Below are 54,326 nucleotides of genomic sequence, written 5' to 3'. Positions count from 1 at the left end.
CGCCGCGCGGGGCTTCGTCCGCGGTGATCACGACCTTGGCGTCACAGCCGTTTACACGGGCGGACAGCGCGTCGGGGGAGAAACCGGCGAAAACGATGGAATGGATCGCGCCGATGCGGGCGCAGGCCAGCATGGCGTAGGCGGCTTCGGGGATCATCGGCAGGTAGATGATGACCCGGTCACCTTTGCGCACGCCCATGGTTTCCAGCACGTTGGCCATGCGGCAGACGCGACGGTGCAGGTCGTTGTAGGTGATCGACTGGGCGGCCTCGTTGGGGTCGTCGGGTTCAAAGATGATGGCGGTCTGGTTGCCGCGGGTCTCAAGATGGCGGTCGATGCAGTTGGCGGCGACGTTGAGCGTGCCATCGCGGAACCATTCGATGCTGACCTGGCCGAGGGTGAAATCGGTGTTCTTGATCTCGGTCGGCTGCTTCATCCAGTCGAGCCGCTTGGCCTGCTCGCCCCAGAAGGCCTCCGGATCCGCCACCGAGCTCGCATACAGCGCGTCGTACCGCGCGGCGTCAACATGGGCGCTTTGTGTCAACTTTTCGGACGGGGCGTATGTCTTGGTCATGGGGTCTCCTCCTGAAACGCTTGGGGCCAAAGGAATATCCCTTGGCCCCGAAAACAAGTCGTTCTTTGGTGCCGGGGCGCGGTCAGATGGCCAGATACTCCGCGCGCAGGCCTTCGTTTTCAAGCACCTCGGCGGCGGAGCCATCGAACACGATGCTGCCAGTGTCGAGGATGACGGCCCGATCCGCCAGTTGCAAGGCGCGCACGGCGTTCTGCTCTACCAGGATCGTTGTCATGCCTTGTTCCTTGATCAGGCGCAGCGTCTTTTCGATCTCGTCCACGATGACAGGGGCAAGGCCCTCGTAGGGTTCGTCAAGCAGCAAGACCTTGATATCGCGGGCCAAAGCGCGCGCAATGGCGAGCATCTGCTGTTCGCCACCGGAGAGGGTTACGCCCTCTTGCTTGCGGCGTTCGCCCAAGCGGGGAAACAGATCGTAGAGCCGTTCCAGCGACCAGCCGATGGGCGGGGTGATCTGTGCCAGCTGCAGGTTTTCCTCCACCGTGAGGCCGGGGATGATGCGGCGGTCCTCTGGCACAAGGCCCAGACCGGCGACAGAGGCCTGATGCGATTTCATCCGGTGAAGCGGCTGGTGGTCAAGCCAGATTTCCCCTTTGTTCACCTGTGGATCGTCAAGCCGCGCGATGGAACGCAGGGTGGTTGTCTTGCCCGCGCCATTGCGCCCGAGCAGGGCGAGGATCTCGCCCTCGTGCACGTTGAAGGAAATGCCCTGCACGATGTAGCTCTCGCCGTAATAGGAATGCATGTCCCAGACGGAAAGGAAGGCGGGCGCGGTTTCGGCGTGGTTGGCGTTCTTGGAAAAATCCGGACGAACGTTCATCTTGGGGTCCTTTCGAAAAGGCGGGATCTTGTCGCGACGTGGGGCGGGGCGAGCCCGCCCGCGGTCAAAGGGTCAGGCGTGCGCCGTCTCGCCCAGGTAGGCTTCTTTCACCTTGGGATGGCCTTTGATCTTCTCGGGCACGTCTTCCACCAGCGGGGTGCCCTGGGCCAGAACCGTGATCCGGTCAGCGAGGCTGAACACCACGTGCATGTCGTGTTCGATGATGGCGATGGTGATGTTGCGGCTGTCCTTGATCTGCTTGAGCAGGTCGATGGTGTTGTTGGTGTCCGCCCGCGCCATGCCGGCGGTGGGCTCATCCAGCAGCAGCAGTTTCGGTTCCTGGATCAGGCACATGGCCATCTCCAGCCGCCGCTTGTCACCGCGCGACATGGAGGCCGTGTGCATGTTGCGTTTGTCGAGCATGTTGACATCGGCAAGCATTTGTTCGGCTTTGGTGACCAGCTCTCCCTCAGATAGAACGCTGTGGTAGGCGTGCAGGCGATAGGCCCCGTCGCGTCGTGCAAACAGCGGGATCATCATGTTTTCCATCACCGACAGATCGCTGAAGATTTCCGGCGTCTGAAACACCCGGGAGATGCCCATCTGGTTGATCTCATGCGGGGAGCGGCCCAGCACGGATTGGCCGTCGAACATCACGGACCCGGTGTCGGGGATCAGCTTGCCCACAAGGCAGTTCAGCAGGGTGGATTTGCCCGCACCGTTCGGCCCGATGATCGCGTGGCAGGTGTTCTCCGCCACGCTGAGGTTGACGTCGGAGAGGGCTTTGAGACCGCCGAAGCGCTTGCCCACGTCTTTGACTTCGAGAATTCCCATGTCAGGCGCTCCTTATTCCGCGGGCTCGGTTTTGGCGGATGTGTCGTCCGTCGGTTTCTTGCGACCAAACATCCGCCCAATGCGCTGCCCACCTTCGACCAGACCGCCGGGCAGAAAGGTGACCACCAGCATGAAGATGATGCCAAGTGTCAGGTGCCATCCCTTGCCCACGAAGGGGTGCAGAATGCCGACCATCAGGTTCTCCAGCCCGTCGGGCATGAAGCTGAACCATGTGTGCAGGACGTTGTCGTTGATCTTGGAGAAGATGTTCTCGAAATACTTGATCATACCCGCGCCCAGCACCGGGCCGATCAATGTGCCGGCGCCGCCGAGGATGGTCATCAGAACGACTTCGCCAGAGGCAGTCCATTGCATCCGCTCGGCCCCCGCAAGAGGGTCCATCGACGCCATCAAGCCTCCCGCCAGACCTGCGTACATGCCCGAGATCACGAAGGCCGCCAGCGTGTAGGGCTTTGGGTTCAGGCCAGTGTAGTTCATCCGTGTCTGGTTCGACTTGATCGCGCGGAGCATCATGCCAAAGGGCGAGCGGAAGATCCGGATCGACATATAGAAGGCGAGGATCATCAGCACCGCGCAGACGTAGTAGCCCATGGAGAACGTGAAGGACCACGCCCCGAGTGCAAGATCCGAGGTGGCGCGCATCTCCATCCCGAAGAGGTTGGTGACCGGGATCGAGCCGTCCGCCGTCTGGGAGATCCCGAGGATGCGCGGGTCGTCCAGCGTGATTTGCAGGCCGGTTTCGCCATTTGTGATCGGCGTCAGCACCGAATAGGCCAGCGCAAAGGACATCTGGGCAAAGGCCAGCGTCAGGATCGAGAAGTAGATCCCGGTCCGCCGCAGGGAGATCCAGCCGATGAGCAGCGAGAACAGGCCGGCAATGACAACCGACAGGATGATCGCCGGAAGGATGTTCATGCTCAGCAGTTTGAACATCCAGACCGCCGAGTAGGAGCCGACCCCGAGGAAGGCCGCGTGACCGAAGGACAGGTAGCCGGTCAGGCCGAACAGGATGTTGAACCCGATGGCAAAGATCCCGAAGATCACGAAGCGTTGCATCAGGTCCGGGTAGCCCGCGTTGAATTGGGCCAGCCCGCTGTCGGTGGGGAAGGGGTTGAGGATGAAGGGGGCCAGCATCGTCAAGGCAATGACGATCAGCAGCAGGTTGGTGTCTTTTTTCTGTAGTCCGAACATAGCGTTTTACTCCATCACACCTTTGCGTCCCAACAGGCCGCGCGGACGGACCAGAAGGATGATGATTGCCACGAGGTAGATGATGATCTGGTTGATACCGGGGATCAGGTCGATCACCCAGGTCATGGAGGCAAAGCTCTCAAGGATGCCGAGCAGGAAGCCCGCAGCGACCGCGCCGGGCAGGGAGCCCATGCCGCCGACCACAACCACGACGAAGCTCAGGACCAGAAAGTCCATACCCATGTGATAGTTCGGGGCGTTGATCGGGCCGTACATCACGCCCGCCAGACCGGCGACGCCCGCGGCTATGCCGAACATCAGGGTAAAGCGTTTGTCGATGTCGATGCCCAGCAGGCCGACGGTTTCCCGATCTGCCATGCCTGCTCGGACCACCATGCCGAAGGTTGTGAACTGCAAAAAGGCAAAGACCGCGCCGATGACCACCAGCGAAAAGCAGAAATAGACCACGCGCCATGCCGGGTAGAGGATGCCGGGCAGGACCTCGACCACACCGGACAGCGCCTCAGGGGCGGGGGTCTGGATCGGGTTCGCGCCGTAGAAGGCTTTGATGATTTCCTGCAACACGATGGCGAGGCCAAAGGTCACAAGGATCTGGTCCGCGTGGGGGCGTTTGTAGAAGTGTTTGATCAGACCGCGTTCCATGACGTAGCCGATGACCAGCATGATCGGTATCGCGAACAGAATCGCCAGCGGCACGGACCAGTCGATGATGGCGGCCCCGGTGCTTTCGCCAAACCAGTCGATGACGTAGGGTGTCTTGATCACTGCAGGATTGCCGAGGAAGTCGGTGCGCGTCGGATCGACCGTCTCGAAGGACAGGTTCAGGATCCGCTGCAGCGTGACAGAACAAAAGGCGCCGATCATGAACAGCGCGCCGTGGGCAAAGTTCACCACACCCAGTGTGCCGAAAATGAGTGTAAGCCCCAGCGCGATCAGCGCATAGGCCGAGCCCTTGTCGAGCCCGTTTAGAATTTGAAGCAGAATTGCGTCCATTGACCCCACCTTTGGGTTGCGTCGCGCGGATTGAGTGTGCCGAAGCCCCTGGCGTGGGTGGCCAGAGGTCGTGTCAGACTGACGAAGTTGACGGTGTGCAAGGTGTTGGCAGGGAGGGGCGCGCCCACCCTGCCGGTTGCCTTACGCTCCCGGGTTGCAGGAGCCGAGCTGGCCGCCTGCGAACATCGGGTTGTCGGGCGAATAGGTCACCTGCGCGGCCGGGGTCACTTCGACGACTTCCAGAAGGTCGAACTCGGAGGTCGGGTTCTCCTTGCCGCGCACGACCAGAACGTCCTTGAAGCACTGGTGATCCTCGGCACGGTAGAGGGTCGGGCCGTTGCCCATGCCGTCGAATTCAAAGCCTTCGAGGGCTTCGACAACGGCGCAGGGGTTGAACGATCCGGCGCGGGTCACGGCATCCGCATACAGCAGGGTCTGCACATAACAGGTGTGCGCGGCCTGGCTTGGCGGGAAGCCATATTTTGTGCCGAAGGATTTGACGAAAGCCTTGGAGCCTTCATCCTGAAGCGACCAATGCCAGTTGGTGGAGCCGACGATGCCCTTGATGTTCTCGCCCGCGCCGCGTGCCATCAGACGGGAGAAGAGCGGAACCACGATTTCAAAGTTCTTGCCGTTCACTTGCTTGTTGCGCAGGCCGAACTGCACGGCGTTGGTCAGCGAGTTGACCATGTTTCCGCCGTAGTGGTTCAGAACCAGCACGTCTGCGCCGGAATCCAGAACCGGGGCGATGTAGGACGAGAAGTCCGTTGCCGCCAGCGGGGTCAGCACGTTGTTGACGGTTTCCCAGCCGAGCGCCTCTGTGGCGGCGGCGATGGATTCCTGCTGGGTCCAGCCCCACGTGTAGTCGGCGGTCAGGTGGTACGCCTTGCGGTCGTTGCCATACAGACCTTCGAGAACTGGAGCCAACGCGGCCGCAGACATGTATCCGTTAAAGAAGTGGCGGAAACCGTTTGCCTTTTTATCCTTGCCGGTCGTGTCGTTGGAGTGTGTCAAGCCGGCCATGAAGATCACGCCAGCCTCCTGGCACAGGCCCTGCACGGCAACCGCCACACCCGACGAAGAGCCGCCGGTGATCATGATGGCTCCGTCTTTTTCGATCATCGACTTGGCGGAGGCGCGGGCGGCGTCAGATTTCGTCTGGGTGTCGCCGGTGACATATTCTACCTTGCGGCCCAGTATGCCGGTGCCATCGAGCACTTTCGACGAGAAGGTGCCCATCATGCCACCATCGCCGCCCCCGTTCAGGTGCTCGACCGCCAGTTCGTAGGCGCGCAGTTCGTCGGCGCCCTCGTCAGCGTAGGGGCCGGATTGCGGGACGTTGAAACCGAGTGTAACCGAGCTGTCGCCCGGTGCGTTGGTGAAGCCGGAATGGCTGGCGGCAGACAGATAGGTGGGCAGCGCGAGGCCTGCACCAGCGACAGCGCCCGTGCGCAGAACGCCACGGCGGGTCAGGTTGGTTATGGACATTAAAATCCTCCCAGAATTTTTTTGAAGAGCGTCCCGCAAGCTCCTCAACGAACGGGACACGTGCACTTTCGTGCAAAGACACTATGGGGCATGGTCGGAAAATTGCGCAACAAGTCGCTTTCAAGTAACAGTTTTTTTGTCAACGATTGAAAAGTAGACCGTGATATACTGTAAAGTCGTTTATGTCGCAGTGCAGAAAGTGCTTGATTACGTTGGGGAATGGGAATGCATAAGGACACGTTGACCGGGTCGCGCATCCGGGAACGCCGGATTGCGCAGGGGGTGCGGCAGGCCGAACTGGCGCGGATTGCCGGTATTTCCGCCTCCTACCTCAACCTGATCGAGCACAACCGGCGCAGAATCGGCGGCAAGCTGTTGCTCGACATCGCAGAGGCGCTGGGCGTCGAGCCGACCCATCTGACCGAAGGGGCGGGCGCTGCGCTGATCGCCGGGTTGCGCGAAGCGGCCAGTGATCTGCCCGACGCCGGTGCGGAATTGGATCGGACCGATGAGTTCGCCGGACGGTTTCCGGGATGGGCGGCGGCGCTGGTGGCCACGCGCGCCCGGGTGGCGCAATTGGAACGGTCGGTCGAGGTGCTGACGGACCGAATGACGCATGACCCTCAGTTGGCGGCGTCCTTGCACGAGATGCTGTCGACCGTGACGGCGATCCGCTCCGCCGCGTCGATCCTTGCGGAGCCGGGGGATATCGACCCGGACTGGCAAAGCCGCTTTCACCGCAACATCTACGAGGATTCGGCACGTCTGGCAGAGACCTCGCGCGGGTTGGTGACCTACCTTGAGGCGGACAATGCGCAGGCGACGGAAACCGGCACCCCCCAAGAGGAGCTGGATGGGGCGCTGGAGAAGGCGGAGCATCACATTCCGGAGCTGGAGCAGGAGGCCGATGTGGCGCAGGTCATGACGCGGCTGGGGCGTGGTCTGTCCAGCGCCGCGCAAAGTTTGCTCCGAAGTTGGCTGGAGCGGTATGCGGCCGACGCGAAGGCCCTGCCGATCAATGAACTGGCCACAGCGCTCACCGCCCATGGCGCGGATGCACTGGTGCTGTCCGTGGCGCTTGATCAGCCGCCCACACGGGTCATGCGCCGTCTTGCCGCTATGCCGGCAGAGGTGCTGGGCGATCCGGTGGGGCTTGCGATCTGTGATGCCTCAGGCGTGCTGTCCTACCGCAAGCCGCTGCCCGATTTCCCGATGCCACGCTTTGGCGCGGCTTGCCCGCTTTGGCCGCTTTATAAGGCGCTGAACCGACCATATGCGGTGCTTTCGGCAGATCTCGTGCAGCTTGGCCGTTCTGGTGCCACTGTCCGGGTGGAGGCGCAAGCCACGCCAGTGGGCCCGCCCAAAGCCAATGCCGATCCCATGTTTGAGGCGCATATGCTGGTGCGTCCACTTCCGGTCAGCCGTGAGCCGGCCGGCTCGTCCGAAGATGTGGGCATCACCTGCCGCATCTGTCCGCGAGCCAATTGCATTGGCCGACGGGAGCCTTCCATTCTGTCTGCGCAATAATGCTGCGCGCTCTGCACGACGCGCGGGCGTGCCGTCGCGAAAGAATATTGCTCGACCCGCATTGGCGTTTTGACTCCGCTTTTGAAAAAGTCCTACACTCTGCGAACTTGCGGGGGAGGAGACCCTGTAAACAGGGACCGCCGGGTGAGGGGCAGCGTATGAGTGGAAAGGTTCTTCTGATCGAAGATGAACCGAACATCATCGAAGCGATCAAGTTTATCCTGTCACGTGAGGGGTGGCAGGTGCACGCGCATTCGAATGGTGAAACAGCGGTGCAGACGGTGCGGGATCGCACGCCGGACGTGTTGATCCTGGATGCGATGCTGCCGGGGCGATCGGGCTATGACATATTGCGCGAGTTGCGCGAAGACATCAGCACACGGTCGCTGCCCATCTTGATGTTGACCGCCCGCGGTCAGACGAAGGATCGTGAAATGGCGGAGCGTGCGGGTGCGAGCCGGTTCATGACGAAGCCCTTTTCCAACTCCGAGGTGCTGGACGCCGTAAAGGCGCTGTCAGGCGCGTGAGTGATCCGGCCCCGCGCGACGATGCGCAACGTCATATTGCCTATGAGCTGGAAAGACGCAGTTTTCGCCGCAGACGGATGGTGGATGCGGCCTGCGCTTTGCCGCTGCTGGGGCTGTTTCTGTGGTGGGTGCCGCTGCTTTGGCAGACCGGTGAGACCGACATCACGATGGCGGAAGCGCTGATCTACATCTTTGCCGTCTGGCTTGCCTTGCCCATCGCAACAGGTTTGCTGATCTGGGCGATCCGACGTTCCAGCGCGCCGGACCGGCCAGAGGCGCGGCTGTGACAACACTCAACGGGCTTGCAGCGATTTCGCTGACCTATGTGGCGTTGCTGTTCGGAGTTGCGTTTTTCGCGGAACGCGCCGCTGCTCGTGGGCAGGTCAACTGGCTGCGCGCGCCCGTCATATACACCCTTTCACTGTCGATCTATTGCACGGGCTGGACGTTTTACGGCGCGGTGGGCAGTGCCGCCCGCTCGGGGGTGGAGTACCTGACCATCTACCTTGGCCCGAGCCTTGTGATGGTGGGGTGGTGGTGGATCCTGCGTCGCCTTGTAAGGATCGGGCGCAGCCAGCGGATCACGTCGATCGCGGACTTGATCTCGTCTCGTTACGGGAAATCCAACCTGCTGGGTGTCGCGGTCACGATCCTGGCCGTGGTAGGCACGACACCTTATATCGCGCTGCAATTGCAATCCGTGACCCTGTCCGTGGATGTGTTTGCTCATTTTGACGACACGGGCACGCACACGCCGCCCAACACGGCCTTCTGGGTGGCTGCGGGTCTTGCGGTTTTTACCGTGATCTTTGGCACTCGGACGCTGGATTCCAGCGAACGGCATCATGGGGTGGTCATGGCCATCGCCGTGGAGGCGGTGGTGAAGCTGACCGCGCTTCTGGCGGTGGGTGGCTTTGTGGTTTGGGGGTTGGCGGGCGGCGTGCCCGAGATGCTGGAGCGCATCGATGCCTCCCCGATGGGGGAGTGGCAGATCAATGGCGGGCGCTGGGCTGGGCTGATGTTGCTGTCGGCGGCGGCGTTCCTGTGCCTTCCGCGCATGTTTCAGGTGCTGGTGGTCGAGAACGACTCCGATACGCAGCTGCGGACCGCCGCTTGGGCCTTTCCGTTGTATTTGATGCTGATGAGCCTGTTTGTGGTGCCCATCGCTGTGGTGGGCATGGACCTGTTGCCCGAGGGCGCGAATCCCGATCTGTTCGTTCTGACCTTGCCGTTGAGCCAAAATGCCGACGGGCTGGCCTTGCTGGCGTTTCTTGGCGGGTTCTCCTCCGCGACGTCCATGGTGATTGTGGCCGCCATCGCGCTGTCGACCATGGTTTCGAACCACATTGTCATGCCGATCTGGCTGGAATTGCGGCGCGGCACCGCCTCTGTTTCCGGCGACGTGCGGCAGGTGGTGCTGCTGTCGCGGCGGCTGTCGATCGCGGGCGTGCTGCTGTTGGGCTACCTTTACTATGCGCTGTCGGGCGGCGGCGCGGCGCTGGCGACGATTGGCCTGGTGAGCTTTACCGGTGTGGCGCAGGTGCTCCCGGTGATGCTGGGGGGCATTTTTTGGCGGGGCGCGACGCGGGCGGGGGCCTTTGCGGGGCTGACGTTCGGTTTCGTCACGTGGCTTTATACCCTGTATATCCCGAGCCTCAGCGGCGGCGTTTTGATCCCTGACAGTTGGTTCATCGCGGGTCCGCTCGGCCTCGGCTGGTTGCGGCCCGAAGCGCTGTTTGGCATCGCGGGACTGGATCCGCTGTTGCACGCGGTTTTCTGGTCTTTGACGCTGAACACCATCGCGTTCCTCGCGGTATCGATGGCGAGCTTCCCGTCCCCGGTGGAGCGTCTGCAAGCCGCACAATTCCTGGCCGTCGATGCGGCACCCGGCGGCGCGCGGTCGTGGCTGGCCGGAAGTGCCCAGACCGAAGACCTGATGATCATGGCGCAACGGATCCTTGGTGCACGGGACGCGCAGGCGGTTTTCGCGCGCGAGGCGTCTCGACAGGGCGTCGAAGGTGATCTGCCCGCGCCGACACCGGATTTCCTGCAACGGCTGGAGCGTGAGTTGGCGGGCTCGGTCGGGGCGGCGACGGCACACGCCATGGTGGGGCAGATCACCGGCGGCATGTCTGTGTCGGTGGAGGATCTGATGGCCGTGGCCGACGAATCGGCACAGCTGATGGAGTATTCGGCGCGGCTGGAAACCCAATCGCGTGAAATCAGCCGCACTGCGGCTGAACTGCGCGCGGCGAATGAAAAGCTCACCCGCCTGTCGGTTCAAAAGGACGCGTTCCTCAGCCAGATCAGCCATGAGTTGCGGACGCCGATGACCTCCATCCGGGCCTTTTCCGAGATTTTGCGAGATGCCGACGGGCTGAGCCGGGCCGACCGCAACCGCTACGCCTCAATCATACATGACGAAGCGATTCGTCTTACTCGCCTTTTGGATGACTTGCTGGATCTGTCCGTGCTGGAGAATGGGCAGGTGAACCTGAACCTGTCCCAAGGGCGGTTGGTGGATGTTCTTGACCGCGCGGTCGCCGCGGCGCTGGCGGATGAAGGGGGACACATGCGTGTTCATCGACGCCATAAGGACGAGCAGATCCGCTTGTTTACGGATCTGGAACGTTTGAGCCAAGTGTTCATCAATCTGATCGCAAACGCACGTAAATACTGCGATGCAGCGCAACCTGAGTTGACCATTGCGGCCGATACTCAGGACGGCTGGCTGAAGTTGGACTTCATCGACAACGGTTCTGGCGTCGGTCCAGAGGCGCGCGACCTTATCTTTGAGAAATTCGCCCGCGTGTCGGACCAAAAGGCCGGCGGCGCCGGGTTGGGGCTGGCCATCTGTCGCCAGATCGTTGCGCGGCTTGGGGGCGAGATCAGCTACATTCCCGAATTGGGCGGCGCGGCTTTTCGCGTGAAGTTGCCCATTCGGCAGGACTCCACTGCATGATAAAGGGTACTTTCGGGCGGATGCGGTCAGTTTCTTCCAAAATTATGTGCAAGATTTATTTATAAGGCAGATCGTTAAAGCGGTTGGTAACCAAATCCGCGCATAACCGTCCCCGGAGGCAGTTTCTATGACGGGCGTGACATTGCATGGCTGACGGTGCACGAGATGACGTATTGGGCCAGAAGGCACAGGCGGCCCTGCGCGCGTTCGAAGCGCGGGGGATGTCGCCTGCCAAGGCGCTCAGACGTGCATTGTCCAAGACGGCGGATGTCCTTTGGGACCTCGCGCTTGTTACGCAATCCGTCACTGTCGAAAATCTAGATCAGGACGGGGTTGTCGAGTCGCTTTCTCCGTCTGACCTTGTGTTGCTTCTGGATGGGCCGGACGGGGCGATCGGCCTCGCCACGGTTGATCGGCAGGTTCTGACCGGTGTGATCGAGGTGCAGACCATCCAGCAGGTCACCCAGATGCCGATCGAAGAGGATCGGCCCCTGACGCAGACCGATGCCGCGATGATATCGCCGCTGCTCGACGGGGCGTTGATGCGCATGGTCGCGGTTCTGGAAGACAGTCCTTTGACCGAGATGCTGGAAGGGTTCTGCTTTGGCGCCATGCTGGAGGATGCGCGGGCAGCCGGGCTGTTGCTGGATGCGTCCGGCTACAAGGCGTTTCGGGCGGATGTGGATCTGGCGCTCGGGCGCCGCAAGGGGCGGTTGTCTTTCATTTTGCCCGAACGCAAGCCGAAGCGGCACAGCGGTGGTGCCGGGCAGGGGCCTGGTCCGCATGCGGATATCTTCTCTCGTGTGCCGGCGCGCCTGGACGCCGTATTGTCGCGTGTGACATTGCCCTTGTCCAAAGCGCAGGCGCTCAAGCCCGGCGATATGCTTCGGCTGTCGCCAGATGCGCTTGACCGGGTAGAGGTCTACGCGGCCCACGGTCAGCTGGTCGCCAAGGGGCGTATGGGGCAGATGAATGGCAATCGTGCCGTGCGTCTGACGTGGCCGGTGCTTGGACCGATGGCTTTGTCAGGCCCGTCTGAGGCTGGCGACGGCTTCGGCGAAGGCAACGGGAAAGTGAGCGGCGGGTTGCCCGAAATTGCGCCGCAAGAAGAGGACTTCCCCGATCTGCCAGCGCTGGGCGACGACGATGGGGCAGAGGACCTGCCGGAACTGCCTGCGATGGATTTCGAATCCGAGGCAGGGGATTTCGACTTTGGCGATCTTGGCGGCGACTCCTCTGTCGAGGACTTCGACATGGATTTCGGCTCTGCGCCGCTTGACATAGATATCAACGACTAGGATGCGCAAAAGCCCGCAACAGCTGCGTCGCGGGCTTTTACTTTGGATCGAAGGCCATCACGCTTGCGCAAGAGCCTCAAGCGTTGGACGCAGACCGGCGATGTCGTAACCGGCCTCGCGGGCCGTTTCGATCACTTGGTCTGGGCCTTGCGACTTGGCATTGCCCAAAGCCCAGATCACGGTGCACCGCGTTCCAGAGGCACAATAGGCCAGAACCGGTCCACCTGCACTGGCAACGATCTCTTGCTGGCGCAGGATGTTCTCGGCGTTCATGGTCTGGTGGGTCAGAGGCAGCACGTCAAAGCGCAGCCCCTCGGCTTCTATGGCCTGGCGCATCGCCTCGGCCTGCAACGGGGCGGGGTTTTCTTCGTCCGGGCGGTTGCACAGCACCATGACGAAACCTGCCTCGCGAATGGCCGCCGCATCCTCAGGAGAGATCTGCGGCGACACGCTATAAGTATCGGTGAGTTTTCTCGGGGTCATGGCACTGGCTTATTCCGCTGGAACGGCTCTGTCCAGCCGCGCGAGCAAGGAGGGGGCCACAAGCATCCCGGTCAGCATCGCTGCCAGAAAGACATACAGACCCGGCCCGCCGTAGGACAGCGCGGCAATGGACGGCCCGGGGCACAGGCCGGCCAGCCCCCAGCCCATTCCGAACAGAACGGAACCGACGACAAGCTTGCGGTCAATCTCGGACGAGGCGGGCGGCGGCAGCGGGGCGCCGGTCAGTGCCGTGACGCGTCGGTTGCGCACTAGCCACGCCAGAGCCATCGGGATCATTGCGCCCCCCATGACAAAGGCCAGCGTCGGGTCCCAGTCGCCGAAAACGTCCAGCCAGCCCTGAACTTTCGCGGTGTTTGTCATGCCTGAGAGGAAGAGGCCGGATCCAAATAACCCGCCTGCGATCAATGCGATGATGTGGCGCAGCATATCAGATCACTCCGAGTATATGGCGGAAGATGATGACACCCAGACCGCCTGCAACGATATAGATCCCGGTGGCAACGAAGCCCCGGATCGACAGGCGCGACATGCCGCAGACCCCGTGGCCGGAGGTGCATCCATTGGCAAGCCGTGTGCCCACGCCCACCAGCAGGCCGGCGGCCACGAGCACGAGGTAATCGTCAGTGATATTGGTCGTCACGTCCTGGAAAAACGGCATGAGCACCGCGGGCATGAGGGCGACGCCCAGCAGGAAAAGCACTCGTTCCAGCGCTGAGGCGCGGCCAGAGCCATCAACCAGCCCACCGATGATGCCGCTTGCACCCATGATCTTGCCATTGCCGAGCAGGTAAACCGCACCACCTGTTCCGATCAGCAAACCGCCGATCAAGCCCCAGATCCAATCCATTGGCATGTTTCAATTTTCCTGATTTTTGTAAAACGCGGTTCGCATTGGGGGAGGCTCGTGCGCCTGTTTTAAAACGGGCACACGTCCGTCACAGTTTGTTCACCGGCACCTTCAGGAACACGTCACCCTTATCGTCCGGTTCCGGCATCTGACCTGCGCGCATGTTCACCTGCAGCGAGGGGATGATCAGCCTGGGCATGGCGAGCGTGGCATCGCGGGTGTCGCGCATGGCAACGAAGTCGTCCTTCGATGCGCCATGGCCAACGTGAATGTTCGCCGCCTTTTGCTCGCCGACGGTGGTTTCCCAGGCGTAGACGTCGCGGCCCGGGGCCTTGTAGTCGTGACCAACGAAGATCCGGGTGTCGTCCGGCAGGGCGAGGATCTTTTGCACGGAGTCATACAACGTCTCCGAAGATCCGCCGGGGAAATCGCAGCGCGCCGTGCCAAAGTCCGGCATGAAGAGCGTGTCGCCAACAAAGGCCGCGTCGCCAATGATATAGGTCAGGCAGGCGGGCGTGTGGCCCGGCGTGTGCAGCACGTCGACCCGCATCTGGCCGATGTGAACGCTGTCGCCTTCGACGAACAGCTCATCGAATTGAGAGCCGTCGCGCTGAAACTCCGTGCCTTCGTTGAAGACCTTGCCAAAGGTGTCCTGCACGATCTTGATGTTGTCGCCGATGCCGATTTTGCCGCCCACTTGTTGCTGGATGTAGGGTGCGGCGGACAGGTGGTCGGCGTGCACATGGCTTTCAAGCAGCCATTGGCATTCGTAGCCCTTGTCCTTGATGAAGGCGACGATCTGGTCGGCAGACCGCGTGTCCGTGCGGCCGGAGGGATAGTCGAAATCCAGAACGCTGTCGATCACGGCGCAGGCGGTCCCGTTCGGATCGCGCACGACATAGGAAATGGTGTTGGTGGCGTTGTCAAAAAAGGCTGTGACTTCAGGTGTCATGGCGATAACTCCTCGTTTCGGTCATTCATATATACAAAACAGAATATGTTTCAAGTCTTGGGGTGTCGTTGACGTGCATCAAGGTGCGATTTGTTCGGTCCTGTATTGATTGTGGAGACATGGAGAGGCCGCACCCCATGCCATAGCATTCGGGAAAACAAAACGTCTCGGCAGATCGCCGGGTTTTTGCGGCAGATTGACGGGCCCGGAGCGATGCTGGCCTTGGCTGCCCCTCCAGTTTGGACGACGTGCAGATCGAGCGCGACAGTGAGGCCGTGCTGGCACGGGTGAGCTATTTTGGGGCGCTAACGCTTATCGGCCAGCGGAAGGGGCAGGGTGCGACGTGAACTTTTTCGCGGACCGACGAAAACGAGGAAGATGCGATATGACCGAGGCCTTGAATGAACGGCTCGCGGCTTTGAACTTGGAACTGCGCGACGCCCAAGGGGCGCAGCGGATCGAAGCGCTGGACCATCTGGCGCAGACGGTGCGCCAGCTTGATATGAAACGTGCGCCGGTGCCAGCTTGGGCGCGACACAGGCTTTCTGCTGCTGAAGAAGACCTTGTCGAAGACCGTTTTGACAATATGCCGATCTGAAAAACGTGGCCCGGAAGCCAGATATTCGGGTTAAATCAGCATAATAGCTGGCAAAAAAATTGCCTCCCTGTCTGGTTGGGATACTACTGACCTATAAAATGGCGCAAAACTGCGTCACTCGGGCATAAAGGGTGCGTCAGCTTAGGCGGTGCGCGATAGGCATATGGCAGAAGGTCTCCATTATTCGGTGCACGAGGGTGTGGCCATCCTCAGCGTTGATAATCCGCCGGTGAATGCGCTGTCTCATGCGGTGCGGGTCAGTCTGATGGAGGCTCTTGCGCGGGCCGAGGCGGATGAGCAGGTGCAGACCATTGTGCTGATGGGAACGGGGCCGACCTTTCCGGCCGGGGCAAATTTGACAGAATACGAAAGCGGTCTGCGTGCGCCTTTCCTTCGGGATGTATGCGCCAAGGTCGAAGACTGCCCGAAACTCGTGGTCGCAGCGCTGCATGGCACGGTCTATGGTGGCGGTCTCGAACTGGCTTTGGCGGCGCACTACCGGCTGGCGCTGGACGGCGCGCGGGCCAGTCTGCCTGAGGTGCGCATGGGGCTGACGCCCTCTGCCGGGGCGACGCAGCGCCTGCCGCGTCTGGTTGGAACGGCGCTGGCCTTGGACATGATGATCTCGGGGGCGACCTGGCCCATGACGCGCGGACCGGGGCTGGCGCTGGTGGATGAGACCTGTACGGGCGATTTGCGGGCTGGTGCGCTGGCTTATGCCCAAAGGCTGCAGGCGACCGGGCACGGGCCACGGCGTACCCGTGATCTGCGCGACGGCTTCGCCGATTATCGCGCCCACGGCAACGCCATTGCCACGCGCCGTGCGAAACTGACCGACGAGGAGAGCGCAGCGGCGCAGGTCCTGCATCTTGTCGAGGCCGCGCCGCTTCTGCCTTTCGAGACCGGCATCGCGATGGAGGAGGACGCCTTTGTGCTGTGCCTTGCCTCTGACGCGGCGCGGGCATTGCGCCATGCCTTTACCGCCGAACGGCTTGCCCGCCGCTTTGCCTTGCCCAAGGGAACGGTGCAGCCGGCGGTCAATCGGATCGCTGTTCTGGGGCAGGGGACACTGGCAATGCAGATCGCGGTGTCTGCGTTGAATGCCGGGATCGGCGTGAACTGGGGGGCGCGGTCGCCGGACATGCTGCAAGATGGGGTCGAGCAATTGCGCGACGTGCTTGCTGCCGGGGTGAAGGGTGGCGGTCTGTCACCAGAGCAAAGCCAGGCGCGGTTGAAGTTGCTGCATTGGGGCGACGCTGCCGAGATGATGGGCGGCGCAGATATGATTATTGACGCAGCGCGTGACCCGTTCGATATGCCGGCACCGCGTGGTGCTGTGCGCGCCGTTGCCACATCGGCGCAGGTGGACGCGCTTGGCCTGCGCTTTGCGCCGCCGGTGTTTTCCACGCGGTTGGTCGAGATCGTTCAGGGCCCGGGAGGTACGGCCGAGCAGGTGGCCTATGGATTGGCGCTGGCGGAACGGATGCACAAGGTGCCTGTGCATGTACGCTCCGCCGGGGAGAGTGTCGTCGGAACGCTCGCGGCGGCGATGCATCGCGCGGCTGATGGGCTGCTGGACCTTGGCGCGGACCCCTACGAGGTCGATACCGCCGTTGAGGCTTGGGGCTGGACGCGGGCGCCGTTCCGTTCTCGGGATATGAGCGGGCTTGAGGAATGGGCCAAGGCGCCACGCGCAGAAGGGGCGGAGAACTGGTCTGCGTTGCTGGTGGAAATTGATCGCTTTGGCTGGGTCTCGGGGCAGGGGTTCTACGACTGGACCGATGACGGCGCGCAGCCTGCCGGTGGCATGAGACGCTTGCTGAACGGCCAGCGCAGGGCGCAGAAGATCTCGCCGGAAACCTTGGTCATGCTGCTGGTGGGGGCCATGGCCAACGCCGGCGCGCGCATGGTCAGCCAGGGGATGGTGCATAAAGCGTCGGATATCGACGCGGTGGCGATCCTGGCGCTGGATTTCCCGCGGGTGAAAGGCGGGCCGATGATGGCCGCGGGTCAATGGGGCATGTTGAAGGTGATGAAGCTGCTCGAGCGGCTGGACCACCCGGATCATGAGTTCTGGAGGCCTGACCCGTCCTGGGCAGAGCGGATCAAATACGGTCGGACGTTCTTGAGCAAGTAGACCAGGAACGCCGACCTGACCGCGCTTCAGATCAGGAAGATGCCCACGATCACCATCATCAGGCCGATGGTCGACAAGAACAGCGACCCGAGGTTGAGCGGCATGGCGCGGCGCACGGTTTCGCGGATTTCGTCATCGCTGAGCTGCCCACTGCGGGCGCGCCAGACCTTTACGATGCTCATCAGCAGACCGATGAGGCCGATGAGGGACAGCGCCGCCCCGATCCAGACAATCCATTCCATGGTGCCACCCTCTCGTCCGTGATGCGTTTGAAACGAGGCTTCGCGTAAAGCAGCCTATGCAGGCGCGCAACCCCTTGATGCGCGCCCCGCACGGCTGTATCCGATCCGGAAACCCGCAGGAGGCAAGATATGCAGGATACCCCCAGTGACAGCTATGGTGTCGCCGCAGGCGAGCTGACCCAGTTCATCGAACGCGTCGAACGGCTGGAAGAAGAGAAGAAAGAGGTCGCAGAGCAGATCAAGGAAGTCATGGCAGAGGCCAAAGGCCGCGGCTACGACACCAAGGTCATGCGCAAGGTGATCTCGCTGCGCAAGCGCGACGCTGACGACATCGCCGAAGAAGAAGCGGTGCTGGAAATGTACAAGGCCGCGCTGGGCATGGCCTGACGGCACTGATTTTGATCACTTGGAGACGTGCGCTTTTAATGCCCGTCAAAGCCAAGCACTTGCGAGCAGGGCACCCGTATCGGGTGCCTTTTTTTTAAGCATTTTACCTCTTTGTTATGAATTTGCAATGTCTCGCATTGATCCGAGAGCGGCTGCCAACTAGCGTCAAAGCATACAAGTAAAAGCGACACTCCAAAGTGACGGGTCGGCAGAGCGGGGGCTTGATGGGCGATACGCCAATCTTCGATGAAATGAACGGAATGGGCGATGGTATTCGCCGTCCCTATGAAACGTTCAACAACTGGTTCGAGGGGGAAAACCCCAAGGAACTGCGTGCAAAACAACGAGAGGCGGAAGAGCTGTTTCGCCTGACCGGCATCACCTTCAACGTCTACGGCCGCGCCGAGGCAGAGGAGCGGTTGATCCCTTTCGATCTTATTCCGCGGATTATCTCGGGGCGTGAATGGCAGCGCCTGTCCAAGGGGATCGAACAGCGGGTGCGGGCGATCAACGCCTTTTTGCACGACATTTACCACGGCCAGGAAATCGTCAAAGCCGGACGCATCCCCGAAGAAATGATTTCGCGCAACGAAGCCTTTGAACCGAAGATGATCGGGGTGACCCCACCGGGGCGCATCTACACGCATATCGTTGGCATTGACCTTGTGCGCACTGGGCCTGACGAATTCTACGTGCTCGAAGACAACGGTCGCACGCCGTCTGGCGTCAGCTATATGCTCGAAAACCGCGAGACGATGCTGCAGATGTTCCCCGAACTCTTCAGCACCAACCGCGTGCAGCCGGTGCAGACCTACCCCACCGATCTGCTGAAATCGCTGGCGGCCTGCGCCCCTGCTTCTGCCGGGGATCGCCCGACCGTCGCTGTGATGACGCCGGGCATTTTCAACTCCGCCTATTTTGAACACTCGTTTCTGGCCGATCAGATGGGTGTGGAACTGGTCGAGGGCAACGACCTGCGGGTCATGGATGGCAAGCTGTGCATGCGAACCACCCAAGGCTACAAGGCCATTGACGTGGTGTACCGCCGGATCGACGACGATTTCCTCGATCCGCTGAACTTCAACCCCGAAAGCGGGCTGGGCGTGCCCGGTATCATGGATGTCTATCGCTCCGGACGGCTCACCATCGCCAATGCGCCGGGAACCGGGATCTGTGATGACAAGGCGATCTACAGCTATATGCCTGAGATCGTTGAATTCTACACCGGAGAGAAGCCTCTCCTGGAAAACGTGCCGACCTGGCGCTGTGCCGAGCCTGAGGCACTGGCCTATGTGCTCGACAACCTCGAAGAGCTGGTGGTCAAAGAGGTGCACGGATCCGGCGGCTACGGCATGTTGATCGGTCCCACGGCGACCAAGAAGGATCTCGCGCTCTTCCGCAGGAAGCTGAAAGCACGTCCGTCCAACTACATCGCCCAGCCGACGCTTGCCCTGTCTACGGTGCCGATCTTTACCAAGGCAGGGCTGAGCCCGCGTCACGTGGACTTGCGGCCTTATGTGCTGTGCAGCCCGCAGGGCATCAACATCACCCCCGGAGGCCTGACGCGCGTGGCGCTCAAGAAGGGCTCGCTGGTGGTGAACTCCTCGCAGGGCGGGGGGACCAAGGACACCTGGGTGCTGGAAGACTGATGCTCGGAAAAACTGCAAACGGACTGTTCTGGATGTACCGCGCACTTGAGCGGGCAGAGAACATCGCGCGACTGATCGAAACCGGTCAGCGTATCGCACTCACACGGCTTGGATCGTCAGAGGATGAATGGCGCTCGGTGCTCCAGACCTCCGGCTCTCTCGACGCTTACGAAACGTTTTATGACGAGGTGAACCGTGACCATGCGGTCGATTGGTTGCTGCGGTCAAAGGACAACCCAGGATCGGTCATGTCCTGCATCAGCCAGGCGCGCCAGAATGCGAGGATGGTGCGGACCGGACTGACCACAGAAGTCTGGGAAGCCACCAACGCCGCCTACATGGTCGCCAAGGATTCGCTGGCGCGCAAGGTGCCGGACCGCGACATGCCAAAGGTGCTGCGCATGCTGCGGCAGCGGGCGGGTATGGTGCGCGGGGCCACGCACGGCACCATGTTGCGCAACGATGTGTATGACTTCGCCCGGATCGGGACATTCCTTGAACGGGCCGACAACACGGCGCGGATCATTGACGTGAAGTACTACGTGCTTTTGCCGACTGTGGCCTCCGTTGGGTCGTCCATCGACAATGTGCAATGGGAAATCCTGCTGCGGTCTGTGTCTGGCCGGGGCGGGTTTCGCATGGCCTATGGCGCGCAGTTGGAGCCGAGAGGGATTGCGACATTCCTGACGCTGGACCGCCGGATGCCGCGCAGTCTCGCGTTCTGCACGTCCAAGATCCTCGGCAATATGAACTATCTCGAATCCGACTACGGAGTTCGGCTGCAAAGCACCCAGATGGCCGAAGACCTGCAACAGCGTTTTATGCGCATGTCCATCGACGGTGTGTTCGACTACGGTCTGCATGAATACATCCAGAAGGTGCTCGGCGATATCGCCGCCATCGGGCATCAAATTGAAATCGACTATCGATTCTATGAGTGATCCCATGCGCCTCAAAATATCTCACACCACGCGCTACAGCTTTGATGCGCCGGTTTCGTCTGGAATGCAGCAGCTGCGTCTGCGGCCTCGGTCGCGTCGCGCGCAGGAGGTCACGGAGTGGAAAATGACGCTCGAAGGGGCGGTGCACGAGGTGTCTTACGAGGATCAGCACGGCAACTGCGTGGATCTCATCACCTTTGAGCGCGACTGCACCGAATTGGCCGTGCATTGCGAAGGCGAGGTGGAGTTGAGCGAGTCCAACGGCGTGATCGGGCGTCACACGGGGCCGGTGCCTTTGTGGCTGTACAAGCGCGTGACCGAGCGCACCAAGGCCGGGCCTGCGATCAAGGCGTTGCTGAAATCCGTCGATGCGGGCAACGAACTGGGCAGATGCCACGCGTTGATGCCAGCTATCGCCAAATCGGTCGTCTATGAGACCGGCAGCTCCGAGAGCGATTGGTCCGCCGAGGAGGCGCTGGCTGCCGGGCGAGGGGTGTGCCAGGATCATGCGCATGTGATGATCGCCTGCGCCCGCGAGGCCGGTCTGGCCGCACGCTACGTTTCCGGCTACCTGATGATGGATGACCGCACACAGCAGCAGGCCATGCACGCCTGGGCCGAGATCCATGTGCCCGATCTTGGCTGGGTCGGCTTTGATCCTGCCAACGAAATGTGTCCGGATGAACGCTATGTGCGCGTGGCTGTGGGTCTGGATTATGCCGAGGCCGCGCCTGTCAACGGTCTGCGGTCCGGCGGCGATACGGAGACCCTGTCCGTCGCCATAGAGGTCGCCCGCCAGTCACAATCGCAAAGCCAATCCCAATAGACCGGGGGAGGGCGCGCGTCATGCGCCGTCCAGCCACGGCGCCGCCATTTTATAAGAATGCACCATGCCTGTGTTGAATTGCGACGATATCGCACTTGATTGCTGGCTCGACATGGTCCTAAACCCTTTCTGCTGAGCAGGAGTGGAGCAAAATGACCTATTGCGTCGGAATGATGCTGAACCGCGGACTGGTGTTCATGTCAGACACCCGGACGAACGCGGGCCTCGACAACATCTCGACCTTTCGCAAGATGTCGATTTGGGAAGAGGAGGGGGAGCGCTGCATCACGTTGATGAGCGCTGGTAACCTCGCCACCACACAGGCCGTCGTGTCCGAATTGGACGAAAGGCTGAAGGCGCCTTCGGAGCGGGCTCCGTCTTTGCTTGCGGTGCCGTCGATGTTTCAGGCCGCGCGTCTTGTGGGGGAAACCCTGCGCGACGTTATCGACCGCCAGGCGAACTCTGGTCAGCGGGCCGACACTGCCTTCAACGCGACGCTGCTGCTGGGTGGTCAGATCGGGGAAAATCCGCCGCGCCTTTTCCTGATATACCCCGAGGGCAACTTTATCGAAGCCTCTGAAGATACGCCGTTCTTTCAGACGGGCGAGATCAAGTACGGCCGCCCGATCCTGGTGCGTGCCTATGACCCGGACATGTCTTTCGAGGAGGCAATGAAGTTGCTTCTTGTCAGCTTTGACTCCACGATCAAGGCAAACCTGACCGTGGGTATGCCTGTGGATTACCATTGCTATACGACTGACAGCCTGAAAACCAGCGTGGTTGGCCGCGTGGAGGGCGATGCGCCTTACTTTCAATCGATTTCACAGGGCTGGGGTCAGGCGCTTAAAGACACGCTCGACAGCTTGGCCCCGTTCAGCTTCGACGACTAAGCGACGCTTTGGGCTTGGGATGTGCGGGCTGCGCCGCGACACCCCAAGCGGCTGCTTAATCGAGCACAACAATTCCTTGGTGCTTTGATTTGTGCTCTGGCTCAACATGGATCGTAACGCGGCTTTCGGGCACGGCGTCGTGCATCGCTTGTTCGACGCGGTCGCAAATTTCGTGGGCGTCGAACACCGTCATCTCGCCCGGAACGACAAGGTGAAATTCGACGAAGGTCGCTGACCCGGCGTGGCGGGTTCGCAGATCATGTGCCTCCACCGCGCCGTCGGCATTTTCGGCGATGACCTCACGGATGCGGACCAGCTCGTTCTCTGGCACCGACTCGTCCAGCAAGCCACTCAGCGATGAGCTCATCACCCGCCAGCCGGACCACAGGATGTTCGCGGCAACCAGCATTGCCATCAACGGATCAAGCAGCCACCAGCCAGTCATCAGGGCCAGAAGAACCCCCACTGCCACCCCGGCAGAGGTCACGACATCGGTCCAAAGGTGTTTGCCATCCGCCACCAGCGCAGGCGACTTCAGCGCGCGCCCGCGACGCACCAGCAAAAAGGCCCACAGCCCGTTCAGCGCCGTGGCAAAGCCGTTGACCGCCAGCCCCTCAAGAGGGGCCTCCAGTACGGTCGGGGCCTGCAGGCCCTCCCAGGCCTCGTTCAGAATGAACAGCGCAGCGACGCAGATCATCACGCCTTCGAGCACGGCGCTGAAATATTCCGCCTTGTGATGGCCAAAGGGATGCTGCGAATCCGCTGGGATCGCAGCCACCTGCACTGCAACCAAAGCGGCAAAAGCCGTGCCGAGGTTGACGGTGCTTTCCAGCGCATCAGACAACAGTGCCACGGACCCGGTCAGCCACCACGCCAGCGTCTTTAGCGCGAGCACCACAGCCCCAATGATCAGGCTGCCCACCGCAAGTTGCAATTTGGTGTTCATGCTGCCCTCATTCATCCGTGGCTTCCCGATACAGTCGGTGATCAAGGGGCTCAACCCGGTCTGTCCGATTGGGTGTACTTTGTTGTGGCGGGCATCTCAAAGGCTGGCCGCCTCTGAAGGTCTAATCAAAACGGTTCGCGCGCAATGAGCCTTTCAAATGCTTGAGACGCGGATACGGTCGATCCTCCGGCATTGCGGTCCTGACCTTCGCACCCGTGCGTATGGCCCCGTGTCGTCAAGGCGTGATCAGGGTAACGCCCGGCATCCGCCCGATTTTCTCGAGATCTTCCTCGTACAGTTCGGTCAGCATATCCACATAGACAGCATCCCAACCGGGCAGGTCGACGGACTCTTCGATCTCCTCGTCCTTGGCATATTTGTCGAGGAATGCAGCCATAACCTTGCGCTTCTGTCGCTCATTGATGTCCGGGTTCTCAGCTATGAAGGCGCGGAAGCGTCGCATCCCTTCTCGGTCGATAATCTTGCTGAACACGTCAAAGGCCCCAGAGATGCGTCGCGTGATATCGATTCCGGCCATTTCGCGGATGATCTGGCCCCAGATCAGCGGCGTGTCCTCGTTGCACCAGAGAGTGATGGGCACATGCGGCAACCGGTCACGTATCCGGTGCACAAGGCTGGACCACCGCATCTGCATCGGGTCCACACCGTTCATGAAGCTCTCGAACGTTGCATGGGGCGTGGCCGCAAAGGTCGCCGGCAAAAAGGTCGCGGGATCCCGCAAACCCATGTGAATCTCCAACTCGTCACGGGCGAAAATGTGCGAAAAGGTTTCCAACCTCTGCTCAGCCCAGCGATAAAGAACCTGATTTTGGAATGCCAGCTTCGGCACCGAAAAGAAATTCTCGTTGGATAGAACAAGACGATCAATTTTGCTCGGGTCTTCGCTCAGGATGGCATCCAGCAGAACCTCGCGGACGTCGTCTGCCGGTACGGATCCCTTGAGCTTGGAAATCGAGTCTGCCAGCAAGTTCCGATAGTTGGATGGTCCCGGAATTGCCACGCCCTCGTGGCGCCATGCTTCGGCGTTGCGCAGCAAGCACTTGAGAATCTGATCCTCATCGGTGCAATGCACGCCTGTATGAAGGATTACCTGCATCTGAACTGATTTCTTAGGGTTTTAGTTGGACAGAGGCACCACTATAGGCTTTTTCTGCGAAAGCGAAACCGCAGAAAGGGACCGCGCATGGCAATGATTGAAACAGGCCGACGCAACTTTCGTCTACCCAGTCGCTGGTCCGTGGGGGCCGCGTTGATCGCGCTGGTGGTTGTGGCGCCGATCATCGCCGTGTTTGGCATCGCTCTCTTCCCGAAAGAAAACATCTGGCCGCATCTGATTTCCACCACATTGCCGCGCTACCTCATGACGACGGCCAAGCTGATGTTAGGGGTCGGTATTCTGGCGGCGATTGTGGGAACCGGGGCCGCGTGGCTTGTGGCCCGCTATGATTTCCCCGGACGGCGCTGGCTGGAGTGGCTCTTGCTGCTTCCTTTGGGTATTCCGGCCTATGTCGGGGCCTACGCGCTGGTGGATTTTCTTGAATATGCCGGGCCGGTGCAAACCACGTTGCGGAGGATGTTCGGGTGGACGAATGCGCAGGATTACTGGTTCCCGGAGATTCGCTCCCTGGGGGCTGCGATCCTGGTGCTCGCGGCGGCATTGTTCCCCTATGTCTATCTGCTGGCACGCAATGCGTTTCGAGAGCAATCTGCCAGTTCCGATGAGGTCGCGCGCTCGCTGGGCGCAGGTCCCTTTGCCCGGTTTTGGCGTGTGGGTTTGCCCCTCGCGCGGCCTGCCATTGCGGCGGGCGTCGCCATCGTGATGATGGAAAGCATTAATGATTTCGGGACAGTTGACTACTTCGCGGTGCAAACGCTGACCACGGGCATTTTCTCGGTTTGGTTGGAGGCCAATAATGCTGGAGGGGCGGCGCAGATTGCCTCGGTTGTCTTGCTCTTGGTTGTCTTGCTGGTCACTTTGGAAAAACTCTCGCGGCGACGGATGCGGTTCTTCAACCTCTCGACACGTTACAGACCGGTTGCGCGACGCCCGTTGCGTGGCGGTCTTGGCTGGATGGCGACAGCGGCCTGCACTTTGCCGCTTTTGCTCGGGTTTTTTCTCCCCTGCGGTGTGATCCTGTCCCACGCGATCGATAACGCAGAGAACTGGCTTGATTCAGAACTATGGCGGGCTGGGCTCAACACGCTGGTCGTTTGTGGGACGGCGGCCGTCATCACCGTGGCGGCTGGGGTCTTCCTCGTTTATGGAGTTCGGCTGTCGGGGCAAAAGCTGCCCCGTCTGCTTTTGCCGGTTACTACAATCGGTTACGCGGCTCCGGGCGCGGTTCTTGGCGTTGGAATCCTGATCCCGCTGGCGGCCATCGACAACACTGTCGCCGATGCGATCTGGAGTACGACTGGTTGGGACCCGGGCTTGGTCATGACGGGCACGGCTTTCGCCTTGATTCTGGCTTACTGCGTCCGATTCTTTGCGATAGCTCAGGGGGCTGCGGACGCGGCCATGGGGCGCGTTTCGCCGAATTTGCCGCTGGCAGCGCGTTCTCTGGGGCGAAATCAAGGCCAAGTCCTGACGTCGGTTTACTATCCGTTGATGCGCGCCTCCGTGGCGTCGGCTTTGCTGCTGGTCTTTGTCGATTGCGTCAAGGAGCTTCCGGCCACCCTTTTGCTGCGCCCGTTCAACTATGAAACACTGGCCACGCGCGTTCACGAACAGGCATCTTTGGAAAACCTTGGCGGCGCTGCTCCAGCGGCCATTCTGGTGATCCTCTTCGGTCTTTTGGCGGTCGGTTTTCTGGCCCGCGCAAATCGTTGAAATTCACCCTTTTCAAGAGAGATAAACTTGGCTAAACGGTGCGGCGTGCCCCTATAGCTCAGCTGGTAGAGCAACTGATTTGTAATCAGTAGGTCCGCGGTTCGAGTCCGTGTGGGGGCACCATTATCTGTACATCGCTGCACAAGCCTGAGTGAAATTGACACCTTAACAAGGGCTTAGTTACCACGACCGCGTGGCCTTGCTTCCATTGGTGGTCAATTTCACGCATACTATCCCGCACAAATCACGCACGGCGGGAGAGTGTGGGGGATGGCGAATATTGCAAAGCATAAGAACGGCTGGCGCGCACAGGTGGAAAAGCACGGTGTGCGGCGGTCTAAAGTGTGGCCGACGAAACGCCAGGCGCAAGATTGGGCGGCGCGGCAGGAATATTTGATCGTCAACGGGGAAAAGGTCGCGACTGAGCAGAGCCTTTCAAGTCTATTTGATCGATACCTGAGAGAAGTATCACCAGGCAAGCGCGGGCACCGCTGGGAAATCGTGCGCCTCGAAAGGCTGAAAAGGGATAAGATCGCCGCGATTCGGCTTTGTGATCTGGGTGCGAGCAATTTTGCAGATTGGCGTGATCGCCGGTTGCGTGAGGTTGCCCCCGGTTCGGTCAAGCGCGAAATGAACCTGATTGGTTCTGTTCTCAGTACAGCGGTCAAGGAATGGGGGCTAATGCCGTCAAACCCCATGTCGACCGTCAAGAAACCGAAAGAGCCTGCCGCGCGCAACCGTCTGCCGACCGACGACGAGCTGTCCCGCCTGCGCCACGTCGCAGGGGAAAACTTGGGCACATTGATGGGGAGGGCGTTTCACGCTTTCCTTTTTTCAGGGGCGACGGCGATGCGGGCGGGGGAAATCGTGGGTCTAACCGCCGATATGGTTGATCTTGTCGGGCGCGTGGCGCATCTGAAAATGACAAAGAACGGGACCGCACGCGATGTTCCGTTGTCGTCAGAGGCTGTGGCGTTGTTGAAGGCGCTGCCGGAGGTCGACGACGGTACGCCGATCTTTGGGCTTACGTCCAGAAACCTTGACGCGCTCTGGCGCAAGGTGCGCGACAAGGCTGCGATCGAAGATCTTACCTTTCATGATGCACGCGCTTGGGCGCTTACCAAGATGTCTCGCAAAGTCGATGCTTTGACGCTCGCAAAGATTAGCGGGCATCGTGATCTAAAGCTGTTGTTGAATGTATATTACCGTGAGAGTGCGGCAGATATTGCGGCACGGCTGGATTAAAAGGGGCAAGGCGATGCAAGAATGCAAGGTATGTGGCTGTTACTTCCATGTTTTCTGGACTGGAGTGAACGCACCCGGCGGCAAGGAGCGCGAGTGCGTTGATTGCCCAAAGTGTGAAACAACAGCTTTCAGCCGGATGACGGCTCTCTTTCCGCAGGTCGCGGAGGCCACCCCTGAAGAGGTCGAAGCCTATCAGTCAAAGCAGAAGTCCAGATGAGGAGCGGATGCATGTTTAGGGAAGCTATGGTCCTGTGGCTGGTTTTGGCCGGCGCGGGGCTCGCAGATGGTGTGGCGCAACCTTTTACCCTGTATCGCTCCTCGTTAGTGGACCCGATGATGCGGGTGCATATCGCGACTTTTGATGCAGAGGTGCGCGGGACAACTTACAATCAGGCAAACTGCTTGACTGCTGCGGACCTGTTCATGTCGCAAGAGGGTGTCTCGCTACGGTTCTGGTGTGAGCCCGGCAGATATGCTGGATCTAGATAGGAGCGGCTCTTTAGGAAGGCAGAGGAAGGACAAGTGGGATGAATTGGGCTTTGAATAATTGGAGTGACCTGTGCTCATTAGCCGGAATATTTCTGACTGTAGCCGGAGCTGCGGTGGCAGTTCGCTCGCTTCTGGGTGTGACTGAGGCTGACGCTCTAAAGCGATGGAACGAACTCGGTGCTATGGGCAGCCGCGACGATAAGATTAACCGCACTTTACCTTCGGTAAGGGGGGGGTCCATGAAGCGTCACACGCGCGCATAGGTCTCGGGCTTGGATTTCTAGGAGCTGTTTTACAAGGAGCTGTTTTACAAGCGGCCCCGACTTTGGCAGGTCATGCAGCATGAAACGCCTCGTTCACTTGGCGCTCATTGCCTTTGCCACCTCTGCCACAGCTCAGTCACTCCACGTCAGAGACGCTGACACGATAGTCGTGGATGGCACCCCTGTTCGTTTGAACGGCGTGGACGCGCCTGAACTGAAAACCCGCGCAGGGCAGAACGCCAAGCGCTGGCTTGTTGGCTATCTCCGGGGCCGAACAATCACCTGCGATCTGAACGGCGACCGGTCCTATGACCGCTGGGTCGGGGTCTGCTACGCTGACGGGCAGGATATTGGCGCTGCTGTCATCGCTGCAGGACACGCGCTGGACTGTCAGAGGTACTCAGGCGGGCGGTATTCTCATTTGGAGACGCCAGCGGCAAAGTCGCGGATCAGGCGGGCAGGGTACTGCGATTGAACGGCAACTTGGCGCAACAGATCCAAGTGAGGAGGAAGTTCAGATTCGGCATGCAAAGATTAGACGCGTGATTTGCAGGGGCGGCACATCCTTGAGGAGGAGGGAAGTGATGTCCCGTCAAACTCAAAGCACTTTGCCTTCAATTCATGAGCAATACTGGCGGCGCGGATGAGTAGAGGGTCGATGAACAGTGTGGTGAAATCAGAACTTGGCCGGTTGAGCACCAATGGTCCGCTTGCAACGGGTCCTTGCCAGGCGGGATCGGCGGATTGATAGGCCTTCAGAATGTCATCCCTACCGCGACAGCTTATGGTGCAACCGACTTCCCCGAGGTGCGCTCCACCATGCCCGACCTGAGGGACGCCAGATGGCTTTTGTATCGCTGTCCACGCAATTGCGAAGGTTGGCAAATCGAGATCGATCGTCGAGATTCGCCCCTTCATGTTCCTGATCATCCGAGCCCTACTGCCGCGGCGCGCCGGTCGCTCAATCGAGGCGAGAACCTTGGAGGCTCGCCTCTTCGCTAATTGCTGGACGATACCGATATACGGCGCTTCAAGTATCATCGAGGATTTGCGGAGATTGCAGCGACGGCAGGCTGGTGCGTAGTTCTCAACGTGGTCGGGTCCGCCATGCGCCCGCGGGTGGATATGGTCCACCTGCTCGGCCTCCGCATCGCAGTATGCACACTTACCGCCCCAGACAGAGAACAAAGCCTGACGGAGTTCTCTGGTGATGGGATGCGTATCCACTTCATTATTCATGCCGCTGCTCTTTCAGTTCGATAATTCGGATAGCTATTAAAGCCGCACCTGCCGCGTCTTACCGATACCTCGCGCTTCTAATTGGCCGCAGTTGATGCGTCGGCGGATCGTCGACGCCGAGACATTGAGCTTTTCTGCGGCTTGATCGATGCCGAACCATTCCTGCGGTGGGGCCAATGTGTCGAGCTGCCGCTTAAGATCCAGTAAAATACTTTCGACGCGATCAAGGTCGGCCTTTGTAGCGATCATGTCGCCGGTGAGCGGGCCGCGTGCGTGGGTCATGTCGAGTTCCTTTGTCATGCAGCCAGCCGAAGGGCATGTCGCCCCCATTGTTCTGCGGCGGCGTCCATCATTTCCGGGAAGGACCGCGACCGTAGGCGGGCGCGATCTGGGCCGGGGGGCATCCTGTGAATTTTGTTCCAGCGTTTCCATTCATCCGACCCGCGTTCCGGTTCTGGCAGCGGGTTGGTAGGCCTGAGCTGCGGCAGGTTGTCGAGAAACCATCCGGTTTCCTTGTAGGCTGTCGCGCCGAATTGGTGCGGCTGGACCAGATGCGGCGCGGGAAGGTCGGCGGGCATTCGGTCGCGGGCAAGATCATTCATCACCGGATTTTCGATCGCCTTGCACCGCACCGGGGCTTTCCAGCACGTCAGGAACAGCTCAACTCCAAGCTCAAATTCTGCGCGCAGATCCTCTATCGTGCGGCCTTTGGGCAATTTTTTGGGCGGTGTCCACTTGCCGGGGCCGGACATCCAGCGTCGCCCCGATCGGCAAAGCCGCGTGCAGGGCGGGTGTATGACGCAGATCAGATCCCAACCGTCGAGCAAGATCCCGTCGCGCAGATCGCAAACGATATGCCGGTTGGACCCGTCTTCTGCCGGTTCGATGTCGGTCGACCAGACATCATGCCCGCGAGCGGCAAAAGCCCGTCGTGCAACCCCCGAGGTTTCGCAAACAATTAGCGCGCGCAGTGCCATCATTCGTGGATCCTGTCGGGGTGCAATGTGGTTTGGTCATAGATGCCGCGGGGTATTACGGCAAAGTTGAATGCGTCGCCGTTGCCTGCTGCGCGGCGGGCAAGTCTTAGCGCCTGTTTGCGTGTGCCGAGCCATGCAAGGTGGGGTGTCGGTGTCGTTTGTTTCGCGTCCAAATGCAGATATTGGCGGGTGTCAGGATCCTGCAGCCGGATCATATCGGCTGTGCGTTTTCCGATTGCGCGTTCTTGCATGGTCAATCCTCGCGAAGCTGGGATTGTGTTGGTCGGTGCCCGCAGTGAAGAGCTGTCAGAACCTCCGTGATCATAGCTTCCGCGCGCGAGGTGCTGACTGCGATGGTGTCGAGCTGGGCGGACGCGGTGGCGGCGTCGTCGATGACGTGCTGGGCAAGAGCTTCGATCCGGTCGAGCTGGTCCCCGTCAGCGGTTTTTGATCCACGCAGCGCGAGCAATTCCGCGCAAATGTCGGGAAGGGCTATGACAAGCATCGCTTGCATGATGGGCGATATGTATTCGTCTTTCCAAGACGCTTCACCCTGCTGGATCAGTCGTAGATCGTTGTCAGTGAGCTGTGTGCGGGTCATGCTTGGTCAGCCTGGTTCGCGCGGCAGGCCGCAAGGTGGCTCTGGATACGCGCGCTGATCCGAAGGCGCTGCGCCTCTGCCGGGGTGGGGCGGTTGGGTATTAACTGAAAACGGATTACCGGCCAATTGCCGTGACGTGCCCGATGCTGGGCAAGTATGCGCAGGCGGTCTGCAGTTATGCGGGCGCTGGTGCCGTCTTCAAGTTGCTGGGCTTCTTTCGCTACCAGCCAAGTATCGAAGCTGATCAAGGGGTCTGGCAGACCTTTGGTCACGAGAAGATGCGCAGTAGCTATGGCCTCCATTGGTGTAACTTGGCGTCCCGAAGGATGAGTGTAAGCAAGTTGCATAGGGCGTCCTCCATCAAATGATGGACGATTGCTATGACTGAAATAGTCATTATGCAATAAAAAAATGACTGAAATAGTCATCTTGACGATTTGGATGCCACGGGTTTACGGTCGCGCGGCGAGGGGTGTTCCCTTTATGTTCTGGATAGGGGGTGCTGCTTGGGTGATGTTTTGAAAGAGCTTGCTGTTCGCGCGGCGCTTTCCGGGGAGTCGTTGGATTGCCTATTCAGGCGGGAGTGTTCGCATCTTTTCCGCGAGGTCGAGGGGCAGTCGATCCCAGCGCCCAAGTATCAAGAAGTCCAGGGAAACACCGAAGCGAACAACCAATAGGGCCGCGACCGTGTCAGATAGGCCTTGGCGACCATTTTCATATCTGGACCAGTACGTTCTTGGGATGTCCAGCATGTCAGCCATTTCGGACGGCGAGCGACCTAATGCGCGTCGGAGAAGCGCCAGACGCTTGCCGACGGCGTCATTCCTCATGGCTGCCGCCACGTCCGCTGGTAAGACTGATTCAGGTTTCAGAGACATGTCGGATGTGTCCACTTGCTTTGGTGGCCGGGCAATAACTTATTTTGCCTATTGACCTGATGACTAAATTAGTCATTTTGGCATCATGAATTCTGTTAGTGAGATCATCTGCGCCATTGGGCGCCGCCAAGAGCTGGCCGATGAGTGCATGGTTGCACCCATCGCGGTCTATCGGTGGGTAGTAAAAGAAGCGATACCAGCCCGCCACTTTGCCGCAGTTTTGAGAGTTGCAGAGCGAAACGGCGTACAAGTCACAGCAAAAATGCTCTGTGATGCGCACGACAGGCGCGAACCCCCGGCGGGTGACGCGGCATGAGGCAGGCCAAGCGAAATATGCAATCTGGGTCATCATGGCCCCATAGTACCGTCGCCACCTCGGAAAAATCTTGGGCGAAAGCAGGTCAAAAGGGCGGCGGTGAGGAAACTTCTTTCCAGCCGGTCAATCGCGTGGCGTTGCAGGAGGTGTCGCGCGAGCGGTTTGCCGACCTGCTGCGGATGGCGTTTCCCGAGGGATCGGATCGCGGCTGTGCCCGGTCGGCTGCTGCCTTTCTCGATGTGCATGAAAAAACCGTTCTGAACTGGCTGGCGCGCGAAACCAGTCCGCCGTTCGACGTGGTCTTTGCCATTGGCTGCCGCGTCGGGGTGTTTGCCGTGATGGATGTCATGACGCGCGGTGAAAGTCGCGTGTCCGTTTTGAACAAAGTGGTTCGCGGGGTGCGTCATGTGGTTGGAAAGTGAGCTGTCGATGCTGATGATGTCGGATGTCTCTGGCGCGGCGGTCGACATGCTGGTGACGAAATCCGGCCTTTGGCTGCGCAATACGTTGCTGCATTTTCTCGTGCCGTTTTTCCTGTTCCACCTGTGGTTCTATGTCTCGCCGATCTGGCTGGGCGGTCGATTTCGCCCGGCGGTTCGTGCGGGGATCTGGTCGATGCTGGCGGTGTTTCTCGCGCTTCAGGTGGTCCAGTTGTTTTTTCCGATCGGACGGTTGGGTTGGGTCTTCCTGGATAACCTTTTCGATGTGGTGATCGCCGGTGCCGGTTTTCTCCTCGCTTGGACTTGGGCCATGGGGGAGGTGACGCCGTGACTATAGCCACATCGCCACACAGCCTATCGCGCGTTGCAGCGGCGCTGGCGGCTGATCGAGGCGCTGTCTTGGTTGGCGGTTAGAAAGGACGGTTTAAATGGCAAGGCCTGATTTTGCCGTCGTCGGTGGTGCCCCTCCCGAGGAATATCCTCGGGAGCTGTGGGATCCGGATCTGACGCGCGACTTCTTCACGATGTTCCATCAAGATGAATGGTTCGCTGGCAAGCTGCATCTGCGCGCCAGCGTCGCCGTGCAAGGCGCGGCGCTCAACATGATCTTTGCATCGAAGAAGCGCACACCCGTTGGGTCTTTGCCGCACGACGAAGAGGACATCGCGAGCCTGATCCGGGTGCGCTGGGACGTGTGGGAAGGGCTGAAACGCGAGCCACTGAACCAGATGCATGGATGGCGTGAGTATTTGTTTGGCGATGAGTTGGTCTACGGCAACCCGGATGTGATCCGGATGGCGAAAGCCGCGCTGACAGCACGGGAAGAGCGGGCACTGAGCAGCGAAGCAAAGGCGATTTCGATGCGGCGCAGCCGATTGGTGGAGACCATGCGCGAGTCGGGTGTCAGCTCTGAGACGCTGGCGAACGCCGAGATCATCGAATGGCTCGATAACTGGCTTCTGGAAAACCACCAGGGGCCGCGCCGTAAGCCGCAGATCCTCGTCTCGATCCAGCGGTCTTTGCACGCCGCGCAGATGGCTGGCGTATTCAGGCACTGAAATCATTGGATTATTCCGGGCTTCTGTTCCGGGCACAGTTCCACACGTGGTGGAACAGTTCCCAACAAGAAAAGAACAGAACAAAGAAAAGAAGAAGAAACCACACTGACGGGACGCTCAAACTTCAAGCTCTGTGGCTGTGGATAACGTGGGATTTGGCTGAGAAAGGGTGACTGCGATGGACAGTGCTAAGATCGAAAACGAAACGCAGCGCGGGCGGATCAGATCCGCGCTGGTCGAAGGTCTTGGATTCCGGTTCCCCAAGGGAACGCCTGAAGACGAAGCACGCAAGAGGCTTAACCGGATCTGTGATGACCTTGCCTACCTCAGCGACGAGGGTATCCGCCGGGTGGTTGGTGCGTTGCGCACGAAGGGAGAGGGTGGTTCGCGGTGCTTCTGGCCGGATCGCGCAACATTTCTCGCCTATGCGGAACTCGCTGAGTCCCGACCGTTGGAGGAGGCACCGGGCGTTGCATCTTGGTTTGCCTCTGCCGCGGGGCGGGAGGCGGTCGCGGAGGATCGGCTCGTTGCCGAGTTTCTGTTCTGGGAGAAGAAAAAGAAGCCGCCGCTTCTGGCGGGCGAGAAGCGGGCCGTCGCAGAGCAGGCCGCCGCTTTTCGATCTCAAGCCCGGCGGGCACGTGCGAACAAGGCTTGTGGCCGCCCGCCTGTTCTGGACGATCAGGAATTCCTCGTGTGGTACGAAGATCTAGAGCGCCGCGCCACTGCTTTGGTCGAGGCGGGCAGGCGGGGAACTGCGATATGATGCACGACATGATCGAGATGGGCCGGATCGGCCATCGCTGTGGTCAACCGCTGGGCCCGGATGGGCGAGAGGTGGTCAGCGTGCGGCTGCTGCTGGAGTGGGCGTTCGCGTCCGAATGCGCGTCTATCGACTTCGACGAGCTGGAAGATCACCGACCTGCCGCCGGGGCCGAATACGCGATCATGCGTCAGTTGTCCTTGGGCAAGCGATCCGGTGAAGGCGTTCGCGTGGATACCTCTATTGGTCGAAGTGATCCGCATCCCGACGCCGAGGTGATCGCCTCCCTGATGCGGGCCTATCTGCCGTGGTCGCTGTGCCTGGAACTGGCGCGGTTAGCGCGGGCGCGGTCCGTGCCGCGTTGGGATCTCGGGCCGCAGCGCGTGATCCCTGCGGGTTTGGGTAAGCCGAACCAGTACGGCCAGCAGGCGCGGGTCGAAGTGTGCGACCGCCTGACCTATCTCATGCGAGGGCGTTCACGCCAGCGGGACGTCACTTGGTGCCCGGTGCGCGTTGTGCCGTCCTCTGCGGCCATCGCATCAGCCCGTCGCGGGTATCTTGATTGGTGGCGTGGCCTGTTCGAGGTGTCGAGCGCGCTGCGCCGGGTTGATCTGGATCTGTTCGTGGTGTCCACTTCGATGCCACCGATGCAGCCTTGGAAGAAAGCGGCTTGACACAATCGAGCTTCCGTTGACATATTGCCTCCGAACTGAATTGCGCCCGCCGGTCACAAGACCGCTGCGGGCGCTTTGCGTTTGGAGGTATCCCATTGACCCGTTTGTCGTCTGTCCCAACTCGCTTGGGGTCTTTGCCTATGCGCATGGGCCGCGCGGCGGGATCCGAAGCGGAGCGCAACCGCGCCCGCGATGCGGCGCAGCCGTGGCGCGCTTGGTATAAAACCCGCCGTTGGCAGACCCTGCGCCAAGACATCCTGAAGCGGGACGGCTTCCGGTGCCAAGCAACCGGCGTGATGTTGATCGGCACGTATCCTGCCGCGAACAGCCCGGTGATCGACCACAAGACGCCGCACCGGGGCGATCTGGCGCTGTTCTGGGATCCTGAGAACCTTCAGGCGGTGTCGAAAGCCTATCACGACGGCGAAAAGCAACGCCTAGAGCGGTCGGGGCGCGTCTGATGGGCGGTCGGGCTTATCCTTATACTTATCTCGTGGCGACCGTGGGGGGGCCATCAAAAGTGCAAAAAATGGCCGATGCGCAGACCCGCCTCCCTCGCACGCGGAGATTTTTTTTCTGATGGGCCGGGGTTTTGACCTGTTGGGGCACCCGATCCCTGAGAACCACGGCAAGCGCGGTGCGAACGGTCACACGCCGACAGCGGAAACAACTAGGAAAATCAGGGTGTTACTGCTTGCGGGGATGCCCAAAAAGATGATCGCAGAGAAAATGGGCCTCTCAATTCCGACGCTGAACAAACATTATTTTGCGTCTGGCAAAATCAGCTATCGCCACGCCCGCGAAATGGCATTGGCTGAACAGAAGGGCCGGGCGATGCTGTTGCTGGACAAGGCGGCGGGCGACGGCAAGGTCGCCGCGATCAAAGCCGTTTTGGACATCGTGCAAGAGCAGGAGATTGCAGAGCTGGCGCGATTGGCGCGGGGGGATGATGCCAAGCCTGCCAAAAAGGACAAGCCGCTGCCGAAAGGCAAAAAGGAAGCGCTGCAGGCCAGTGCGGCGGATGCGATCGAAAGTGATCCGCTGTTGAACCCGGAGCATTACCATTGAGCCAGCTTGCGCCGGGGGCCTTTGACGATTGGGACACGGCTTGTCCCGATTGGTACAACCGCATTTGCGCGGGCAAGACGCCGCTGCCCGATCTGCCGAACCTGCACGACGCTTATGCCGAAAAGGCGCTGACGATTTTCAAGTCGTTGCGCAATCCCGAGTTGGAAGGGTTCCCGACGTTCGGCGAGACCTGCGCGCAGTTTGTGTTCGACCTGGTGCGGGTCATTTTCGGCAGCTACGACCCGGAAATCAAAAAGCGGTATCTGCGCGATTTCTTCGTGATGATCCCGAAGAAAAACGCCAAGACGGCCATCGCGGCGGCGATCATTGTGACGGCTTGCGTGCTTAATCAGTCGCCGTCGGCGAAGTTCGTTCTGATCGCCCCGTCGATTGACCTGGCACGCGGGGCGTTTGACGTATGCAAGGGGATCATTGAGCGCACGGATCGGATCACGCGCCTGTTTGCCCCGGCGCAGGAGACGCAAAAGGCGATCCGCAATCTGAACCCGACCATACCGTCGCAGATCCAGATCAAGGCGGCTGATGGTGACATCGTCACGGGCCTGAAAAATGCGACTGTGCTGATCGACGAAACCCACGTCTTTGCGAACAAGCCCGCCGCTAAAGGTCTGTTTACTGAAATTCGTGGGGCGCTGTCGCACCCGCAAAACCGGCATTTCCTTCTGCAGATCACGACGCAGTCGAAGAAACCGCCGGTTGGTGTTTTCCGGTCGGAGCTGTCGACGGCCCGCGCGGTGCGCGACGGAAAGATCGCGCTGCCGATGCTGGCGCTGATCTATGAGCTGCCCGTCGAGGTGGTGAAGGATGGCGGCTGGAAGGATGAGGCGACTTGGCCCTTGGTCAATCCGCACATGGGCCGATCGGTCGACGCGGGGTATCTACGCGATGCGGTGCGTAAGGCCGAAGAAGAAGGCGCAGAGGCGCTGGATCTGGTCGCGTCGCAACACTTCAACGTCGAGATCGGCACCGGGCAGGGCGATGACGGTTGGCCGGCGCAGCTCTATTGGGACGGTGCAGCATCGCCGGGCCTGACCTTGGATGAGCTGCTGCAGCGGTCCTATGTCGTGACGATCGGCGTCGACGGTGGCGGCGACGATGACCTGTGCGGGCTGGTGGTGCTGGGCAAAGAGCGGGAAACCGGCTGTTGGCTGGTCTGGTGCCGCGCATGGGCGCAGCCGGAAGTTTTGCAGCGTCGCAAGAATATCGCGCCTTCGTTGGAGACCTTCGAGAAAGACGGCGATTTGACGCTGTGCAAGGAGGCGTTTCAGCACGTTGACGAAGTGGTCGAGATCGTGGGCCGCGTGAAGAAAACCGGCAAGATGCCGGAGGAACGCGGCGTCGGTCTGGACAAGGCGGGCCTGCCGGAGCTGCAGACCGAATTGGAGCTGGCCGGGCATATCGACCCCTTCATTACCGCCGTTCCGCAGGGCTGGCAGTTGCAGACCGCGATCCGGTCCGTGCCGCTGCGACTGAAATCGCGGTTGATGCTGCACGGCGCGCAACCGTTGTTCGCGTGGTCGATCGGAAACGCCCGCGTCGAGCGGGTGCGCAACAATATGTACATCGACAAGGCGCTTGCCGGTGCCGCGAAAATCGATGTCGTGATCGGCCTGCTGAATGCGGCGGTGCTGATGTTTTTGAACCCGGAACCGTCGGGCGCGGGCCTTGACGATTTCCTAGGCAACCCGGTGATGTCCATATGATCCAGTTTCTGAAATCTGCAGCGCGCGGCATCGCGGCGGCGCGCACCTATGGCGCGGGCTGGATTGCGGGGCCGATCGGCGGCGGGTTCGGGTTCGGCGGGATCACGTCGACGGCTGGCAAGCGGGTTTCGTCGCAAACGGCGCTGACGCATTCGGCGGTTTGGGACTGTGTGCGCAAGACGGCTGAAATGGTGTCGTCGCTGCCGGTGGATCATTACCGCAAGGGCCGCGACGGATCCCGCGACAAGGTCGAGGATGATCTTGCCGAGATCGTCAAGGTGTCGCCGAACAGCGAACAGACATCGGCAGAGTTCTGGGAAGGCATGGTCGCGGCGATGGTGCTGCAGGGCAATGGCTATGCCGAACGGCTGTTCGTCGGGTCGCGGCTGGTCGGTCTGCGCCCGCTGCTGGCCTGCACGCCGGAGCGCACGCAGGAGGGCGCGTTTCGATACAACGTATTGGATCGGGGCAAGCGCGAGACGCTGCCCGCCGACAAGGTGTTCCACCTGCGCGGCTTTGGCGCGGGGGATGGTCTGGGCATGTCGGCGATCCGCTACGGGGCCAATTCGATCGGGGCGGCGCTGGCGGGTGATGAGACGGCAGGGGCGTATTTCTCGAATGCGGCGATGCCTGCGGGCGTGCTGCAGTCGGAACAGCGCGGCATGACGCCGGAACAATCGGCGCAGATGCAGGATATCCTTGATCGCTTCACCGGATCGCGGAAGGCGGGCAAGGCGATGTTTCTGCCTGCCGGGTTCAAATGGCAGCAAATGCAGATGAACCCCGAGGATGCTCAGCTACTCGAAACGCGCCGCTTTGCGATCGAGGATGTGTGCCGTTGGTTCGGCGTGCCGCCGATCGTGATCGGTCACGCTGCCGAGGGGCAGACCATGTGGGGATCGGGCGTTGAGGCGATCTTGCTGTCGTGGCTGACGCTGGGGGTCAATCCGTTGCTGATCCGGCTGGAACAGCGGCTGGCAAAGGATCTGTTGGCGCCGGGCACGCGCCGCCGCGAATACTTCGAGTACAACCGCGAAGCCATGATCCAGATGGATAGTCGGGCAAAGGGCGACCTGATGCTGAAACTTGGCGCGGGCGGGACCATGACCGCGAACGAACGGCGGCAACGGCTGAACCTGTCGCGGCACCCGGATCCGAACGCCGATGCGCTGTTGGCGCAGGCGCAAATGACGCCTTTGGAGCTGCTGGGAAGGAACGACACATGACAAAGCGGAATCAACCCTTGGCGACGGTTCACACGCGCCCCGGTCTGAAATCCGACATTTCGGGGGATGCGCTGCGGCGCTGGAACCCGGACATAAAGGCATCGGTGCGGGCCGATGCGGACGCGGCGACGATTTCCGTGCTGGATCCGATCGGGGCCGATTACTTTGGCGACGGCGTCACGGCCAAGCGGATCGGGGCAGCCCTGCGCCAGATTGGCGATGGTGACGTGACGGTGTCGATCAATTCGCCGGGCGGCGACTTTTTCGAGGGGCTGGCGATTTATAACCAGTTGGTCGAGCACAAGGGCGCGGTCACGGTCAAGATCCTGGGCCTTGCTGCGTCGGCGGCGTCGGTGATCGCGATGGCGGGGGATCGTATCGAAATCGCCCGCGCGGGGTTCCTGATGATCCATAACACATGGGTCATGGCGGCGGGTGACAAGCACGCGCTGCGCGAGGTGGCGCATTGGCTGGAACCCTTCGACGCAGCGGCGGTGGATGTCTACCACGCGCGCACCGGCACCGATGCAAAGGAGCTGGCAAAGATGCTGGACGCGGAAACTTGGATCAGCGGCGCGGATGCCGTCGATCGCGGGTTCGCCGACGGCCTGCTGTCCGAGGATGATGTTTCGCCGTCTGCGAAGGCGTCGCGGGATGTCGCACTGTCGGCGGTCGCCGCTGCAAAGAAAATCGATTTGTTGATGGCGCGGCAGGACATGCCGCGCAGTGAACGCCGCGAGCTGGTCGCGGCGCTGAAATCCGGCACGCATGACGCTGCCGACGACGGCACGCGCACCGCTGCCGACACTGGCAAGCACGACGCTGCCGAACGTGAGCTGGCGCAACGGGCGCTGGCGAGACTGTCCAACCTCTAAAGGAACCTGACATGAAAAAACTTTCTATGCCCGCGATCAGCATCGCGGCACTGGCGCAGGCGTGCCCGGCGCATGTGATCGGATCCCCGCGCGCCGAGGCCGCGCCGACCGATGAAACGTGGCGCGAGGTGTCGCAAAAGCTGGATCAGCTTAACGGCAATATCAAACAGACCGCCGAAAACGCGCTGTCGGAGGCCAAGCGGGCGGGCGAGGTCAGCCAGGAGACCAAAACGATCGCCGACCGCCTGCTCAATGAACAATCGGCGCTGCAGAAGACGTTGGAAGGCGTGCAAAACGCGCTGGAAGGTCTGGACAGCAAGATCCTTGAAACCGCGCAAAACGCTGCACGCGGCGGCACGGGCGGCAATCCGGCGGCGCAGTCGCTGGGCCGTCAGGTCGCCAATGATGATCGCGTGAAATCCTACGAAGGCGGGATCCTGACGCTGACCGTCAGCAACACGGTGACGACCGCGACCGGATCCGCCGGGGGGCTGATTTCGCACCCTGAGGAACGCGAGCCGGTGCGGATCCCGCGCCGTCGCCTGCTGGTGCGCAACCTGCTGGCACAGGGCAGCACGTCGAGCGACAGCGTTCACACGCGCAAACAGACCTTGCGCGACAGCGGCGCGGCAGGCGTGGCCGAAGGCGCGCCATCGGCGGCATCGAATTTCGGCTGGGAAAAGGCCGTTGAGCGGGTCAAGAAGATCGCCACGCATACCAACGTGTCAGAAGAAGCCCTGGCCGATGCCGACCAGTTGGCAAGCGAGCTGGACGGCGAATTGCGGTATTTGCTGGATCTGGAAGAGGAAATGCAGATCGTTGCGGGCGATGGCGCGGGCGAGAACCTGCGCGGCCTGTTGATGGACGCGCCGGAGTTTGTCGCGCCCGGTGGCCTGCCGAACGCGAACCGGATCGATCGCCTGCGTCTGGGCCTTATGCTGGTCACGCTGGAAGGCTACATGCCCGCCGAAATTCTGCTGAACCCGCTGGATTGGGCAGGGATCGAGCTGATGAAGGTCGGCGGCAGCGGCGGCGGTGATGATCGCTATGTGTTCGGCAACCCGAATACATCGGCAACGCCCGTGCTGTGGGGCAAGTCGGTGGTGGAGACGCTTTCCATGTCGGCGGGCGAATGGCTGGCGGGTGACCTGGCAATGGCCGCGACCTACTACGACCGCGCGCAGACTGAGGTGATCATGTCGACCGAGCATGACACGAATTTCATCGAAGACATGGTGACGGTGAAGGCACGCCGCCGCGCCGCGCAGGTGAACAAGCGGCCCGCCGCGATGGTGCAGGGCGACTTTACGTTCGTCTGATCCGCCTGAGATCCCGCCGGGCGCGACGGATCCGCCGCGCCTGTTCCCCGCATCCCAAGAGGAAACCCCGATGCACATTATCCCGAAATCCACGCGCCACACGAAGGCGGGCACGTTTCGCCGTGGCGTGCCCTATGAGGTCGATGAAAAGGCCGCTCTGATCAAGAAACACGTTTTGCCGCACACCCATGGCGAAAACCCCGTGTTTGAGAAGGTCAGCGCCACCAAGGCGAAAAAGGCGGCAGAGACCGCATCCGCGCCTGTGTCGGACGCAGAGGAAAAAGCGAACACCACGGACGACACGCCGTCCAAGTGAACGCCCCCGATCGCAACATTGCCCCGCGCAGCGCCCGTCGCCGCGCGGGGTTTTCTTTGGAGGTCACCGCATGACTATTTCGCCGATCCTGCCTTTCATGGGCAAGCCGGAGGGGGAAAAGCTCGCCCGCCGGATCACGTCGCAGGACAGTTTCGCGCCGTCCGATCCGGTCGCAAAAACCGCCTATCTGACAGGCTGTCTGTCGGTGGCCGATCGCACCCGCGTCGCATCGGCGCACAAGCTGGACGGGGCAGAGGTGGTCGAGGATACCGCGCCTGACGCGGCGGACCCGGTCGAGGATGCGGACACATGAGAGCCGCACCGTTCCAGATCACGCCGCCGGATGGGCCGCTGATCCCGACGACGGATTTGCGCGGCGTCGTGCGGATGGAAACCGACGAACGCGACGGCGACATCGAGGCGGCGCTTTCGGGCGCTGTGTCGCTGCTGGACGGATACCGGGGGCGGCTTGGCCGGTGCATTCTGGCGCAGCGTTGGGCGCTGCCGTTGTTAGGCCGTGCCGAGGCGGTGCTTTTGCCGTTTCCTGATTGCCGTGATCCCCGCATCGAACGTCTGGTCGATGGCGCATGGGTCGAGGTCGAGGGCGTGGGCCTGTTTCATTCGGGCCAATGGGTCGCGCTGTCTGATATGCCGGACGATTTCACAGGCCTGCATCTGACGGTGACGGCAGGATATGAAACGCCCGCCGATGTGCCGGGCGACATCATGGCGGGGGTGCGCCTGCTGGTGGCGCATCTGTTTGACTATGACCCGCGCGCGTGGGGCGTCGAGGTTGGCAATTTGCCTGCCAATGTCGAAGCGATGATCGCCGCAAAAGTCTGGTTTGGTTGATGCACCCTGACCGCTTTGACGTGCGCGTCACGTTTCAGGAAAAGCGCAAGATCCCCAACGGCGGCGGCGGCAGTTCGGTGCAGTGGGTCGAGCTGGGCGGCGCTGGCAACGGGTCGCGGTGGGTGGCGCTACGGGTCGTCAAGCCAAGCAAGGGCGACGAAGAGACCGGCAACAGCCGAATAGAAAACGCCGTCGATTATACGCTGACAGTGCGGGCCGATCGGATCACGCGCACGCTGCAGGCGACAGGCCGCGTCATGATCGACGGGATCCCGCACGCGATCAAATCGCTGCCGCGTCCCGACCGGCGCACCGGAAACATTCAAATGATCGTGCAAGAGGGGCAGGCGACATGAGCCGTGCAACGGGATTTAAGCGGGCGCGATCGGCAGCAAAGAAGCGCCCGGCGGTGCTTGATCGCGCCGTGGTCGATGCGATCAACGAAACCGTCGACGCCGTCCATGCCGAGGGCGTTTCCAATATCAATGCGTTGATGACACGTCGCACGGGGCTGTTGCGCCGTCGTTATCGCCGCCAAATGCGCGCGGCCCGGAAAACCGGCGTTGTCGGATATGTGACGCGCAGTTCGGCGCGTGCGGCGTTCTATGCGCGGTTTGTGCATGACGGCACACGCTACATCACGGCCCGCCCGTTTCATGACCTGGCGGTCGCGTCGCAGCGCGAAAAGCATCGGGCGCGGATGCTGCGCGCCAAGCGCCGTGCGATCAGCGACGCCACGGGGCGCGGCTGATGATCGCGCGCCAGTGGGATCTGCAACAAGCGATTTTTGCGCGGCTGTCGGCGGCATTGGCCGGGCAGGGCGTGGGGGGCGCTGACGTGGCCGTGTTCGACCATATCCCGCAGGATCCCGACCGGCTGCACGTTCGGATCGATGCCTTTCGCGTCGTGCCGGGGGGCACGCGCGCGGGCCGCACTGATCAGCATTCGTTTTCGGTGCATGTGTTTGACGACAACACGGGCGAAGCGACCGGCGCGGGCCGGGAAGAAATCGCGCGTCTGCTGCCGCTGGTGGTGGGCGCGCTGGAAGATTGGCAACCGTTTGAGGGCGCGACGGCTGTCCAGTTGATCACGATCGACAGCGCCCCGGATGCAGCGTCGCAGGGTGGCGTGTGCAAGTTTCAAACCATGATCGGAGGCTAAGACATGGGAACAGCGGTAAAGGGCAGCGACAAGCTGATCCACGTAGACGACGGGGCGGGCCAAATGGTCGAGATCCCGTACCAGGGCGATGCGACCTACAATCCCGGCAAGTCCGCCGAGATATCGCGCACGAAAAACGGGGCGCACCCGTATTCGACCGACGCAGGCCACACGATCACGTTTTCGATCGAGAAAGAGCGCCCGGCGTTGGCCGCGCACACGCGCCTGCGCACCCTGTCCGCAAGCGGCGAGCTGGTGCAGGTGTCCTATGACGATCCCAAGGCGGGCGGCGAAACCCTGACAGGTGATGCGATGGTTGTCGTGGGTGAGGAAACGTCGAACACCGAAGGCGTCCTGACGCAAAGCGTCACGATCGCCTTTGTCGATGATCCCGTGCCGGGCGTGTCCGCCTGATGGCCGGGATGATCCCTGTAACCTTGGGCGGGGCGGCGTTTCAGATGCGCCCCGCTTATGGATCGATGCGCGACATCGAGGCCCGCACGGGCATGACGGTGTCGGAGCTGTTGGAGCTGGTCGCCGCGCAGCGCCTGAAAATAGATGAGGCGGTCGCAATCATCTGGTGCGGCTGTCAGGCGGCGGGCGAGAATTTTGACAGCTTGGAGGCCGTCGGCGAAACGGTTTTTGACGCGCGCCTGACATCGCCGGAGCTGCGCAAATCACTGTCGCTGTTCCTGCTGTCGTGCCTTTGGGCACCGGCAGCGGCAAAAAAAAAGTTCGACGAAGAAATCGCGCCGCTGCTGGCGACGCAGGAGATTGGCTGAAAATGACGTTTGGCTTTGCGACAGTGCATCTGGGCTGGCCGCCGTCTGATTTCTGGTCTGCGACGCCCTCTGAGTTTTGGGCGGCGCAGGCGATGCACATGCAAAAGGTCGAGGCGCAGAACCCAAAATGACAACCGAACGGATCCGCACGGAATACACCGCGAACACGGACAACTTTCGGCGCGGCGCAAGGGTCTACGATCAGACGCTTGCCAAGCAAGAGCGCCTGACGAATACCCGGCTGACGCGGATCGATGCCCGCTGGGATCGATCAACGCGCGACATCATGATGACGCGCACGGCGTTGGCCGGGCTGACGGGGTTGGTTGGTGGCGCGGCGTTGGGCCAGTTGCGCAATTATGCTGAAGGCTGGCGCGACGTTGAGCGTCGCCTGCAATCGATCGGCGAAACGTCGGATGCAGCGGGCAAAAAGCTGGTCGGCGTCGCCTTGCGGTCACGCACGGATATCGCGGGAACAGCGGCAGCAATTCAACGTCTGGCAAAGTCGACGGGCGCGGATCTGGACGCCACAAGCCGCCGGGTCGAGACGCTGCAAAAGCTGCTGGCGTCGGGCGGGGCATCCGCAGGCGAACGCGCGTCGGTGTCGCTGCAGTTGGGGCAGGCGCTGCAGGCCGGTGTCCTGTCGGGGGATGAATACAAGTCGATCGCGGAAAACGCCCCGGTCGAGCTGCTGGACGCTCTGGCAAAGGCGGCAGGTATCACGCGGGGCGAATTGAAAGCCTTTGCGGCAGAGCAAAAGCTGACGACAAAAGTCGTTCTGCAGGCGCTGGACGATCTGGCGTCGACCGCTGACGACAAGTTCGGCGCGTTGGCGGTGTCCGGGTCTGAGGCGTTCGGCGTGCTGCAAACGGGCCTGACGGTCTACGCCGGAAACGTCGATGAGGCGCTTGGCGCGACGCAGGCGATCAACGGCGTGATGATGGCCTTGGGCGAATACCTGACCGACGTGGAAGGTGGCGCAACGTCGCTTGCCAAGGCGTTGAAAGTCGTGGCGGCGGTCGCGCTGACAACGGCAGGCGCACGCGGCATGGGGGCCGTCAATGCGGTGATGCAACAGTCGAGCGTCGCGGCCCGGCAGGCGGTGCGGGACAGTCACGCGCAGGTTGCCGCATCCAGCGCGAAAGTCGCCGCTGCCCGTCGTGAGGTCGCGGCAAGCCGGGAGCTGATCGCGCAGCGTCAGGCGGAAATCGTCGCCCGTCTGCAGGGCAACAAAAAGGCGACACGGGCCGTTGCGTCACTGGCCAACGCAAAAAAGAAAAGCGCTGCCGCGTCGGCTGCGCTGATGGGGGCAGAGGCGCGCGCCGCAATCGCAACCGATCGGCTGGCTGCGGCGCAGGTTCGTCTTTCGGTCGCAGCCCGTGCATCGGCGGCGGCGATGAGGGCGGCGCGTGGCGTCCTGGCCTTCTTTGGTGGCCCTGCCGGTCTGGCCTTTTCTGCGCTGGTGGCGCTGCCGCTGCTGTTGTCGGAAAGCGGCGAAAAGTCTGACGGTCTGCGCGCGGCGGCAGATCAGGCGCGTGATGCGATGGACCGTTTCGCCGATGCGTCCAAACGCGCCGGGAACGAACAGGCGACAATGGGCGGCAAGGTCACTGCCGCGACGCAGGCGGTCTTGTCGCAAAGCCGTGTCGAGCTGCAGAGCACGTTGGCGACCTTGCGCAAGGGACGCGCGGCGTTGATCGATGACATGCAAGGCAACGGCCTTTTTGATCTGTCGGAGCTTTCAGGGCCGATCGCCACGATCAACCGGTCGCGCAACAGCGGCAGTCGGGGCAATCCATTTTTGGCCGATGCCCAAGCGGCCCTGCGGGATCTGCAAAACGGCAGCGGGGATCTGCAACAGATCGTTGCCGCGCTGACAGAGGTGCGCGGGGTCGGATCAGAGGCGCGGCAAGTGATGCGGGACTATGATCAGGCTGTGGTCGATCAGGCGGTTTCGCTAGAGGATGCCCGCGCGAAAATGCTGGACTATGCCAGCGCGGCGGGCGTGTTTCGGAATGAGCTGAACGCGATCGAAGCGGCAGAGGGGCCGGAGGCGCAGCGCCGAGCCTATGACAATCTTGCGCAGGCTTTGGGGCAGGCGGCAGAGGCGAGCGCGATCATGGGCGGATCGGGGGTCGATGCTGTCGCCGACATCGCCCGCGAGCTAAGCCGGGCCGAAATCCAAGTCGCGGCTTATGAGGCGGCGCTTGCTGGAAATACGGAAGAAGCGGCGCGGCTGCAGGCGATTTTGGACGATGCAACGGGATCTGCTGTCGACCTGGCGAACACGCCAACGCCTGACTATAGCGGCGCTGCAGCTTCGGCGTCGGGTCTGGCAGATCAGCTAGAGCGTGCGGTGAGCGCGGCGATCAATTTGCGGTCGCAGGCGATCAGCGGTTTGCAGCGTGCCAAGATCGATGCGGAGTTTCGGACGGATCCGGTGGGCCGGGCGGGCGCGCTGGCGGGGGCGCAGTTCGATGCCGAGCTGGACGGGACCGGCATGATGGGGCCGTTTCCGCAGGATCAGCTAGACGACATCGCGCGCCGTCGCGACGAATACATCGCGCTAGAGGTCGAGGCCGAACAGATCCGGCAAAGCACGATCGCGGCGAACAAGGCCGATGCAAAGACCGTATCGGGTGGCAAGAGCGGCAAGGGCGGCGGTAGCTCTGCAGCGGCGGCAAAGGACGCGGAGCGGGATCTTGCGTCGGCGCGTGGCCTGCTTTTGGAGAATGGGCAAAAGGCGCTTTTCATCGAGCAGGAGCTGAACGCCGAACGCGAGCGCCTGCGCGAGCTGATGCCTGCGCTGATAAAAATGGGCCTGTCAAAAGCCGAAGCTGATGCCGTCGTCAATTCGGAGCTGGAACGGACAGAGAAACGGCTTGGCGAGGTCAAGACGGCATCGGAGGAAGCGGCAGCGGCCTTCGCGCGCGGGATCCTGTCGGACATCCGCGCCGCCGACAGTCTTGAAGATGCAATCGGGCGGATCGCCGATCGCTTGATGGATCTGGCGTTGGATCCTGTTTTCGACATGCTGGCAAATCAGTTTGCCTCATTCGTCGGCGGTATGTTTGGCGGTGGTGGTGGTGGGGGTGGGGGTGCCGGTGCGAGGGTCGCTGCGACATTGAATGCCAAGGGCAATGCGTTCAGCCCGTCAGGTATCCAAGCCTTTGCGCGCGGCGGGGTGGTCGATCGCGCGACGGCCTTTCGGTTCGGTGGCGACCGGCTGGGCGTCATGGGGGAGGCCGGGCCGGAAGCGATCTTGCCGCTGCGCCGTGACGGGTCGGGCAATCTGGGCGTGATCGCGCAAACGCCGACCGTGCCAACCGCGCCTGTAGGCGGCGTGATTTCGTCGTCGTTTAGCTGGTCGGGCGACATGATCATCAACAGCGAAAGCGACGATCCGCAGGCCGTGGGGTCGGAGGTCATGACGCAGATGCAATCGATGTTCGAGCGGATGTTTTCGGCGCGGATGCAAACGGCAATGCGGGCGGGCGGTGTCCTTGACCAGCAATACAAAAAGAAGGGGGGCCGCTGATGCCCGTGATCTTTGCGCCGCCCGTTGAGCCGGAAATGCAGGGCTATGCCGACAAAGAGACGGCAGAGGTCAACCGCGCGCAGTTCGAGGGCGGATATGCGCAGCGGTCGCGCACCGGGCCAAATTCGGTCACGCGCGATGTGCCCATGTCCTTTGTCGTGACCGATCCGCAACGCCGCGAGCTGCTGGACTTTTTCAGGGCGCGGGCGGGGGTCGAGGCGTTTCTTTATCAGTCGCCTTTTGACGACGCGCCGGGGCTATGGACCTGCGCGGCGTGGCCGTCGTCGCCGGTTGGCAAGCGCGGCCCGCTGGTGGTTTGGCGCATGATGGTGACATTCAAAAGGGAGTTCGACGCGATCTGATGGAACACTTTAGCGACGACATCCGGCGTGAGCTGGAAGGGTTCGAGGTGGGCGAGGTGGTCGAGCTGTTCACGGTCGACGCGCGCGACATCGGCGGGGCTGTGTATCGCTTCGCATCGGCAACAGTCCAGGACGACGACGGCGCGGCGGTTTTTCCGTCCTTTGGCGGCGTCGTGTTCGATCCGCTGCCGTTTGAAAGTGAAGGTTGGGATTTTTCGGCGGGTGGAACCCTGCCGCAACCGACGATCCGGTTTGCGGTGTCGCGAGAGGATGGCGACGCGGTCACGGCGGCATCCTTCCTGCTGTCGCTGGTCAATTCGCTGGATGATTTGCTTGGCGCGCGCGTGCTGCGGGTGCAGACGCTGCGCCGTCATTTAGATGATGGCAGCGATCCGAACCCGCAAGCGCACATGGGAATTGAGGTCTACACGGTCGCGCGCAAGACAAACCAAACCGCGACGCTGATCGAATTTCAATTGCAGTCGGCGTTGGATCTTGAGGATGTCCTTTTGCCGCGTCGTCAGATCCTGAATTTCTGTCAATGGCGCTACCGTCGACCGCGCCCCGATGGTGGCTTCGATTATGACCGCGCGACCTGTCCTTATACCGGGGCCGATCGCTTCGACGCCAAGGGAAACCCGGTGGCGAGTGATGCTGCAGACCAGTGCGGCAAACAATTGCGCGATTGCAAATTGCGATTTGGTGAAAACGGCGTGTTGCCGTTTGGCGGCTTTCCTGCCGCTGGCAAGCTGACGCGAGGGTAAAATGTTCCGTCCTGATTTCTTTCGACATCCGGCAGCGCCCTTTGGCCGCCGGATCTTAAATGCTGCCGCGAAACATGCCGTCGCAGACTATCCGCGCGAGGCGTGCGGTCTGGTGATCGCGGGCCGGTATGAGCCCTGCGAGAACAGCGCGGCGGATCCTACGGCCGAATTTTTGATCGCGCCGGATCAGTTGGCGCAAGGCTACGCCACGGGCGACCTGCAAGGCGTGGTGCATTCGCATCCGCGCGGGCCGTGGTTCCCGTCGCTGGCCGATCAGCACGGGCAAATCGAAACCGGCGTGCCGTGGGCGATCATGGTCGCAGGCGAGACCGGCGCACAATTGGCGTGCTGGTGGGGCATGGATCGCCCGCCGGTGATGTCGCGTGACGGGCTGCATGTGTCCCGCGAGTTCCTGCCGACGGCGTCAGACTGCTATTCGATCGTTGAGGATTATTTCCGCGATGCGCGCGGGGTGCGTCTGCGCCCGATCCCGCGTGCCTGGGAATGGTGGCAGGATCCGGCGACGCATGGGTCGCTGTACCTGGACAATCTGGAAAGCTGCGGTTTCGAGGTGGTTTCGACGGATCCTGAGGCGTTCCGCGACATCGCGCAGGAGGGCGACGCCTACCTGATGGCGATCCGCTCAAAAGTGCCAAATCACGCGGGCATCTACTTGGGCGACGGTCTGCTGTTGGAGCATGTTCAGGGGCAGTTGTCGCATCGTGAGCCGATCGCCCGAAAGCTGCGTCATATCACGCATTGGCTGCGCTACACGGGGGCCGGGGCATGATCCGCACAATTCACCTGCACGGGGCGTTAGGGGCGTCCTTTGGGCGCGAGATCCGCCTGGACGTGGCGTCGCCGGCGGAGGCGGTGCGGGCGCTGTGCCTGATGGTCGAGGGGTTTCGGGCGCATGTTGAGCGCGGCTGTTATCAGGTGTTCCGGGGTCGCCGCGACCGCGGCATCGATCTGGATCCGCAGGAATTGCACGTCGGGTTTTCCGACATCGATGTCGAGCTGCATCTGGTGCCCCGTGCGGCGGGGGCCAAAAATCGCGGGCTTGGCAAAGTGCTGCTGGGTGGTCTGCTGATCGCGGCATCGTTCGTCGTGCCGGGGGGCTGGGCAATTGCTGGCGAGGCGGTTTCTGGGATGGTGGCGCAAGCGGGCATCGCAATGGCGATCGGCGGCGTCGCACAGATGCTGGCCCCGCAACAGCGCCAGCCGGAGGAAACAGACAACGGCGAGGCGTCGACGCGGTTCGGCGGTGCGGTGAATATCGCGACGGTTGGCGTCGCGGTGCCGGTGATCGTCGGGGAATGTGAAGTCGGGTCGCGCGTCGTGTCAGCGGCAATGATGGTGGTCGATCGGGTGGTCGAGGCGGCTGATGATGATGGGTCGCTGTTTTCGAGAATGGGCGCGTTAGCTGAAAGCGGGGCAGGGCAATGACATTTCACAAACCGATACACGGGGCGGGCGGTGGCAAGGGTGGTGGCCATACCCCTGACGAAAGTCCTGACAGCCTGTTTTCCGATAGCGTCGCGCTGCTGATCGATGTGGTCAGCGAAGGTGAAATCGAGGGTTGGGCGGATCCAGAGTTGCCCGGCACATGTATTTTCTTTGATGATACGCCGCTGCAGAACGCCGATGGATCGCTCAATTTTGAAGGCGTGTCCTACACGCTCCGGACGGGCACGCCAGACCAAGCGCCGGTGAAGGGGGTCGAGGCGTCCAGTTCCGAAATCGGCGTCAATGCGCAGGTGAAACAGGCAGAGCCGGTGGTGCGGTCTGTCGCGTCGGCTGATGTCGATGCGGTCGTCGTCAAGGCGCATGTGCCCTCGTTGGTCAACCGGCAGGATGATGGAGATCTGCGCCCGACGGGTGTCGAATTTGCGATCGATATCAAGGCGGGCGATGGGCCGTGGGACGTCGCCAAAGAGGCCACGATTTCGGGCAAGACCCTGTCGGGCTATGTGCGCGCCTATCGTATCAACTTGCCATCCGTGCGCCCCGTTGCGATCCGTATGCGCCGCATCACGGCTGACAGTGCGGACACAAGCCGGGCGAATGATCTGTATTTCGCGAGCTTCACGGAAGTTATCGACGCGCATCTGTCCTATCCTGACACCGCCTATGTCGCGCTTGCCGTGCGCGCTGATGCCTTTGGCGGGCGCGTGCCGCGCCGGTCTTACCGGCTGCGCGGCCTGAAATGTCTGGTGCCGTCAAACTACGATCCAGAGACCCGCACCTATGACGAAAGCGCAATCTGGGACGGCACCTTCAAGCGCGCGTTCACGTCAAATCCCGCCTTCTTTTCGTATTCGGTTTACATCGATGACCGCTGGGGCTTGGGCGACCGGATCGATCCGACGCTGGTCGACAAGTGGCGGATCTATTCAATCGGCAAGTATTGTGATGAGCTGGTCGACAACGGGTTCGGGGGGCAGGAACCGCGTTTTGAAATCAACGGCGTGATCGACACACGCGCCGCGGCTTACGAAGTGATCACGAACCTGTCGGCCACATTCCGCGGTGTGACCTATTGGGGCGCGGGCGCGATCGTGCCAGTGCAGGACGCGCCTGCGGATCCGGTCAAACTGGTGACAAATGCAAACGTCGTGGATGGGTCGTTTTCCTATTCCGGCACCGGCCTTGCCGCGCGGAAAACAGCGGCGGTCGCCTCGTTTCGGGATGTTCAGGATCACTACCGCATCAAGCCTGCGGCTGTGCATGAGGATATCGCAGGCATCTACCGTTTCGGGCGGCGTCAGGTCGAGCTGGCCTTGCCCTTTGAAACCCGGCGCGGGGCGGCGTTCCGCGCGTGCCGGTGGGAAGTTGAGACAAACCTGAATGCAACCGAGCTGGTCAGCTATCAGGCGGGCTTTGATCATGCGGCCATTCGGCCCGGTGATCGCGTCCTGATCAGCGACAAAAATCGCCTGCTGTTGCGGGCCGGTGGGCGGATCCTGGGGGTTGGCGCCGACCGTCGCAGCGTGGTGCTTGATGCTGCGATTGCGGTTGATGAGGTCGAGGATCTGCGCCTGCATGTCGCCAGTGCGATCGGCGACTTTTACACGGTCGAGGTCGACGCGCCGACGGGTGACGCCGTGACGCAACTTGATCTGGTGGATCCGCTGCCCGCCGATGTGGTGCCGGGGGCAGTGTTTATGCTCAACGCGACCGGCATCGCGCCGCGTCTGTTCCGGGTGATGTCGAACACGCCGCAAGGGCACCTGTTCAACGTGACGGCTGTTTTGGATGATCCAGACAAGTTCGCGCGGGTTGAGGCCGATCTGTCGGTCGAGGATCCCGACCCGTACATCATACCGTCACGCGGCGCGCCAAACGCGCCGTCGGGGCTGCAGTTGAGCACGTTCCTGCGCGCAGATGTTGGCTCTAAGTCCAAGATGAAATTCAATTTCAGTTGGACGCGCCCGCCGTCGGATCCGGTGGCGTCCTACACTGTGTTTTTCGAGGAACCGGGAACGGCGCGGCGCAAGGTTGCCGACGGGATCCGCGACACGTCGATCGACATCGAGCCGGAGGCATTGGATGCCGGGGAATATGTGGCGACGGTTCACGCGGTAAATCAGACGGGGCAAAGCTCGCCTGCCGCGCGCGTCGTTTTGGACTTCACCGCGCCGCCGTACATCGTGCCGGATCCGCCCGACGTGGTCGGCGCGACGGCAGGGTTTGACACTGTCGAAATCCGCATCGCGCCGCATCCAGCGTCGGACTTCCGGGCCTTTCGGATCTATGGGGCGACGGCAGACGACGACACGCCGGTCCTGATCGATGAGACATCGCAGGCGGTTTATGCGCGCCGCCCGCAGGCGGGTGACGCCGTGACGCGGTACAAGGTGACGGCCTACACATTCGGCGATCTGGAAAGCGACATCGGGCAATCATCGTGGATAGCGTTGCGCCCGACCGGCGTCCCGATCGACGGGCTGCAAGAGGCCGTGACAGACGCAATTGAAAGCGCCCGGCAAAGCGCCACGGCAGACAAGGCGGGTGCGGAAGATGCGGCGGCGGCGGCTTTGGCGGCGGCTGGCGCGGCGGCGTCGTCAGAAAACGACGCGGCGGCATCAAGGGACAATGCTGCAGCGGCTGCGATCGAGGCGGCGGCATCACGGAGCGACGCGGCGACGGCTGCGATCGATGCGGCATCATCACGGAGCGATGCGGCGACGGCTGCGATTGATGCGGCATCATCACGGAGCGATGCGGCGACGGCAGCGATTGATGCGGCATCATCACGGAGCGATGCGGAGACGGCTGCGATTGATGCGGCATCATCACGGAGCGATGCGGCGACGGCAGCGATCAATGCGGCATCATCACGGGACGACGCGGCGACGGCAGCGATCGATGCGGCGGCATCAACGGTCGATGCGGTGGCTGCTGCGATTGATGCGGTGGCATCAAAGGGCGATGCCTCGTCGTCAGCGGATCTTGCCGGGCAGCGGGCGTCGGCGGCAGAGGTCGCGCAACAGGCGGCAGAGACGGCGCAGTCAGGTGCTGAAAGCGCACGGGGCGCGGCAGTAACCGCAAAGAACGATGCCGAAGGCGCGGCGTCTTCGGCGTCCACGAGCGAAGCCCTGTCTTCTACCGCTCGCCGCCGCGCCGAACATGCCGTGACCGGCAACCTGTTCACGGAAGGTAGCTTTGATGATCTGGACCACCTGAACCAGACGGACATCTCGCCCGGAGCTATCGTCAATGTTCCAGCGCCCCATCCCCTCGGGCGAACCAAAGCCCTGCGCCAGACATCCCGCGATGCGTACTGGCCTACGGCTATGATAGAGGGAGACATTCGAGGCCGCACCTACCGTGTCACAGGCTGGGTCTACAACGAGGATGCCACGGCACAAGCTCGTGTGGGTTTCCATATCAGATATGCTGAAGGTGGGTCCACGTGGCCCACGGTACTAGTTGCCGATCCCAAGCAGGTAGGGTGGGTCGAATTTGACGTCGAGATGACGATCTCGCCAAACTATGGGTCTTGCGCGGGCTGGCGGCTATTCCTGCAACAGAATGGCTCTGCCGACACTCACACGCTGTTGTGCTACTGGACCGACCTGCGGTGGGAAGACATCACAAATGTAGTAGCCTCACAGGAAGCGGCGACGGCATCGGCAGACAGCGCGACGACGGCGTCGTCGCAGGCGGATCTTGCCGGGCTACGGGCGTCGGCGGCAGAGACCGCGCAACAGGCGGCAGAAACGGCACGCAGCGGGGCGACATCGGCCCGTGACGCGGCTGTGACAGCCCGTCAGGGGGCAGAGGATGCCGAGGCGACCGCGACGACGCAGGCGGGGCTTGCGACGCAGGCGGCGACGGATGCGGGCGATGCTG

At 61.5% G+C, this 54,326-nt stretch carries 63 protein-coding genes and 1 tRNA gene; 43 read left to right on the top strand and 21 right to left on the bottom strand.

All coding sequences use genetic code 11. From position 1 onward, the window contains the following. The 6 genes from J4E08_RS22655 to J4E08_RS22630 form a co-directional block, all read right to left on the bottom strand. A partial coding sequence (locus tag J4E08_RS22655; protein ID WP_349540432.1) for an AMP-binding protein occupies positions 1–574 on the bottom strand: 574 nt, incomplete at its 3' end. A gap of 82 nt (positions 575–656) precedes the next feature. After that, positions 657–1,412, bottom strand: a complete 756-nt coding sequence (locus J4E08_RS22650; RefSeq protein WP_183966242.1) for an ABC transporter ATP-binding protein — start codon at positions 1,410–1,412, stop codon at positions 657–659. A 72-nt stretch (positions 1,413–1,484) separates the two neighbouring features. After that, positions 1,485–2,246 carry an ABC transporter ATP-binding protein gene (locus tag J4E08_RS22645; protein WP_349540431.1) on the bottom strand — a complete coding sequence of 254 codons (762 nt, stop codon included), beginning with the start codon at positions 2,244–2,246 and terminating at the stop codon, positions 1,485–1,487. A 12-nt stretch (positions 2,247–2,258) separates the two neighbouring features. Further along, a complete protein-coding gene (locus J4E08_RS22640) occupies positions 2,259–3,458 on the bottom strand; it encodes a branched-chain amino acid ABC transporter permease (RefSeq protein WP_349540430.1) in 1,200 nt (399 codons plus the stop codon). Between the two features lie 6 nt (positions 3,459–3,464). Continuing rightward, entirely contained in the window at positions 3,465–4,472 is a 1,008-nt protein-coding gene (locus J4E08_RS22635; protein ID WP_183966248.1) for a branched-chain amino acid ABC transporter permease, read from the bottom strand. A 141-nt stretch (positions 4,473–4,613) separates the two neighbouring features. Then, positions 4,614–5,960 carry a substrate-binding protein gene (locus J4E08_RS22630; protein ID WP_349540429.1) on the bottom strand — a complete coding sequence of 449 codons (1,347 nt, stop codon included), beginning with the start codon at positions 5,958–5,960 and terminating at the stop codon, positions 4,614–4,616. Between the two features lie 225 nt (positions 5,961–6,185). Between J4E08_RS22630 and J4E08_RS22625 the strand changes: the two genes are divergently transcribed. The 5 genes from J4E08_RS22625 (at position 6,186) to J4E08_RS22605 (ending at position 12,274) form a co-directional block, all read left to right on the top strand. Continuing rightward, complete coding sequence (locus J4E08_RS22625; protein ID WP_349540428.1) at positions 6,186–7,487, top strand: helix-turn-helix domain-containing protein; 1,302 nt, start codon at positions 6,186–6,188, stop codon at positions 7,485–7,487. 158 nt (positions 7,488–7,645) lie between these two features. Further along, on the top strand, positions 7,646–8,014 hold the full coding sequence (locus tag J4E08_RS22620) for a response regulator transcription factor (RefSeq protein WP_349540427.1): 369 nt from the start codon (positions 7,646–7,648) through the stop codon (positions 8,012–8,014). Beyond that, positions 8,011–8,301 (top strand): hypothetical protein, encoded by a 291-nt coding sequence (locus tag J4E08_RS22615; RefSeq protein ID WP_349540426.1) that lies wholly within the window; start codon positions 8,011–8,013, stop codon positions 8,299–8,301. Before J4E08_RS22620 ends, J4E08_RS22615 begins: the two co-directional genes overlap by 4 nt. Beyond that, complete coding sequence (locus tag J4E08_RS22610) at positions 8,298–10,976, top strand: ATP-binding protein (RefSeq protein ID WP_349540425.1); 2,679 nt, start codon at positions 8,298–8,300, stop codon at positions 10,974–10,976. The genes J4E08_RS22615 and J4E08_RS22610 overlap by 4 nt, the downstream gene beginning before the upstream one ends. A gap of 146 nt (positions 10,977–11,122) precedes the next feature. Then, positions 11,123–12,274, top strand: coding sequence for a FliM/FliN family flagellar motor C-terminal domain-containing protein (locus J4E08_RS22605; protein ID WP_246429344.1), 1,152 nt, complete (start codon positions 11,123–11,125; stop codon positions 12,272–12,274). A 57-nt stretch (positions 12,275–12,331) separates the two neighbouring features. Here the strand turns inward: J4E08_RS22605 and J4E08_RS22600 are convergent, their stop codons facing one another. The 4 genes from J4E08_RS22600 to J4E08_RS22585 form a co-directional block, all read right to left on the bottom strand. Continuing rightward, positions 12,332–12,757, bottom strand: a complete 426-nt coding sequence (locus tag J4E08_RS22600; protein WP_349540424.1) for a protein tyrosine phosphatase family protein — start codon at positions 12,755–12,757, stop codon at positions 12,332–12,334. Between the two features lie 9 nt (positions 12,758–12,766). Then, the gene (locus tag J4E08_RS22595) at positions 12,767–13,204 is read right to left on the bottom strand and encodes a DUF6691 family protein (protein ID WP_349540423.1); all 438 of its coding nucleotides are present in this window, start codon (positions 13,202–13,204) and stop codon (positions 12,767–12,769) included. Position 13,205: 1 nt separating this feature from the next. Next, positions 13,206–13,631 carry a YeeE/YedE family protein gene (locus J4E08_RS22590; RefSeq protein ID WP_349540422.1) on the bottom strand — a complete coding sequence of 142 codons (426 nt, stop codon included), beginning with the start codon at positions 13,629–13,631 and terminating at the stop codon, positions 13,206–13,208. 82 nt (positions 13,632–13,713) lie between these two features. Continuing rightward, positions 13,714–14,577 (bottom strand): MBL fold metallo-hydrolase, encoded by an 864-nt coding sequence (locus J4E08_RS22585; protein WP_349540421.1) that lies wholly within the window; start codon positions 14,575–14,577, stop codon positions 13,714–13,716. 385 nt (positions 14,578–14,962) lie between these two features. Between J4E08_RS22585 and J4E08_RS22580 the strand changes: the two genes are divergently transcribed. Together J4E08_RS22580 and J4E08_RS22575 are read left to right on the top strand one after the other, a co-directional pair. Beyond that, entirely contained in the window at positions 14,963–15,175 is a 213-nt protein-coding gene (locus J4E08_RS22580; protein WP_183966268.1) for a hypothetical protein, read from the top strand. A 163-nt stretch (positions 15,176–15,338) separates the two neighbouring features. Next, complete coding sequence (locus J4E08_RS22575) at positions 15,339–17,312, top strand: enoyl-CoA hydratase-related protein (RefSeq protein WP_349540420.1); 1,974 nt, start codon at positions 15,339–15,341, stop codon at positions 17,310–17,312. A 26-nt stretch (positions 17,313–17,338) separates the two neighbouring features. Here the strand turns inward: J4E08_RS22575 and J4E08_RS22570 are convergent, their stop codons facing one another. After that, entirely contained in the window at positions 17,339–17,554 is a 216-nt protein-coding gene (locus J4E08_RS22570) for a hypothetical protein (protein ID WP_183966272.1), read from the bottom strand. 129 nt (positions 17,555–17,683) lie between these two features. Between J4E08_RS22570 and J4E08_RS22565 the strand changes: the two genes are divergently transcribed. The 5 genes from J4E08_RS22565 (at position 17,684) to J4E08_RS22545 (ending at position 22,247) form a co-directional block, all read left to right on the top strand. Further along, the gene (locus J4E08_RS22565) at positions 17,684–17,941 is read left to right on the top strand and encodes a DUF2312 domain-containing protein (RefSeq protein WP_183966274.1); all 258 of its coding nucleotides are present in this window, start codon (positions 17,684–17,686) and stop codon (positions 17,939–17,941) included. Positions 17,942–18,165: 224 nt separating this feature from the next. Continuing rightward, on the top strand, positions 18,166–19,590 hold the full coding sequence (locus tag J4E08_RS22560; RefSeq protein WP_183966276.1) for a circularly permuted type 2 ATP-grasp protein: 1,425 nt from the start codon (positions 18,166–18,168) through the stop codon (positions 19,588–19,590). Further along, positions 19,590–20,531, top strand: coding sequence for an alpha-E domain-containing protein (locus J4E08_RS22555; protein WP_349540419.1), 942 nt, complete (start codon positions 19,590–19,592; stop codon positions 20,529–20,531). The genes J4E08_RS22560 and J4E08_RS22555 overlap by 1 nt, the downstream gene beginning before the upstream one ends. Next, positions 20,524–21,357: a transglutaminase family protein gene (locus J4E08_RS22550; RefSeq protein ID WP_349540418.1), complete on the top strand. Its 834-nt coding sequence runs from the start codon at positions 20,524–20,526 to the stop codon at positions 21,355–21,357. The genes J4E08_RS22555 and J4E08_RS22550 overlap by 8 nt, the downstream gene beginning before the upstream one ends. A gap of 152 nt (positions 21,358–21,509) precedes the next feature. Continuing rightward, entirely contained in the window at positions 21,510–22,247 is a 738-nt protein-coding gene (locus J4E08_RS22545) for a proteasome-type protease (RefSeq protein ID WP_349540417.1), read from the top strand. Between the two features lie 55 nt (positions 22,248–22,302). Here J4E08_RS22545 and J4E08_RS22540 read toward each other — a convergent pair whose 3' ends face one another. Further along, positions 22,303–23,193, bottom strand: coding sequence for a cation diffusion facilitator family transporter (locus tag J4E08_RS22540; protein WP_349540416.1), 891 nt, complete (start codon positions 23,191–23,193; stop codon positions 22,303–22,305). 235 nt (positions 23,194–23,428) lie between these two features. Continuing rightward, positions 23,429–24,310, bottom strand: coding sequence for a hypothetical protein (locus J4E08_RS22535; protein ID WP_349540415.1), 882 nt, complete (start codon positions 24,308–24,310; stop codon positions 23,429–23,431). An 87-nt stretch (positions 24,311–24,397) separates the two neighbouring features. Between J4E08_RS22535 and J4E08_RS22530 the strand changes: the two genes are divergently transcribed. From J4E08_RS22530 to J4E08_RS22510, 5 genes are all read left to right on the top strand, one after another. After that, complete coding sequence (locus J4E08_RS22530; protein WP_349540414.1) at positions 24,398–26,044, top strand: ABC transporter permease; 1,647 nt, start codon at positions 24,398–24,400, stop codon at positions 26,042–26,044. A gap of 47 nt (positions 26,045–26,091) precedes the next feature. Continuing rightward, positions 26,092–26,167: transfer RNA gene (locus J4E08_RS22525), tRNA-Thr, on the top strand. 189 nt (positions 26,168–26,356) lie between these two features. Next, positions 26,357–27,289 (top strand): tyrosine-type recombinase/integrase, encoded by a 933-nt coding sequence (locus tag J4E08_RS22520; RefSeq protein WP_349540413.1) that lies wholly within the window; start codon positions 26,357–26,359, stop codon positions 27,287–27,289. 228 nt (positions 27,290–27,517) lie between these two features. After that, positions 27,518–27,778 carry a hypothetical protein gene (locus J4E08_RS22515; protein ID WP_349540412.1) on the top strand — a complete coding sequence of 87 codons (261 nt, stop codon included), beginning with the start codon at positions 27,518–27,520 and terminating at the stop codon, positions 27,776–27,778. Between the two features lie 342 nt (positions 27,779–28,120). Beyond that, positions 28,121–28,516, top strand: coding sequence for a thermonuclease family protein (locus J4E08_RS22510; RefSeq protein ID WP_349540411.1), 396 nt, complete (start codon positions 28,121–28,123; stop codon positions 28,514–28,516). A gap of 59 nt (positions 28,517–28,575) precedes the next feature. On the opposite strand, the gene J4E08_RS22505 is transcribed toward J4E08_RS22510, so the two are convergent. From J4E08_RS22505 to J4E08_RS22475, 8 genes are all read right to left on the bottom strand, one after another. Further along, complete coding sequence (locus tag J4E08_RS22505) at positions 28,576–29,280, bottom strand: HNH endonuclease (protein ID WP_349540410.1); 705 nt, start codon at positions 29,278–29,280, stop codon at positions 28,576–28,578. 36 nt (positions 29,281–29,316) lie between these two features. After that, the gene (locus J4E08_RS22500; RefSeq protein ID WP_349540409.1) at positions 29,317–29,562 is read right to left on the bottom strand and encodes a helix-turn-helix domain-containing protein; all 246 of its coding nucleotides are present in this window, start codon (positions 29,560–29,562) and stop codon (positions 29,317–29,319) included. Between the two features lie 14 nt (positions 29,563–29,576). Continuing rightward, complete coding sequence (locus J4E08_RS22495) at positions 29,577–30,257, bottom strand: hypothetical protein (RefSeq protein ID WP_349540433.1); 681 nt, start codon at positions 30,255–30,257, stop codon at positions 29,577–29,579. Beyond that, on the bottom strand, positions 30,257–30,472 hold the full coding sequence (locus J4E08_RS22490) for a hypothetical protein (protein ID WP_349540408.1): 216 nt from the start codon (positions 30,470–30,472) through the stop codon (positions 30,257–30,259). Before J4E08_RS22490 ends, J4E08_RS22495 begins: the two co-directional genes overlap by 1 nt. Positions 30,473–30,510: 38 nt before the next feature. Further along, complete coding sequence (locus tag J4E08_RS22485; protein WP_349540407.1) at positions 30,511–30,858, bottom strand: hypothetical protein; 348 nt, start codon at positions 30,856–30,858, stop codon at positions 30,511–30,513. After that, entirely contained in the window at positions 30,855–31,286 is a 432-nt protein-coding gene (locus tag J4E08_RS22480) for a hypothetical protein (protein ID WP_349540406.1), read from the bottom strand. Before J4E08_RS22480 ends, J4E08_RS22485 begins: the two co-directional genes overlap by 4 nt. 141 nt (positions 31,287–31,427) lie before the next feature. Then, the gene (locus J4E08_RS24625) at positions 31,428–31,688 is read right to left on the bottom strand and encodes a helix-turn-helix domain-containing protein (protein WP_502949311.1); all 261 of its coding nucleotides are present in this window, start codon (positions 31,686–31,688) and stop codon (positions 31,428–31,430) included. 31 nt (positions 31,689–31,719) lie between these two features. Then, positions 31,720–32,085: a hypothetical protein gene (locus J4E08_RS22475; RefSeq protein ID WP_349540405.1), complete on the bottom strand. Its 366-nt coding sequence runs from the start codon at positions 32,083–32,085 to the stop codon at positions 31,720–31,722. A 98-nt stretch (positions 32,086–32,183) separates the two neighbouring features. On the opposite strand from J4E08_RS22475, the gene J4E08_RS22470 reads away from it, so the two are divergent. The 26 genes from J4E08_RS22470 to gpJ form a co-directional block, all read left to right on the top strand. Further along, positions 32,184–32,474, top strand: a complete 291-nt coding sequence (locus J4E08_RS22470) for a hypothetical protein (RefSeq protein WP_349540404.1) — start codon at positions 32,184–32,186, stop codon at positions 32,472–32,474. Beyond that, positions 32,458–32,823: a hypothetical protein gene (locus tag J4E08_RS22465; protein ID WP_349540403.1), complete on the top strand. Its 366-nt coding sequence runs from the start codon at positions 32,458–32,460 to the stop codon at positions 32,821–32,823. Before J4E08_RS22470 ends, J4E08_RS22465 begins: the two co-directional genes overlap by 17 nt. A 97-nt stretch (positions 32,824–32,920) precedes the next feature. Next, complete coding sequence (locus J4E08_RS22460) at positions 32,921–33,550, top strand: hypothetical protein (protein ID WP_349540402.1); 630 nt, start codon at positions 32,921–32,923, stop codon at positions 33,548–33,550. A gap of 178 nt (positions 33,551–33,728) precedes the next feature. Beyond that, the gene (locus tag J4E08_RS22455) at positions 33,729–34,313 is read left to right on the top strand and encodes a hypothetical protein (RefSeq protein ID WP_349540401.1); all 585 of its coding nucleotides are present in this window, start codon (positions 33,729–33,731) and stop codon (positions 34,311–34,313) included. Beyond that, on the top strand, positions 34,310–34,984 hold the full coding sequence (locus tag J4E08_RS22450) for a hypothetical protein (protein WP_349540400.1): 675 nt from the start codon (positions 34,310–34,312) through the stop codon (positions 34,982–34,984). The genes J4E08_RS22455 and J4E08_RS22450 overlap by 4 nt, the downstream gene beginning before the upstream one ends. Before the next feature lie 125 nt (positions 34,985–35,109). Beyond that, positions 35,110–35,445: an HNH endonuclease gene (locus J4E08_RS22445; protein WP_349540399.1), complete on the top strand. Its 336-nt coding sequence runs from the start codon at positions 35,110–35,112 to the stop codon at positions 35,443–35,445. Between the two features lie 253 nt (positions 35,446–35,698). Then, positions 35,699–36,052, top strand: coding sequence for a hypothetical protein (locus tag J4E08_RS22440; RefSeq protein WP_349540398.1), 354 nt, complete (start codon positions 35,699–35,701; stop codon positions 36,050–36,052). After that, positions 36,049–37,776: a terminase TerL endonuclease subunit gene (locus tag J4E08_RS22435; protein WP_349540397.1), complete on the top strand. Its 1,728-nt coding sequence runs from the start codon at positions 36,049–36,051 to the stop codon at positions 37,774–37,776. Before J4E08_RS22440 ends, J4E08_RS22435 begins: the two co-directional genes overlap by 4 nt. Beyond that, positions 37,773–39,002, top strand: a complete 1,230-nt coding sequence (locus tag J4E08_RS22430) for a phage portal protein (RefSeq protein WP_349540396.1) — start codon at positions 37,773–37,775, stop codon at positions 39,000–39,002. Before J4E08_RS22435 ends, J4E08_RS22430 begins: the two co-directional genes overlap by 4 nt. After that, positions 38,999–39,877 carry a head maturation protease, ClpP-related gene (locus tag J4E08_RS22425; protein ID WP_349540395.1) on the top strand — a complete coding sequence of 293 codons (879 nt, stop codon included), beginning with the start codon at positions 38,999–39,001 and terminating at the stop codon, positions 39,875–39,877. Before J4E08_RS22430 ends, J4E08_RS22425 begins: the two co-directional genes overlap by 4 nt. Before the next feature lie 11 nt (positions 39,878–39,888). After that, complete coding sequence (locus J4E08_RS22420) at positions 39,889–41,196, top strand: phage major capsid protein (protein ID WP_349540394.1); 1,308 nt, start codon at positions 39,889–39,891, stop codon at positions 41,194–41,196. Between the two features lie 70 nt (positions 41,197–41,266). Next, complete coding sequence (locus J4E08_RS22415) at positions 41,267–41,512, top strand: hypothetical protein (protein WP_349540393.1); 246 nt, start codon at positions 41,267–41,269, stop codon at positions 41,510–41,512. A 70-nt stretch (positions 41,513–41,582) separates the two neighbouring features. Then, positions 41,583–41,825: a hypothetical protein gene (locus tag J4E08_RS22410; RefSeq protein ID WP_349540392.1), complete on the top strand. Its 243-nt coding sequence runs from the start codon at positions 41,583–41,585 to the stop codon at positions 41,823–41,825. After that, positions 41,822–42,364 carry a head-tail connector protein gene (locus tag J4E08_RS22405; RefSeq protein ID WP_349540391.1) on the top strand — a complete coding sequence of 181 codons (543 nt, stop codon included), beginning with the start codon at positions 41,822–41,824 and terminating at the stop codon, positions 42,362–42,364. Before J4E08_RS22410 ends, J4E08_RS22405 begins: the two co-directional genes overlap by 4 nt. After that, positions 42,364–42,720, top strand: a complete 357-nt coding sequence (locus J4E08_RS22400) for a phage head completion protein (RefSeq protein ID WP_349540390.1) — start codon at positions 42,364–42,366, stop codon at positions 42,718–42,720. The genes J4E08_RS22405 and J4E08_RS22400 overlap by 1 nt, the downstream gene beginning before the upstream one ends. Then, positions 42,717–43,115, top strand: coding sequence for a hypothetical protein (locus J4E08_RS22395; RefSeq protein ID WP_349540389.1), 399 nt, complete (start codon positions 42,717–42,719; stop codon positions 43,113–43,115). The genes J4E08_RS22400 and J4E08_RS22395 overlap by 4 nt, the downstream gene beginning before the upstream one ends. Beyond that, positions 43,115–43,525 carry a tail completion protein gp17 gene (gene gp17, locus J4E08_RS22390; protein ID WP_349540388.1) on the top strand — a complete coding sequence of 137 codons (411 nt, stop codon included), beginning with the start codon at positions 43,115–43,117 and terminating at the stop codon, positions 43,523–43,525. Before J4E08_RS22395 ends, gp17 begins: the two co-directional genes overlap by 1 nt. 3 nt (positions 43,526–43,528) lie before the next feature. Then, complete coding sequence (locus J4E08_RS22385; RefSeq protein WP_349540387.1) at positions 43,529–43,939, top strand: hypothetical protein; 411 nt, start codon at positions 43,529–43,531, stop codon at positions 43,937–43,939. Positions 43,940–43,947: 8 nt separating this feature from the next. Next, positions 43,948–44,307: a GTA-gp10 family protein gene (locus J4E08_RS22380; protein WP_349540386.1), complete on the top strand. Its 360-nt coding sequence runs from the start codon at positions 43,948–43,950 to the stop codon at positions 44,305–44,307. 2 nt (positions 44,308–44,309) lie between these two features. Next, a complete protein-coding gene (locus tag J4E08_RS22375) occupies positions 44,310–44,438 on the top strand; it encodes a phage tail assembly chaperone (protein ID WP_349540385.1) in 129 nt (42 codons plus the stop codon). Next, positions 44,435–47,845: a tape measure protein gene (locus tag J4E08_RS22370; RefSeq protein WP_349540384.1), complete on the top strand. Its 3,411-nt coding sequence runs from the start codon at positions 44,435–44,437 to the stop codon at positions 47,843–47,845. The genes J4E08_RS22375 and J4E08_RS22370 overlap by 4 nt, the downstream gene beginning before the upstream one ends. After that, a complete protein-coding gene (locus J4E08_RS22365; protein WP_349540383.1) occupies positions 47,845–48,207 on the top strand; it encodes a phage tail protein in 363 nt (120 codons plus the stop codon). Before J4E08_RS22370 ends, J4E08_RS22365 begins: the two co-directional genes overlap by 1 nt. Before the next feature lie 56 nt (positions 48,208–48,263). Beyond that, positions 48,264–48,971: a phage minor tail protein L gene (locus J4E08_RS22360; RefSeq protein WP_349540382.1), complete on the top strand. Its 708-nt coding sequence runs from the start codon at positions 48,264–48,266 to the stop codon at positions 48,969–48,971. 1 nt (position 48,972) lies between these two features. Beyond that, entirely contained in the window at positions 48,973–49,761 is a 789-nt protein-coding gene (locus J4E08_RS22355) for a C40 family peptidase (protein ID WP_349540381.1), read from the top strand. Next, positions 49,758–50,417, top strand: coding sequence for a tail assembly protein (locus J4E08_RS22350; protein WP_349540380.1), 660 nt, complete (start codon positions 49,758–49,760; stop codon positions 50,415–50,417). The genes J4E08_RS22355 and J4E08_RS22350 overlap by 4 nt, the downstream gene beginning before the upstream one ends. Next, the coding region (gpJ, locus tag J4E08_RS22345; RefSeq protein WP_349540379.1) for a TipJ family phage tail tip protein at positions 50,414–54,326 on the top strand (3,913 nt) is incomplete at its 3' end. The genes J4E08_RS22350 and gpJ, both read left to right, overlap by 4 nt.

This window comes from Sagittula sp. NFXS13, from assembly GCF_040148795.1.
Lineage (GTDB): Bacteria > Pseudomonadota > Alphaproteobacteria > Rhodobacterales > Rhodobacteraceae > Sagittula > Sagittula marina.
The sequence above is the reverse complement of the archived record's forward strand: the minus strand, read 5'-3'. Positions and strand labels throughout refer to the sequence as shown.

Coding starts and splice junctions, on each gene's coding strand:
- J4E08_RS22630 (WP_349540429.1), bottom strand. CDS start 5,960: ATGTCCATAACCAACCTGACCCGCCGTGGCGTTCTGCGCACGGGCGCT.
- J4E08_RS22580 (WP_183966268.1), top strand. CDS start 14,963: ATGACCGAGGCCTTGAATGAACGGCTCGCGGCTTTGAACTTGGAACTG.
- J4E08_RS22485 (WP_349540407.1), bottom strand. CDS start 30,858: ATGACCCGCACACAGCTCACTGACAACGATCTACGACTGATCCAGCAG.
- J4E08_RS22455 (WP_349540401.1), top strand. CDS start 33,729: ATGGACAGTGCTAAGATCGAAAACGAAACGCAGCGCGGGCGGATCAGA.
- J4E08_RS22590 (WP_349540422.1), bottom strand. CDS start 13,631: ATGCCAATGGATTGGATCTGGGGCTTGATCGGCGGTTTGCTGATCGGA.
- J4E08_RS22555 (WP_349540419.1), top strand. CDS start 19,590: ATGCTCGGAAAAACTGCAAACGGACTGTTCTGGATGTACCGCGCACTT.
- J4E08_RS22625 (WP_349540428.1), top strand. CDS start 6,186: ATGCATAAGGACACGTTGACCGGGTCGCGCATCCGGGAACGCCGGATT.
- J4E08_RS22405 (WP_349540391.1), top strand. CDS start 41,822: ATGAGAGCCGCACCGTTCCAGATCACGCCGCCGGATGGGCCGCTGATC.
- J4E08_RS22420 (WP_349540394.1), top strand. CDS start 39,889: ATGAAAAAACTTTCTATGCCCGCGATCAGCATCGCGGCACTGGCGCAG.
- J4E08_RS22495 (WP_349540433.1), bottom strand. CDS start 30,257: ATGGCACTGCGCGCGCTAATTGTTTGCGAAACCTCGGGGGTTGCACGA.
- J4E08_RS22460 (WP_349540402.1), top strand. CDS start 32,921: ATGGCAAGGCCTGATTTTGCCGTCGTCGGTGGTGCCCCTCCCGAGGAA.
- gp17 (WP_349540388.1), top strand. CDS start 43,115: ATGATCGCGCGCCAGTGGGATCTGCAACAAGCGATTTTTGCGCGGCTG.
- J4E08_RS22400 (WP_349540390.1), top strand. CDS start 42,364: ATGCACCCTGACCGCTTTGACGTGCGCGTCACGTTTCAGGAAAAGCGC.
- J4E08_RS24625 (WP_502949311.1), bottom strand. CDS start 31,688: ATGAGGAATGACGCCGTCGGCAAGCGTCTGGCGCTTCTCCGACGCGCA.
- J4E08_RS22550 (WP_349540418.1), top strand. CDS start 20,524: ATGAGTGATCCCATGCGCCTCAAAATATCTCACACCACGCGCTACAGC.
- J4E08_RS22600 (WP_349540424.1), bottom strand. CDS start 12,757: ATGACCCCGAGAAAACTCACCGATACTTATAGCGTGTCGCCGCAGATC.
- J4E08_RS22560 (WP_183966276.1), top strand. CDS start 18,166: ATGGGCGATACGCCAATCTTCGATGAAATGAACGGAATGGGCGATGGT.
- J4E08_RS22410 (WP_349540392.1), top strand. CDS start 41,583: ATGACTATTTCGCCGATCCTGCCTTTCATGGGCAAGCCGGAGGGGGAA.
- J4E08_RS22575 (WP_349540420.1), top strand. CDS start 15,339: ATGGCAGAAGGTCTCCATTATTCGGTGCACGAGGGTGTGGCCATCCTC.
- J4E08_RS22650 (WP_183966242.1), bottom strand. CDS start 1,412: ATGAACGTTCGTCCGGATTTTTCCAAGAACGCCAACCACGCCGAAACC.
- J4E08_RS22635 (WP_183966248.1), bottom strand. CDS start 4,472: ATGGACGCAATTCTGCTTCAAATTCTAAACGGGCTCGACAAGGGCTCG.
- J4E08_RS22510 (WP_349540411.1), top strand. CDS start 28,121: ATGAAACGCCTCGTTCACTTGGCGCTCATTGCCTTTGCCACCTCTGCC.
- J4E08_RS22425 (WP_349540395.1), top strand. CDS start 38,999: ATGACAAAGCGGAATCAACCCTTGGCGACGGTTCACACGCGCCCCGGT.
- J4E08_RS22505 (WP_349540410.1), bottom strand. CDS start 29,280: ATGAATAATGAAGTGGATACGCATCCCATCACCAGAGAACTCCGTCAG.
- J4E08_RS22450 (WP_349540400.1), top strand. CDS start 34,310: ATGATGCACGACATGATCGAGATGGGCCGGATCGGCCATCGCTGTGGT.
- J4E08_RS22375 (WP_349540385.1), top strand. CDS start 44,310: ATGACGTTTGGCTTTGCGACAGTGCATCTGGGCTGGCCGCCGTCTGAT.
- J4E08_RS22535 (WP_349540415.1), bottom strand. CDS start 24,310: ATGCAGGTAATCCTTCATACAGGCGTGCATTGCACCGATGAGGATCAG.
- J4E08_RS22490 (WP_349540408.1), bottom strand. CDS start 30,472: ATGATCCGGCTGCAGGATCCTGACACCCGCCAATATCTGCATTTGGAC.
- J4E08_RS22515 (WP_349540412.1), top strand. CDS start 27,518: ATGTTTAGGGAAGCTATGGTCCTGTGGCTGGTTTTGGCCGGCGCGGGG.
- J4E08_RS22595 (WP_349540423.1), bottom strand. CDS start 13,204: ATGCTGCGCCACATCATCGCATTGATCGCAGGCGGGTTATTTGGATCC.
- J4E08_RS22480 (WP_349540406.1), bottom strand. CDS start 31,286: ATGACTATTTCAGTCATTTTTTTATTGCATAATGACTATTTCAGTCAT.
- J4E08_RS22565 (WP_183966274.1), top strand. CDS start 17,684: ATGCAGGATACCCCCAGTGACAGCTATGGTGTCGCCGCAGGCGAGCTG.
- J4E08_RS22465 (WP_349540403.1), top strand. CDS start 32,458: ATGTGGTTGGAAAGTGAGCTGTCGATGCTGATGATGTCGGATGTCTCT.
- J4E08_RS22570 (WP_183966272.1), bottom strand. CDS start 17,554: ATGGAATGGATTGTCTGGATCGGGGCGGCGCTGTCCCTCATCGGCCTC.
- J4E08_RS22500 (WP_349540409.1), bottom strand. CDS start 29,562: ATGACCCACGCACGCGGCCCGCTCACCGGCGACATGATCGCTACAAAG.
- J4E08_RS22620 (WP_349540427.1), top strand. CDS start 7,646: ATGAGTGGAAAGGTTCTTCTGATCGAAGATGAACCGAACATCATCGAA.
- J4E08_RS22430 (WP_349540396.1), top strand. CDS start 37,773: ATGATCCAGTTTCTGAAATCTGCAGCGCGCGGCATCGCGGCGGCGCGC.
- J4E08_RS22540 (WP_349540416.1), bottom strand. CDS start 23,193: ATGAACACCAAATTGCAACTTGCGGTGGGCAGCCTGATCATTGGGGCT.
- J4E08_RS22385 (WP_349540387.1), top strand. CDS start 43,529: ATGGGAACAGCGGTAAAGGGCAGCGACAAGCTGATCCACGTAGACGAC.
- J4E08_RS22350 (WP_349540380.1), top strand. CDS start 49,758: ATGATCCGCACAATTCACCTGCACGGGGCGTTAGGGGCGTCCTTTGGG.
- J4E08_RS22640 (WP_349540430.1), bottom strand. CDS start 3,458: ATGTTCGGACTACAGAAAAAAGACACCAACCTGCTGCTGATCGTCATT.
- J4E08_RS22605 (WP_246429344.1), top strand. CDS start 11,123: ATGGCTGACGGTGCACGAGATGACGTATTGGGCCAGAAGGCACAGGCG.
- J4E08_RS22585 (WP_349540421.1), bottom strand. CDS start 14,577: ATGACACCTGAAGTCACAGCCTTTTTTGACAACGCCACCAACACCATT.
- J4E08_RS22530 (WP_349540414.1), top strand. CDS start 24,398: ATGGCAATGATTGAAACAGGCCGACGCAACTTTCGTCTACCCAGTCGC.
- J4E08_RS22440 (WP_349540398.1), top strand. CDS start 35,699: ATGATCGCAGAGAAAATGGGCCTCTCAATTCCGACGCTGAACAAACAT.
- J4E08_RS22415 (WP_349540393.1), top strand. CDS start 41,267: ATGCACATTATCCCGAAATCCACGCGCCACACGAAGGCGGGCACGTTT.
- J4E08_RS22475 (WP_349540405.1), bottom strand. CDS start 32,085: ATGACCCAGATTGCATATTTCGCTTGGCCTGCCTCATGCCGCGTCACC.
- J4E08_RS22380 (WP_349540386.1), top strand. CDS start 43,948: ATGATCCCTGTAACCTTGGGCGGGGCGGCGTTTCAGATGCGCCCCGCT.
- J4E08_RS22645 (WP_349540431.1), bottom strand. CDS start 2,246: ATGGGAATTCTCGAAGTCAAAGACGTGGGCAAGCGCTTCGGCGGTCTC.
- J4E08_RS22355 (WP_349540381.1), top strand. CDS start 48,973: ATGTTCCGTCCTGATTTCTTTCGACATCCGGCAGCGCCCTTTGGCCGC.
- J4E08_RS22395 (WP_349540389.1), top strand. CDS start 42,717: ATGAGCCGTGCAACGGGATTTAAGCGGGCGCGATCGGCAGCAAAGAAG.
- J4E08_RS22545 (WP_349540417.1), top strand. CDS start 21,510: ATGACCTATTGCGTCGGAATGATGCTGAACCGCGGACTGGTGTTCATG.
- J4E08_RS22370 (WP_349540384.1), top strand. CDS start 44,435: ATGACAACCGAACGGATCCGCACGGAATACACCGCGAACACGGACAAC.
- J4E08_RS22365 (WP_349540383.1), top strand. CDS start 47,845: ATGCCCGTGATCTTTGCGCCGCCCGTTGAGCCGGAAATGCAGGGCTAT.